Origin of the sequence: Vibrio sp. JPW-9-11-11, from assembly GCF_013369335.1 — a bacterium.
GTDB lineage: Bacteria > Pseudomonadota > Gammaproteobacteria > Enterobacterales > Vibrionaceae > Vibrio.
In genome coordinates, this window is the sequence record NZ_SZQJ01000007.1 from 173015 (window position 1) to 230685 (window position 57671).

General features: G+C 47.7%; 45 protein-coding genes, 2 tRNA genes and 1 other annotated feature (2 of these 48 running past the window's edge). Of the genes, 19 read left to right on the plus strand and 28 right to left on the minus strand.

The genetic code is table 11. The features are described from left to right. On the minus strand, positions 1 to 619 hold the start of the coding sequence (locus FCU94_RS11040) for a GGDEF domain-containing protein (protein ID WP_176288597.1). 1130 nt of this gene lie to the left of the window's left edge; 619 of the gene's 1749 nt are visible here — the first part of the coding sequence; its start codon is at positions 617 to 619; its stop codon lies beyond the left edge, outside the window. 49 nt (positions 620 to 668) lie between these two features. Further along, complete coding sequence (locus FCU94_RS11045; protein ID WP_176288598.1) at positions 669 to 1628, minus strand: TIGR01212 family radical SAM protein; 960 nt, start codon at positions 1626 to 1628, stop codon at positions 669 to 671. Between the two features lie 528 nt (positions 1629 to 2156). On the opposite strand from FCU94_RS11045, the gene gltB (FCU94_RS11050) reads away from it, so the two are divergent. The 5 genes from gltB (FCU94_RS11050) to FCU94_RS11070 all read left to right on the plus strand — a co-directional run bounded on the left by gltB (FCU94_RS11050) (position 2157) and on the right by FCU94_RS11070 (position 15020). Continuing rightward, positions 2157 to 6704, plus strand: a complete 4548-nt coding sequence (gltB, locus tag FCU94_RS11050; protein WP_176288599.1) for a glutamate synthase large subunit — start codon at positions 2157 to 2159, stop codon at positions 6702 to 6704. Continuing rightward, a complete protein-coding gene (locus tag FCU94_RS11055) occupies positions 6704 to 8173 on the plus strand; it encodes a glutamate synthase subunit beta (RefSeq protein WP_176288600.1) in 1470 nt (489 codons plus the stop codon). The genes gltB (FCU94_RS11050) and FCU94_RS11055 overlap by 1 nt, the downstream gene beginning before the upstream one ends. Before the next feature lie 427 nt (positions 8174 to 8600). Next, the gene (gene gltB / locus FCU94_RS11060) at positions 8601 to 13064 is read left to right on the plus strand and encodes a glutamate synthase large subunit (RefSeq protein WP_176288601.1); all 4464 of its coding nucleotides are present in this window, start codon (positions 8601 to 8603) and stop codon (positions 13062 to 13064) included. Between the two features lie 21 nt (positions 13065 to 13085). Continuing rightward, on the plus strand, positions 13086 to 14498 hold the full coding sequence (locus FCU94_RS11065) for an FAD-dependent oxidoreductase (RefSeq protein ID WP_176288602.1): 1413 nt from the start codon (positions 13086 to 13088) through the stop codon (positions 14496 to 14498). A 93-nt stretch (positions 14499 to 14591) separates the two neighbouring features. Further along, complete coding sequence (locus tag FCU94_RS11070; protein WP_176288603.1) at positions 14592 to 15020, plus strand: DUF1499 domain-containing protein; 429 nt, start codon at positions 14592 to 14594, stop codon at positions 15018 to 15020. 57 nt (positions 15021 to 15077) lie between these two features. Here FCU94_RS11070 and truB read toward each other — a convergent pair whose 3' ends face one another. The 10 genes from truB to ubiT all read right to left on the minus strand — a co-directional run bounded on the left by truB (position 15078) and on the right by ubiT (position 23243). After that, positions 15078 to 16025 carry a tRNA pseudouridine(55) synthase TruB gene (gene truB / locus FCU94_RS11075; protein ID WP_176288604.1) on the minus strand — a complete coding sequence of 316 codons (948 nt, stop codon included), beginning with the start codon at positions 16023 to 16025 and terminating at the stop codon, positions 15078 to 15080. Then, positions 16025 to 16432 (minus strand): 30S ribosome-binding factor RbfA, encoded by a 408-nt coding sequence (gene rbfA, locus FCU94_RS11080; RefSeq protein WP_176288605.1) that lies wholly within the window; start codon positions 16430 to 16432, stop codon positions 16025 to 16027. The genes truB and rbfA overlap by 1 nt, the downstream gene beginning before the upstream one ends. Before the next feature lie 113 nt (positions 16433 to 16545). Then, a complete protein-coding gene (infB, locus tag FCU94_RS11085; RefSeq protein WP_176288606.1) occupies positions 16546 to 19230 on the minus strand; it encodes a translation initiation factor IF-2 in 2685 nt (894 codons plus the stop codon). 21 nt (positions 19231 to 19251) lie between these two features. After that, positions 19252 to 20739, minus strand: coding sequence for a transcription termination factor NusA (nusA, locus tag FCU94_RS11090; RefSeq protein ID WP_176288607.1), 1488 nt, complete (start codon positions 20737 to 20739; stop codon positions 19252 to 19254). Positions 20740 to 20763: 24 nt separating this feature from the next. Continuing rightward, positions 20764 to 21219, minus strand: a complete 456-nt coding sequence (gene rimP, locus FCU94_RS11095) for a ribosome maturation factor RimP (RefSeq protein WP_176288608.1) — start codon at positions 21217 to 21219, stop codon at positions 20764 to 20766. Between the two features lie 207 nt (positions 21220 to 21426). Continuing rightward, positions 21427 to 21503 (minus strand) — tRNA-Met (locus FCU94_RS11100). Positions 21504 to 21559: 56 nt separating this feature from the next. Then, a tRNA-Leu gene (locus FCU94_RS11105) sits at positions 21560 to 21643 on the minus strand. A gap of 28 nt (positions 21644 to 21671) precedes the next feature. Beyond that, complete coding sequence (gene secG, locus FCU94_RS11110; protein ID WP_176288609.1) at positions 21672 to 22004, minus strand: preprotein translocase subunit SecG; 333 nt, start codon at positions 22002 to 22004, stop codon at positions 21672 to 21674. A 224-nt stretch (positions 22005 to 22228) separates the two neighbouring features. Continuing rightward, positions 22229 to 22732, minus strand: a complete 504-nt coding sequence (locus tag FCU94_RS11115) for a GNAT family N-acetyltransferase (protein WP_176288610.1) — start codon at positions 22730 to 22732, stop codon at positions 22229 to 22231. Continuing rightward, on the minus strand, positions 22716 to 23243 hold the full coding sequence (gene ubiT / locus FCU94_RS11120; RefSeq protein WP_176288611.1) for a ubiquinone anaerobic biosynthesis accessory factor UbiT: 528 nt from the start codon (positions 23241 to 23243) through the stop codon (positions 22716 to 22718). Before ubiT ends, FCU94_RS11115 begins: the two co-directional genes overlap by 17 nt. Positions 23244 to 23439: 196 nt before the next feature. Between ubiT and FCU94_RS11125 the strand changes: the two genes are divergently transcribed. The 3 genes from FCU94_RS11125 (at position 23440) to FCU94_RS11135 (ending at position 27508) form a co-directional block, all read left to right on the plus strand. Further along, entirely contained in the window at positions 23440 to 25479 is a 2040-nt protein-coding gene (locus tag FCU94_RS11125) for a sensor domain-containing protein (protein ID WP_176288612.1), read from the plus strand. 116 nt (positions 25480 to 25595) lie between these two features. Then, positions 25596 to 26609: a ubiquinone anaerobic biosynthesis protein UbiU gene (gene ubiU / locus FCU94_RS11130; RefSeq protein ID WP_176288613.1), complete on the plus strand. Its 1014-nt coding sequence runs from the start codon at positions 25596 to 25598 to the stop codon at positions 26607 to 26609. A gap of 20 nt (positions 26610 to 26629) precedes the next feature. Next, entirely contained in the window at positions 26630 to 27508 is an 879-nt protein-coding gene (locus tag FCU94_RS11135) for a U32 family peptidase (protein ID WP_176288680.1), read from the plus strand. A gap of 29 nt (positions 27509 to 27537) precedes the next feature. On the opposite strand, the gene FCU94_RS11140 is transcribed toward FCU94_RS11135, so the two are convergent. The 4 genes from FCU94_RS11140 to pnp form a co-directional block, all read right to left on the minus strand. Beyond that, positions 27538 to 28875, minus strand: coding sequence for an MATE family efflux transporter (locus FCU94_RS11140; protein WP_176288681.1), 1338 nt, complete (start codon positions 28873 to 28875; stop codon positions 27538 to 27540). Between the two features lie 40 nt (positions 28876 to 28915). Then, the gene (locus FCU94_RS11145; protein ID WP_176288614.1) at positions 28916 to 29329 is read right to left on the minus strand and encodes a MarR family winged helix-turn-helix transcriptional regulator; all 414 of its coding nucleotides are present in this window, start codon (positions 29327 to 29329) and stop codon (positions 28916 to 28918) included. Between the two features lie 103 nt (positions 29330 to 29432). Then, complete coding sequence (gene nlpI, locus FCU94_RS11150; protein WP_176288615.1) at positions 29433 to 30350, minus strand: lipoprotein NlpI; 918 nt, start codon at positions 30348 to 30350, stop codon at positions 29433 to 29435. Positions 30351 to 30480: 130 nt separating this feature from the next. Then, positions 30481 to 32613 (minus strand): polyribonucleotide nucleotidyltransferase, encoded by a 2133-nt coding sequence (pnp, locus tag FCU94_RS11155; RefSeq protein WP_176288616.1) that lies wholly within the window; start codon positions 32611 to 32613, stop codon positions 30481 to 30483. A 106-nt stretch (positions 32614 to 32719) separates the two neighbouring features. On the opposite strand from pnp, the gene FCU94_RS11160 reads away from it, so the two are divergent. Further along, positions 32720 to 32869: a hypothetical protein gene (locus FCU94_RS11160; protein ID WP_176288617.1), complete on the plus strand. Its 150-nt coding sequence runs from the start codon at positions 32720 to 32722 to the stop codon at positions 32867 to 32869. Positions 32870 to 32951: 82 nt separating this feature from the next. On the opposite strand, the gene rpsO is transcribed toward FCU94_RS11160, so the two are convergent. Beyond that, positions 32952 to 33221 carry a 30S ribosomal protein S15 gene (gene rpsO, locus FCU94_RS11165; RefSeq protein ID WP_005380094.1) on the minus strand — a complete coding sequence of 90 codons (270 nt, stop codon included), beginning with the start codon at positions 33219 to 33221 and terminating at the stop codon, positions 32952 to 32954. A 205-nt stretch (positions 33222 to 33426) separates the two neighbouring features. Between rpsO and mtnN the strand changes: the two genes are divergently transcribed. The 4 genes from mtnN (at position 33427) to FCU94_RS11185 (ending at position 36615) form a co-directional block, all read left to right on the plus strand. Further along, positions 33427 to 34122 carry a 5'-methylthioadenosine/S-adenosylhomocysteine nucleosidase gene (mtnN, locus tag FCU94_RS11170; RefSeq protein WP_176288618.1) on the plus strand — a complete coding sequence of 232 codons (696 nt, stop codon included), beginning with the start codon at positions 33427 to 33429 and terminating at the stop codon, positions 34120 to 34122. Between the two features lie 27 nt (positions 34123 to 34149). Continuing rightward, on the plus strand, positions 34150 to 35103 hold the full coding sequence (locus FCU94_RS11175) for a cobalamin biosynthesis family protein (RefSeq protein WP_176288619.1): 954 nt from the start codon (positions 34150 to 34152) through the stop codon (positions 35101 to 35103). Further along, the gene (gene btuF / locus FCU94_RS11180; RefSeq protein ID WP_176288620.1) at positions 35104 to 35922 is read left to right on the plus strand and encodes a vitamin B12 ABC transporter substrate-binding protein BtuF; all 819 of its coding nucleotides are present in this window, start codon (positions 35104 to 35106) and stop codon (positions 35920 to 35922) included. It begins immediately after the preceding gene. A gap of 72 nt (positions 35923 to 35994) precedes the next feature. After that, complete coding sequence (locus FCU94_RS11185) at positions 35995 to 36615, plus strand: TRIC cation channel family protein (protein WP_176288621.1); 621 nt, start codon at positions 35995 to 35997, stop codon at positions 36613 to 36615. A gap of 135 nt (positions 36616 to 36750) precedes the next feature. On the opposite strand, the gene thrC is transcribed toward FCU94_RS11185, so the two are convergent. The 3 genes from thrC to thrA are packed head-to-tail and all read right to left on the minus strand — an operon-like array spanning position 36751 to position 41461. Beyond that, a complete protein-coding gene (gene thrC / locus FCU94_RS11190; protein WP_176288622.1) occupies positions 36751 to 38034 on the minus strand; it encodes a threonine synthase in 1284 nt (427 codons plus the stop codon). Next, positions 38031 to 38987: a homoserine kinase gene (gene thrB, locus FCU94_RS11195; protein WP_176288682.1), complete on the minus strand. Its 957-nt coding sequence runs from the start codon at positions 38985 to 38987 to the stop codon at positions 38031 to 38033. The genes thrC and thrB overlap by 4 nt, the downstream gene beginning before the upstream one ends. 14 nt (positions 38988 to 39001) lie before the next feature. Beyond that, positions 39002 to 41461, minus strand: a complete 2460-nt coding sequence (thrA, locus tag FCU94_RS11200; protein ID WP_176288623.1) for a bifunctional aspartate kinase/homoserine dehydrogenase I — start codon at positions 41459 to 41461, stop codon at positions 39002 to 39004. Between the two features lie 29 nt (positions 41462 to 41490). Further along, positions 41491 to 41609: a sequence feature (Thr leader region), on the minus strand. Between the two features lie 278 nt (positions 41610 to 41887). Here thrA and FCU94_RS11205 point away from each other — a divergent pair. Next, positions 41888 to 42352 (plus strand): hypothetical protein, encoded by a 465-nt coding sequence (locus FCU94_RS11205; protein ID WP_176288624.1) that lies wholly within the window; start codon positions 41888 to 41890, stop codon positions 42350 to 42352. Here FCU94_RS11205 and FCU94_RS11210 read toward each other — a convergent pair. Together FCU94_RS11210 and FCU94_RS11215 are read right to left on the minus strand one after the other, a co-directional pair. Next, positions 42349 to 42834: a putative 4-hydroxy-4-methyl-2-oxoglutarate aldolase gene (locus FCU94_RS11210; RefSeq protein ID WP_176288625.1), complete on the minus strand. Its 486-nt coding sequence runs from the start codon at positions 42832 to 42834 to the stop codon at positions 42349 to 42351. The two genes, FCU94_RS11205 and FCU94_RS11210, sit on opposite strands and share 4 nt — an antisense overlap. Positions 42835 to 42868: 34 nt before the next feature. Next, positions 42869 to 43261: a DUF3293 domain-containing protein gene (locus FCU94_RS11215; RefSeq protein WP_255199258.1), complete on the minus strand. Its 393-nt coding sequence runs from the start codon at positions 43259 to 43261 to the stop codon at positions 42869 to 42871. Between the two features lie 321 nt (positions 43262 to 43582). Between FCU94_RS11215 and arcA the strand changes: the two genes are divergently transcribed. After that, entirely contained in the window at positions 43583 to 44299 is a 717-nt protein-coding gene (gene arcA / locus FCU94_RS11220) for a two-component system response regulator ArcA (protein WP_176288626.1), read from the plus strand. Positions 44300 to 44432: 133 nt separating this feature from the next. Here the strand turns inward: arcA and hldE are convergent, their stop codons facing one another. The 3 genes from hldE to FCU94_RS11235 form a co-directional block, all read right to left on the minus strand. Next, the gene (hldE, locus tag FCU94_RS11225; protein WP_176288627.1) at positions 44433 to 45863 is read right to left on the minus strand and encodes a bifunctional D-glycero-beta-D-manno-heptose-7-phosphate kinase/D-glycero-beta-D-manno-heptose 1-phosphate adenylyltransferase HldE; all 1431 of its coding nucleotides are present in this window, start codon (positions 45861 to 45863) and stop codon (positions 44433 to 44435) included. Between the two features lie 52 nt (positions 45864 to 45915). After that, entirely contained in the window at positions 45916 to 48756 is a 2841-nt protein-coding gene (gene glnE / locus FCU94_RS11230; protein WP_176288628.1) for a bifunctional [glutamate--ammonia ligase]-adenylyl-L-tyrosine phosphorylase/[glutamate--ammonia-ligase] adenylyltransferase, read from the minus strand. 111 nt (positions 48757 to 48867) lie between these two features. After that, a complete protein-coding gene (locus FCU94_RS11235) occupies positions 48868 to 50124 on the minus strand; it encodes a methyl-accepting chemotaxis protein (protein ID WP_176288629.1) in 1257 nt (418 codons plus the stop codon). A 110-nt stretch (positions 50125 to 50234) separates the two neighbouring features. Here FCU94_RS11235 and FCU94_RS11240 point away from each other — a divergent pair, with 110 nt between their 5' ends. Next, the gene (locus tag FCU94_RS11240) at positions 50235 to 51011 is read left to right on the plus strand and encodes a potassium channel family protein (protein WP_176288630.1); all 777 of its coding nucleotides are present in this window, start codon (positions 50235 to 50237) and stop codon (positions 51009 to 51011) included. Positions 51012 to 51047: 36 nt separating this feature from the next. Here the strand turns inward: FCU94_RS11240 and FCU94_RS11245 are convergent, their stop codons facing one another. Next, positions 51048 to 52565 (minus strand): CYTH and CHAD domain-containing protein, encoded by a 1518-nt coding sequence (locus tag FCU94_RS11245; protein WP_176288631.1) that lies wholly within the window; start codon positions 52563 to 52565, stop codon positions 51048 to 51050. A 205-nt stretch (positions 52566 to 52770) separates the two neighbouring features. Between FCU94_RS11245 and FCU94_RS11250 the strand changes: the two genes are divergently transcribed. The 3 genes from FCU94_RS11250 (at position 52771) to FCU94_RS11260 (ending at position 55630) form a co-directional block, all read left to right on the plus strand. Then, positions 52771 to 53451: a TIGR00153 family protein gene (locus FCU94_RS11250; RefSeq protein WP_176288632.1), complete on the plus strand. Its 681-nt coding sequence runs from the start codon at positions 52771 to 52773 to the stop codon at positions 53449 to 53451. Positions 53452 to 53584: 133 nt separating this feature from the next. Further along, the gene (locus FCU94_RS11255; protein ID WP_176288633.1) at positions 53585 to 54844 is read left to right on the plus strand and encodes an inorganic phosphate transporter; all 1260 of its coding nucleotides are present in this window, start codon (positions 53585 to 53587) and stop codon (positions 54842 to 54844) included. A gap of 174 nt (positions 54845 to 55018) precedes the next feature. Then, positions 55019 to 55630, plus strand: coding sequence for a TIGR04211 family SH3 domain-containing protein (locus tag FCU94_RS11260; RefSeq protein ID WP_176288634.1), 612 nt, complete (start codon positions 55019 to 55021; stop codon positions 55628 to 55630). Positions 55631 to 55678: 48 nt separating this feature from the next. Here FCU94_RS11260 and FCU94_RS11265 read toward each other — a convergent pair whose 3' ends face one another. After that, positions 55679 to 56452: a general secretion pathway protein GspB gene (locus FCU94_RS11265; RefSeq protein ID WP_176288635.1), complete on the minus strand. Its 774-nt coding sequence runs from the start codon at positions 56450 to 56452 to the stop codon at positions 55679 to 55681. After that, positions 56445 to 57671 carry the 3' portion of an ExeA family protein gene (locus tag FCU94_RS11270; protein ID WP_176288636.1) on the minus strand. Its footprint extends 396 nt past the window's final position, so only the last 1227 of its 1623 coding nucleotides appear in the window; its start codon lies beyond the right edge, outside the window; it ends in the stop codon at positions 56445 to 56447. Before FCU94_RS11270 ends, FCU94_RS11265 begins: the two co-directional genes overlap by 8 nt.

Below are 57671 nucleotides of genomic sequence, written 5' to 3' on the forward strand. Positions count from 1 at the left end.
TGATGACACCCTGAATATCTGCACTTCCCTCTTGTTCACGATCTTTCCAAAACTGCTGATACGCTCGATTACTCGAAACCACTTGCCCTGCTTGGTTTTTAATGAAGATCAGTTCTGAAAGATTATCAAAGGCACTTTTGATCACAGATAGCGATTCAACCTGTGACTGAAGCTCTTGCGTCGTGCTCTGATGCATAGAAAAATGCAGCGCCCAGACCGTCCGGCGTCGATACCAAGTAGGCCGGCCAGTCACATCCAGTTTGACACTTTTATTTTCCGAAATCGGCCAAGATAACAGATGGAAGTCAAGTGGCTGCTGTTGCAATGGCGGAATGATGGATAATAGAAATTGACGGGTAACCAAATCGGGCAGTACAAACTGCTTGCCTACCACCCTGACTGCCAGCAGCTGACTGGCTACGGCATTGGCAAGCAGCAACTCCCCATTGTTACTATCGATTACGAGGACGGCATGTGGAGAGGACAAAACCAGTTGTGCAATATTATTTTGAGCTCGAATATAGATCCATAGAGATACGCATGCACACAAGACAAGAAAGACAAAATCAATGCCATGCCCTTGCGATGCATCCCACAACCACAATAAGAGTTGATCCATTCAATTACTCTAATTCATTGCTACCCATTCACTAATGGTACAAAAGATATCAGGTTATTGCGCAATCATCAGCCTTTATTATTGGTTTTGTATATATAAACGGTTGATTTATCAACGACCCTTGAGCCCCATCTCGACTTAATGCGCGTCCTATTTCGGTCATCGCTAGCCAGCGATTTTCACACCACAAGGGGGCGAGTAACGTGGGTCTGCGCGCCGCCGAAGAAACTCGATGATAGACCACCTCTGGTGGGGTGAGTCGGATCATTTCACTAGCAATGGCAACGTACTCATCCAGCTCAGGGGCTTGCATTCGCCCCGCTTTCCACGCTTTGGCCATGGTACTTCCCTCAACAATATGAAGACCATGAAGCTTGATGCCATCGGTCTCCACCGCCAAAACCTGCGTTAACGTGTCGAGATTATCGGTTCGCGTTTCTTTGGGTAGGCCAACAATTAGGTGAGTGCAAACTTTGATGCCCAGTGCGCGAGCACGTCGAGTAATTTCAGCGTAACACGCGAAATCGTGGCCACGGTTAATCCGTTTAAGCGTCTGGTCATTGGCCGTCTGCAACCCCAGCTCAAGCCAAATTTCATAGCCTTGTACAACATAATCCGCCAGTAAATCTAGTACCGCATCAGGCACGCAATCAGGGCGAGTACCCACGCACAGTCCCACAATATCGGCAGCTTCTAACGCCTGCTCATACATAGTTTTTAAAACCTGCACTTCAGCATAGGTACTGGTATAAGCTTGAAAATAGGCGAGATACTTTTTCGCTCGAACAATCTCCCCTGCTCGCTCAGTTAACTGCTGCTCGATGCTCTTAATCTGAGCTTGCTCATCGGCAAAAGAAGCCACATTGCAAAAGGTGCAGCCGCCGCGACCAATGGTGCCGTCTCTATTGGGGCAGTTGAATCCACCATGTAACGTCAGTTTATGTACTTTCTCTCCATAACGGCGTTGTAGATCTTGTCCTATGGTATTGACCAATTGATGAAGTTGCATTGCGCACCACTAAAACGAAATAAATCTCATTAAGGTTGGTGTAATTAAATTACACTACTGAAAAAAACCGAGGGCGAAATGTAACGATTTCAAACAGCTTGAGGGTTAAGCAAAGTCAATAAACATGCAGAAAAACTCGCTGTTAAGTAAATTGTTACGCAAAAGTTAAACATATTAACGTTTAAAACGCGAAAAACATGGGCAACAAGCACGAGTTTTGATTGCATTGCAGGCCCAGTAAATTGTAGGATACTTACAGATTTCGCCAAATTTTGTGACTTTTATTACACATTAATTCGGTGAAACGTCGGCGAAACCCTACTCCCACCTATATAAATCACTAAATTGTGAACATAAAAACAGGGTTTCCACCAAGGATTGTTTTTCTCGCCATATTTTTCAGCGAGAGACGGAAAGGAATCAAAGTCGCCAACCCAGGTCGACTTCGAATCATAAAAATAATGGACAGGACGTAGAACTAGTTTCGACTAGCACAATTGCGCCTATTTGAACTGGAAGGATGTATCCATGGTAGATAGAGAGCAAAGTTCACAAGGTCTATATACTCCAGAGCTGGAGCATGACGCTTGTGGTATCGGTTTTGTTGCTCACCTAAAAAACCGCAAATCGCACGAGGTAGTGACGCAAGCCCTCGATATGCTTGCAAGAATGGAGCACCGTGGTGGCCAAGGATGTGATCCTTGCTCAGGCGACGGCGCTGGCATCTTGCTGCAAAAACCGCACGAGTTTCTATTAGAAGAAGCCGTTAAGCTTGGCATTAAGCTGCCTTCTTTCGAGAAGTATGGTGTCGGTGTGGTGCTTTTCCCTAAAGACGAGCACAAACGTGCGCAATGTCGCGACATTTTAGAACGTAACGCACAGCGACTAGAGCTAGACGTAATTGGTTACCGCGTGTTACCAACCGATAACTCAATGATAGGTGCAGATCCACTGAGCACTGAGCCACAATTTGAGCACGTATTCATTTCTGGTGGCCCAGGTATCACACCTGAAGAGCTTGAGCGTAAGCTGTACGTACTACGTAACTACACCGTTCGCGTATGTCTCGAAAGCGTGTCGAATATTGGTGATGACTTCTACATCAACTCAATGTCTTACAAGACACTGGTGTATAAAGGTCAGCTCACCACAGAGCAAGTCCCGCAGTACTTCCTCGACCTACAAAACCCAACCATGGTGACGGCACTTGCGCTTGTTCACTCTCGTTTCTCTACCAATACATTCCCGAAATGGCGTCTAGCACAGCCTTTCCGTTATATTGCTCACAACGGTGAAATCAACACAGTTCGCGGTAACCTGAACTGGATGAAAGCCCGTGAAGCGATCATCGAATCAGATCTCTTTACTCAGGCAGAGATCGATATGCTACTGCCTATCTGTCAGGAAGGTAGCTCAGACTCATCAAACTTCGATATGGCGCTAGAGCTCCTAGTTCTATCTGGTCGTAGCCTGCCACATGCCTTGATGATGATGATTCCTGAAGCGTGGCAAGAAAACAAAAACATGGATCCAACACGTCGTGCGTTCTACCAATACCACGCTAATGTCATGGAACCGTGGGATGGTCCGGCATCGGTGTGTTTCACCGACGGTGTTCAAGTCGGTGCAACCCTTGACCGAAACGGTTTGCGCCCTTCTCGCTACACAGTAACCAAGGATGACTTCTTGGTAATGGCGTCTGAGTCTGGTGTTGTTGATATCGCACCAGAGAACGTTGAGTTCCGTGGCCGCCTCCAACCAGGGCGTATCTTCGTTGCTGACCTAGAGCAAGGCCGCATCATTTCTGATGAAGAAGTGAAAGATGGCATTGCCTCTGCACAACCATACGAGAAATGGGTCGAAGAGAACCTGCTCAGCTTGAAGAAGCTTCCTGACGCGAGCAACGAATTCAACCAGCCTTCTCCAGAAAAGCTACTCCACAAGCAGCAAGCATTTGGTGTCAGCTCCGAAGAAGTGAACGAAATTATCGTACCTATGGCGAAAGACGGCAAAGAGCCACTTTCTGCAATGGGGGCTGACTGGCCGCTTGCGATTCTGTCACATCAATCTCAGCACCTATCTAACTACTTTAAACAGTTGTTTGCTCAGGTAACCAACCCGCCAATCGACCCGATTCGTGAGCGCATGGTGATGTCGCTGAACACTTACCTAGGTAAAGATCAGAACCTGCTTGCAGAGTCACCAGAACACTGTCAAAAAGTTGAACTTGAGTCTCCAGTTCTTTCTAACTCAGAACTAGAGAAGCTGCGTGCTATCGATAATGAGCACCTTCAAGCAAAAACTCTGGATATTGTATTCCAAGCAAGCGAAGACGAAGGCAAGCTAGAGCGTGCACTCAAGCGAATTTGTCAGTACGCAGAAGATGCGGTTATCGATGGTTACTCAATCATCCTTCTAACTGACCGTGCGGTTAACTCTAACCACGCTGCTATCCCAGCCATGCTGGCGGTTGGCGCAGTTCACCACCACTTAATCCGTAAAGGGCTACGTGCTAAGTGTGACATCGTAGTCGAGACGGGTGATGCGCGTGAAACACACCATTTCGCCACTCTGGTTGGTTACGGTGCTAACGCAGTGAACCCATACCTAGTGATCGAAACTATGGTTGAGTTGCAGCGCACTAAGAAGCTTGACCCAGAAACAGACATTCGCGACCTATTTGAGAACTACCGCAAATCCATCAACGGTGGTCTACTGAAAATTTTCTCGAAGATGGGTATCTCGACCCTGCAGTCTTACCATGGTGCACAGATCTTTGAAGCTCTGGGTATCAGCAAATCTGTCGTCGACAAATACTTCACGGGTACAGTTTCACGTATCCAAGGTCTAACCATCGATGACATCGCAAAAGAGGTACTGGTGCGTCACCGTATCGGTTTCCCGACTCGTGAAATCCCAGTTCAAGTACTGGATGTAGGTGGTGTCTATCAGTGGAAACAGCGTGGTGAGAAACACCTGTTTAACCCTGAGACTATCTCACTACTACAACAGTCAACTCGCAACAAAGATTACGCCCAGTTCAAGCAGTACGCGAAAGCCGTGGATGATCAAGGCGACAACGCTGCAACACTACGTAGTCAGTTAGATTTTGTTAAGAACCCAGCAGGCTCCATTCCGCTTGAAGAAGTCGAACCTATCGAAAACATCCTCAAGCGTTTCGCGACAGGTGCGATGTCGTTCGGTTCTATCTCTTACGAAGCGCACTCTACACTAGCAGTCGCGATGAACCGCATCGGCGCGAAATCAAACTCTGGTGAAGGTGGTGAAGACCCAACGCGTTTTGAACGCAAAGAAAACGGTGATTGGGAGCGCTCTGCAATCAAACAGGTAGCGTCTGGCCGCTTTGGTGTAACCTCATACTACCTAAGCAACGCAGATGAGCTGCAGATCAAGATGGCTCAAGGCGCGAAGCCAGGTGAAGGTGGTCAGCTACCAGGTGATAAAGTAGATGACTGGATCGGTGCAACGCGTCACTCGACTCCAGGGGTTGGCCTTATCTCGCCACCGCCACACCACGATATCTACTCTATCGAAGATTTAGCTCAGCTTATCTACGACTTGAAGAACGCCAACCGCGCTGGTCGTGTCAACGTCAAGCTAGTATCGGAAGCGGGTGTAGGTACCATCGCCTCTGGTGTTGCCAAAGCGAAAGCTGACGTAGTCCTAATTGCAGGTTTCGATGGTGGTACAGGCGCATCACCGATGTCGTCTATCCGTCACACAGGTCTGCCTTGGGAGCTAGGCTTGGCAGAAACACACCAAACTCTTCTGAAGAACGGCCTACGTAACCGTATCGTGGTTCAATCTGACGGTCAGATGAAAACGCCTCGAGACCTTGCAGTCGCAACGCTACTGGGTGCTGAAGAATGGGGCGTGGCAACAGCAGCGCTAGTTGTTGAAGGCTGTATCATGATGCGTAAGTGTCATAAGAACACTTGTCCTGTGGGTATCGCAACTCAGAACAAAACCCTACGTGAGCGCTTTGATGGCCGCGTAGAAGACGTTGTGACTTTCTTCCAGTACATGGCTGAAGGTCTCCGTGAAGTGATGGCAGAGCTCGGCTACCGCACTATCGATGAGATGGTGGGCCAGTCGCACAAATTAAAAGTGCGTGAAGACATCAAACACTGGAAATACAAGAACCTAGATCTGTCTCCTGTTCTTCATATTGAGCACGCTCGTGAAGACGATGGCGTTTACAACCAGACAGAGCAAAACCACAACTTAGAAGACGTTCTCGATCGCAAGTTGATTCAAGCCGCGATTCCAGCGCTTGAGAAAGGTGAAGCCGTTAATGCGGAATTCCCTATCATCAACACCGACCGCTCTGCGGGCACTATGCTGTCGAACGAAATCTCTAAGGTCTACAAAGACCAAGGCCTACCACAGCCAATGAACGTCAAGTTCACAGGTTCTGCCGGACAGTCATTCGGCGCTTTCCTTGCTAAGGGCGTGAAGTTCGAAGTGGAAGGCGATGCAAACGACTACTGGGGTAAAGGTCTATCTGGCGGTACGCTCGTACTTTACCCAGATGCAAACTCAACCATAGTCGCTGAAGATAACATTGTGGTTGGTAACGTCTGCTTCTACGGTGCCACTTCGGGTGAATCTTACATTCGCGGCATGGCGGGGGAACGTTTCTGTGTTCGTAACTCAGGCGCGAAAGTCGTCGTTGAAGGTGTCGGTGACCACGGTTGTGAATACATGACCGGTGGTGTGGCTGTCATCCTTGGCTCAACAGGTCGTAACTTCGCGGCGGGTATGAGCGGCGGTGTAGCTTACGTTTGGGATAAGTCTGGTGACTTTGAAACCAAACTCAACCCAGAGCTCGTCGACCTCGACCCAATCGAAGCAGAAGATCGTGAACTACTGAAAGAGATGCTAACCAAGCAAGTTGAATTCACAGGAAGTGAAGTCGCTAAGTCTTTCCTAGACAACTTTGAAGCAAGCCTAGCCTCTATGGTTAAGGTGATGCCGCGTGATTATAAAGCAGTACTTCAAAAACGTAAGGCAGAAGCGCAGCAAGCACAAACGGAACAAGTGGAGGCAGTATAATGGGTAAGCCTACTGGATTTTTAGAACATGGTCGTGAGCTTCCTGGCAAGATCGATCCATCCGTTCGTATTGAAAACAACAAAGAATTCGTTCTGAACGAAGAGTTTGGTGACAAGATCAATACTCAGGCTTCTCGTTGTATGGACTGTGGTGTGCCTTTCTGTCACAACGGTTGCCCGATTGGTAACATCATCCCTGAGTTCAACGACGCCGTATACCGTGACAGCTGGGAAGAAGCGTGGAACATTCTAAGTTCAACCAATAACTTCCCTGAGTTTACGGGGCGTGTCTGTCCTGCTCCATGTGAAAGTGCGTGTGTTCTTGGCATTAACCAAGATCCAATCACCATCTGTAACATCGAGAAAACCATTGTTGAAACAGCGTACCGTGAAGGGTACGCAAAACCTAAGACGCCTCGTTCACGCACGGGTAAAACGGTTGCAATCATTGGTAGCGGCCCTGCAGGTCTTGCCGCAGCAGAGCAGCTAAACAGCGCTGGTCACTCAGTAACGGTATTTGAGCGTGACGAAAAAGTCGGTGGTCTACTGCGCTTCGGTATCCCAGATTTCAAACTGGGTATGGACGTGATTGATCGTAAAATCAACCTAATGGCAGAAGCTGGCGTTGAGTTCAAGGTCAACCAACACATCGGTGTGGATGTCAATGCGCAGCAACTACGTCAAGAGTTCGATGTGGTGCTTCTAACGGGCGGCTCTACTGTGCCACGTGACCTACCGGTTCCGGGACGTGAGTTGAAAGGCGTTCACTTCGCAATGGAGTTCCTTGGTCAAAACAATCGCCGCGCAAACAACATGGATCTTAAAACTGAAGAGATTCATGCCAAAGGTAAGCATGTTGTGGTTATCGGTGGTGGTGATACGGGTTCTGACTGTGTGGGTACCTCAAACCGTCATAAAGCCGCAAGCGTGACTCAAGTGGAAATCATGCCGATTCCACCAGAGAAGCGCCCAGCAAATATGCCTTGGCCTCAGTACCCAATGATTCTTCGTACTTCGACTTCTCACGAAGAAGGTGTCGATCGTCATTGGAATATCTTAACTAAAGAGTTCATCGGTAACGATAAAGGTGAAGTCACAGGTCTACGTCTTGCTGATATCGTTTGGGAAGACGCTAAACCAGGTGAGCGTCCAAGCTTTAAAGAAGTGGAAGGCAGCGAGCGTGTCATTCCTTGTGATATGGCGTTCTTAGCAATGGGCTTCCTACATCCAGAACCAACCGGTGTACTTGCTCAGCTAGATATCAAACTTGATGAGCGCGGTAATGTCGCAACCGAAGGATACGCGACGAACCAAAAAGGCGTGTTTGCCGCAGGTGATATGCGCACCGGTCAATCTTTGGTGGTGCGTTGTATTAACGAAGGCCGTGAATGTGCCATTGCGATAGACCAATATCTGATGGGAAATTCTCATCTAGAGGCAAAAGCAGATTCACTCATGCTCTCTGCTTAACCTTAACCACCTAGTCTGTTATTTACTAGATACTAGGTGGTAAAACATTAATAATCATTCCTTCCAATCTTTTCCATTTGACCAGCACAATGTGCTGGTCTTTTTTATTTTCTCGATAGTATTTTTGTTGCAATATTGTAACAATTAAAAAACTAACCCTCTGAATTATAAAGATTATTGCAGCGTATTTAGTGGTAAATCGCATATCAGCGCGATTTTCTACCAAGAACTTGACCTTTTTTATAATAAGCTATACGTTGTGAGGTCGATGAAAATGAATTTGTCCATTTTTGTTAAGCTTTTTAACAACATTCAATGCATATCTATTCGATAAATAACAATTAAAACGCATAGTTAGTCATACATACCAACCCTTTTGATGTTGGTAGTTCTGTCGGGATGACAGAGAAGCAAAGGGAGAATTGCAATGGCTCTATATGATCCTCGTCTTGAGAAGGACAACTGTGGATTTGGCTTGATTGCACACATGGAAGGTGAGCCTAGCCACAAACTAGTCCGCACCGCTATTTCAGCACTTGATCGCATGACACACCGTGGTGGTATCGCCGCCGACGGAAAAACCGGTGATGGTTGTGGTCTATTACTACAAAAGCCCGATTCCTACTTACGCCTAATTGCCGAAGAAAACGGCTTTAATCTTGGCAAACAGTATGCTGTAGGAATGATTTTCTTTAGCCAAGACGCCGACAAAGCAGCTCAGGCTCAGCAGGTTGTGAATCAAGAGTTGGCCAAAGAGACCTTAACTGTTGCAGGGTGGCGAGAGGTTCCAATCAATCCAAGTGTGCTTGGCCCGATCGCAGTAGACTCGTTACCGAATATTCAGCAAGTCTTTATTTCCGCGCCAGCAGGATGGCGCGAGCGCGACATTGAACGACGCCTGTATATCGCTCGCCGCCGTATTGAAAAACAGATTGTTGAGGATAATGATTTCTATATCTGTAGCCTATCCACTCAAGTGATGGTCTACAAAGGTTTGTGCATGCCAGCCGACCTGCCAAGATTCTATCTTGACCTCGCAGATCTGCGCATGGAATCAGCCATCTGTTTGTTCCACCAGCGTTTTTCAACCAATACTCAGCCGCGTTGGCCGTTAGCGCAACCGTTCCGCTACTTAGCGCATAACGGTGAAATCAACACCATCCAAGGTAACCGTCAATGGGCGCGGGCGCGAGCTTATAAATTTGCCTCTCCGCTATTGCCAGATCTGCAAACCGCAGCCCCCTTTGTCAACGAAACTGGCTCGGATTCCTCTAGCTTAGATAATATGCTGGATCTGTTTCTATCCGGTGGCATGGATATTTTCCGTGCGATGCGCATGCTGGTTCCGCCAGCTTGGCAAAACCACCCAGACATGGATCCTGACTTACGCGCCTTCTACGATTTCAACTCCAAGCATATGGAACCGTGGGATGGCCCTGCCGGTATTGTTCTGTCTGACGGTCGTTATGCCGCTTGTAACCTCGACAGAAACGGCTTGCGCCCTGCTCGCTATGTGATCACCAAAGACAAACTGATCACCCTAGCTTCTGAAGTCGGCATCTGGGACTACGCGCCTGATGAAGTGGCCGAGAAAGGTCGGGTTGGCCCGGGCGAACTATTGGTGGTGGATACTCGCCGCGGCAAACTGTGGCAATCGAGCGAGATCGATAACGATCTCAAAGGACGTCACCCTTATCGCGAATGGATGGACAATAACGTTCATAAATTAACGCCTTTCTCACAGCTGCCAGAAGATCAAGTCGGCGAACGCAGTTTCGACGATGATCAACTCAAGACCTTCCAAAAGCAATTTGCAATGAGCAATGAAGAGGTCGACCAAGTTCTTCGCGTACTCGGTGAAATGGGTCAAGAAGCGGTGGGCTCGATGGGTGACGATACGCCAATGGCCGTACTCTCTTCTAAAGAGCGTTTGGTCACTGACTACTTCCGTCAAAAATTCGCTCAGGTGACCAACCCGCCTATCGATCCGTTACGTGAAAAGCACGTCATGTCACTGGCAACCAGTGTCGGACAAGAGATGAATGTGTTCTGCGAAACTGACGGTCACGCTCATCGAGTGACATTTGACTCGCCAGTGCTGCTGTACTCCGACATGAAACAGCTATTAGAGCTGAGCGATGATCACTATCGCAGCAGCGTGATCGATATTAACTATGACCCGAGCGAAAAAGATCTCAAACAAGCGATCCTAGACCTCTGTGATCACGCAGAAAGTCTAGTTCGTGACGGGACCGTATTGGTGGTTTTATCCGATCGCAACTTGAGCAAGTCAACGCTTCCTATTCCTGCAGCGATGGCTGTCGGCGCAGTACAAACTCGCTTAGTCGAAACAAACCTGCGTTGCGATGCCAATATCATCGCCGAAACTGGTTCGGTGCGCGACCCTCACCAATTTGCGGTTCTACTCGGTTTTGGCGCAACCGCTGTCTACCCTTACCTCGCATATGAAGCATTAAGTAAGATGATTGATGATGGTGGCCTCAATAAGAGCTACCGCGAAGTCATGCAAAACTATCAATACGGGATCAATAAAGGCCTGTATAAGATCATGTCTAAGATGGGCATCTCGACTGTCGCCTCTTATCGCTGCTCACAGTTGTTTGAAGCAGTTGGCCTTGGCCAAGAACTGGTTGACCTTTGCTTCAGTGGGGTAACCACCCGTATTCAAGGCGCGAGTTTCGAGGACTTCCAACAAGACTTGTTTAACCTGTCGCGCAAAGCTTGGGCTAAGCGTAAACCGATTGAACATGGTGGCCTGCTTAAGTATGTCCATGGCGGCGAATATCATGCGTATAACCCCGATGTCGTCAGTACACTGCAGCAAGCGGTGAAATCTGGCGAATCATCAGACTACAAAACCTTTGCAAGCCAAGTAAATCAACGTCCTACCGCGATGCTGCGTGACTTGATGCAATTGAAAAAGTCGGACAAACCTTTACCACTCGAAAAAATTGAGCCGAGTACTGAACTGTTCAAGCGTTTTGACTCAGCTGCAATGTCGATTGGTGCGTTGAGCCCTGAAGCTCACGAAGCGCTAGCGACGGCGATGAACCGTTTGGGTGGATACTCCAACTCTGGTGAAGGTGGTGAAGATCCAAGACGCTTTGGTACCGAACGCAACTCGCGTATTAAACAGATCGCCTCTGGGCGTTTTGGTGTCACACCTCACTACCTAACCAACGCAGACGTGTTGCAGATTAAGGTGGCACAAGGGGCTAAGCCAGGTGAAGGCGGACAGTTACCGGGGCATAAAGTCACCGCTGAAATTGCCAAACTGCGCTACTCAGTTCAAGGCGTCACACTAATTTCACCGCCGCCTCACCACGATATTTACTCTATCGAAGATTTGGCCCAGCTGATCTTCGATTTAAAACAGGTCAATCCTAAAGCCCTCGTCTCGGTGAAATTGGTTTCAGAGCCCGGTGTCGGCACCATCGCCACCGGTGTGGCTAAAGCCTATGCCGATTTAATTACCATTTCAGGTTACGACGGCGGTACTGCGGCGAGCCCACTCACCTCGGTCAAATATGCTGGCAGCCCTTGGGAACTGGGACTGGCAGAAACTCAACAAGCGCTGGTTGCCAACGGTCTGCGCCACAAGATTCGCCTGCAAGTTGATGGCGGCCTTAAGACCGGACTCGACGTCGTTAAAGCCGCAATTTTAGGCGCAGAAAGCTTTGGCTTTGGTACCGCACCTATGGTGGCGATGGGATGTAAGTTCTTGCGCATTTGTCACCTCAACAACTGTGCAACGGGTGTCGCGACTCAAGATGACACCTTACGTCGCGAGTATTTCAAAGGCTTGCCAGAAATGGTGATGAACTACTTTGTTGGCCTTGCTGATGAAGTACGCGAGCTACTTGCAGAACTTGGGGTAGAGAAGCTAACCGATCTGATTGGCCGAACAGACTTGCTTGAAGCAGTTGAAGGCATGACAGCCAAACAGAGCAAGCTCGACTTATCGAGCATTCTTGAAGCTCCCGTTTCTGGACAAGGGCATCCACTGTTCTGGAGCGAGCCAAACGCACCCTTTGATAAAGCAGAGCTCAACAGCAAGATTGTCGATGAAGCCATGCACGCCATTGAAGCTAAACAGTCGATTGATTTGTTTTACAAGATCATCAACACCGACCGCTCGGTTGGTGCGCGCTTATCGGGTGAGATTGCAAAACGCTACGGCAACCAAGGGATGGCGGCCTCGCCGATCAAACTTCACCTTGATGGTACCGCAGGCCAGTCATTTGGTGTATGGAATGCTGGCGGAGTTGAACTGTATCTCACCGGCGATGCCAACGACTACGTCGGAAAAGGCATGGCTGGCGGTAAAGTAGTGATCAAACCTCATCAAGGTACGGCGTTTAAATGTAATGAAGCAACCATTATCGGTAACACCTGTCTATACGGCGCTACGGGTGGCAAACTATTTGCTGCTGGCACCGCAGGCGAGCGTTTTGGCGTTCGTAACTCTGGCACCATTGCCGTCATTGAGGGTGCAGGCGACAACGCCTGTGAATATATGACAGGCGGTATTGTTGCCATTCTTGGCGCTACTGGGGTGAACTTTGGCGCGGGGATGACGGGTGGTTTCGCCTACGTGCTCGACCAGAATGATGACTTCCAAGGTCGTGTCAATAATGAATCGGTCGAAGCAGTTGCGTTGTCGGACCTTTATATCCATCAAGAACACTTGCGTGGTTTGATTGCCGAACACCTTGAAGAGACAGGGTCGGTACATGCCGAGGACATATTGGCCAACTTTGATGAATGGATTCCAAAGTTCTATTTAGTGAAACCGCAAGCGGCTGATCTAAATACGCTGCTCGGTCACCAAAGTCGCAGCGCTGCTGAACTGCGCGTTCAAGCCCAGTAAGTCATGGAGGATGTATAAATCATGAGCCAGAACGTATACCAATTTATTGATGTTCAGCGTGTCGACCCAGCCAAAAAGCCGATTAAGATACGCAAGATCGAATTTGTTGAAATCTACGAACCGTTTACCAAACAGCAAGCGACTGCCCAAGCGGATCGTTGCTTAGATTGTGGCAATCCCTATTGTGAATGGAAATGTCCCGTTCACAACTATATTCCTCAATGGCTGAAGTTGGCCAATGAGGGACGCATTATTGAAGCTGCAGAGCTGTCGCATCAGACCAATAGCTTGCCTGAAGTGTGTGGCCGAGTATGCCCTCAAGACCGTCTTTGTGAAGGGTCATGTACCCTAAACGACGACTTTGGCGCCGTCACTATTGGTAACATTGAAAAATACATTACCGACAAAGCGTTCGAGATGGGCTGGAAACCAGACATGTCGAGGGTGGAGTGGACCGACAAAAAAGTTGCGATTATTGGCGCAGGTCCGGCTGGGCTTGCAGCGGCGGATATCCTAGTGCGTAACGGTGTAAAACCGGTCGTATTTGATCGCTACCCTGAAATTGGCGGCTTACTCACCTTCGGTATTCCCTCATTCAAACTCGAAAAAGGGGTAATGGAAAACCGTCGTCGAGTATTCACTGAAATGGGCGTTGAATTTAAGCTCAATGTTGAAGTTGGCAAAGATGTCACTATGCAGCAACTTGTCGATGAGCATGACGCGGTGTTCTTAGGTGTGGGAACTTACAAGAATATGCGTGCTGGTCTCGACAATGAGGATGCACCTGGGGTTTACGACGCTTTGCCTTTCCTTATCTCCAACACCTACAAGGTAATGGGGCTAGCGAGTGACGAGCCGTTTATCGACATGGCCAGTAAGAAAGTCGTAGTCCTTGGTGGTGGTGACACCGCGATGGACTGTGTCCGTACTTCTATTCGACAGGGCGCTGCCAATGTTATTTGTGCCTACCGCCGTGACGAAGCGAATATGCCAGGCTCTCGCCGTGAAGTGAAGAACGCTAAAGAAGAGGGGGTTAAATTTATGTTCAACCTGCAACCTCTTGGGTTAGAGGTAGACGCGAACGGTAAAGTGTCTGGAGTTAAGGTGGTGAAAACTGCGCTCGGTGAGCCCGATGAAGCGGGACGACGCCGTCCAGAGCCAGTGCCGGGAAGCGAACACGTACTCGCCGCCGATGCCGTCATTATGGCGTTTGGCTTCCAACCTCACTCTATGCCTTGGCTAGAGCCGTTTGGTGTTGAGTTTGACCAATGGGGTCGTATCAAGGCACCGCTACAGCAAGAGTTTATGTTCCAAACCAGCAATGAAAAAATCTTTGCTGGAGGCGATGCGGTACGTGGTTCAGACCTAGTGGTGACCGCCATCGATGAAGGACGTAAAGCTGCGGAAGGCATCCTCGATTACCTCGAAAGCTGACCGATTCAGCAAAAATAAAAAAAGGATCCGCTATTTGGATCCTTTTTCTTTTTAAACCATATAATTAAGTCATTATCTTCGAGGAGTCATCACATGAACAAAGCGCTACTACTCGCCTTTTCTCTCATCACTTTGACCGCCTGTAGCCAAGGAGTGACGACTATGACAGACCGAACCGACGTTCCGTGCGGTGATAAGCCCAATTGCGTATCGACTCAGGACCAACGTGAAAAGTTTGCTCTTGCGCCTTTCTCTTTGACACCGCAAGCTAATATCGAGTCCATTGAACAAGTCGCTTTGCAGCTACCTGGCGCCAAAACTGCTGTCAAAGAAGACGACTATCTAAGAATCGAGTGTACGTCTAAGATCATGCGCTTTGTCGATGATTTGGAGTTAAGAATCGAAGGCTACAAACTGATTGTTCGATCTGAATCTCGCGTTGGTTATTCTGACTTTGGCGTCAACCGTAAACGTGCTGAACAGCTAAGAGTGTTATTGCGTGACAATGGTTTGATAGAGTAACTGTACTCACAGAGCAAAAATAAAAAACCGAAGCTTGTGCTTCGGTTTTTTGATCAATTATTCGGCTTCGTCACGAAATACCACTAGCCGCTTAGGGGCCACCTTGCCATCGTCATTGACTTCAGCAACACCAATGAAAAGCTTCTCTTCACCTGACGTCATGCGCAATGGAGTACCTTCAGGCGCGCCAAATACTTGTACTGGCATACCATGCTGCACCAAGTGAGTCAGCTCTGCATTGAGGTTAACTTCCGGCAGATCTTCTACTGCAGTATCCATAGGTAGCAATAGCGGATCAAGTAACTCTTTTGGCGCCACCTCATCTCGCTGTGCTTGTTCTAGCAGTTCGGTGAGCTGCTCTAACGTAACCATCTTTTCATATGGGTACTTAGCCACTCCAGTACGGCGCAGCATAGTCACGTGAGCGCCACAACCGAGCATCTCACCCAAGTCATCGACGATAGTACGAATATAAGTACCTTTTGAACAATGTACTTCCATTTCCACTTCATCGCCTTCGAAACGGTGCAGCACAATTTCATACACAGTGATCTTGCGCGATTCACGCGGCACTTCGATACCTTTACGCGCATATTCGTACAGCGGCTTGCCTTGGTACTTCAATGCCGAGAACATCGAAGGTATCTGGTCAGATTCACCTCGAAACTTATCGATGCACGCTTCAAGTTTCTCAAGGCTCACATCCACAGGGCGAGTCTCAACCACTTGACCATCTGAGTCAGAGGTATCAGTGCGCTCACCCAGTTTAGCAATGACTCGGTAGCGCTTATCTGAATCCAGTAAGAACTGAGAAAACTTAGTGGCTTCACCAAGACAGATCGGTAGCATGCCCGTCGCGAGAGGATCCAGAGCACCGGTATGGCCAGCTTTCTCGGCAAAGTAAATACGTTTTACTTTTTGCAGTGCATCATTCGATGAAATGCCTGTTGGCTTGTCTAAAAGGACAACACCATTAATTGGACGACCTTTACGACGACGAGCCATTACTCTTCACCTGCCTGCTCTTCATCGCGGCCAGCGTCTTGCTGCTTACGTTTATCTTCGCTGACTACTTCAGAGACCAGGTTCGACATACGCATACCTTCCACTAAGGTGTTGTCGTAGTAGAAACGCACTTCTGGCGTCAGACGTAGACGAATACGCTTGCCGAGCATCATGCGAATATGAACTTCATGCTCACGCAGTGCTTCAAGACAAGACTCAGGCGTTTGTTCGCCCACACAAAGGAAGGTAACAAATACTTTGGCGTACGCTAGGTCACGCGACACTTCCACATCAGAAATGGTCACCATACCCAAACGGGAATCGCGTACTTCGCGCTGAAGGATAAGAGCGAGTTCTTTTTGCAGCTGTTGTGACACTCGCTGCGTGCGGCTAAATTCTTTTGACATATCTTTTCTCTTATTAGAAAGAATGGGGGGATGGTCGTAACCAGCCCCCCATGGCGTATTCAACAACCAATTACAGCTTATCTTAAGAAGATATCGCTTGTAATTTTAGTCAATTAGTCAAGAGTACGTTTAATTTCAACGATTTCGAATACTTCGATTTGGTCACCAACGCGAACATCATTGTAGTTCTTAACGCCGATACCACACTCGTAGCCACTCTTAACTTCTTGAACGTCATCTTTAAAGCGACGTAGTGATTCTAGCTCACCTTCGTAAATAACAACGTTATCGCGTAGTACGCGGATTGGGTTGCTACGCTTAATCAGACCTTCAGTCACCATACAACCAGCGATTGCGCCCAGTTTAGGTGACTTAAATACGTCACGCACTTCAGCAAGACCGATGATCTCTTGCTTGAATTCTGGAGCAAGCATACCGCCCATTGCTTGTTTAACTTCGTCAATCAATTGGTAAATGATTGAGTAGTAACGTAGATCAACGCTTGCTGTTTCAACTGCACGACGCGCAGAAGCATCAGCACGAACGTTAAAGCCAAGGATGATAGCGTTAGACGCTTCAGCAAGTACAACGTCAGTTTCAGTAATACCACCGACACCCGAACCTACAATGTTCACTTTCACTTCATCAGTAGACAGTTTCAGTAGAGAGTCAGAGATCGCTTCCACAGAACCTTGTACGTCAGCTTTTAGTACTACGTTTAGTTCTGCCACTTCACCAGCAGTCATGTTAGAGAACATGTTCTCTAGTTTAGATTTCTGCTGACGAGCAAGCTTCACTTCACGGAACTTACCTGCACGGTAGTTAGCCACTTCACGCGCTTTACGCTCATCACGCACAACAGTCGCTTCATCACCTGATGAAGGCACACCAGAAAGACCTAAGATCTCGACTGGAATCGAAGGACCCGCTTCGGTGATCTCTTTACCTAGTTCATCACGCATGGCACGAACACGGCCGTACTCTTGACCACAAAGAACGATATCGCCTTTGTTAAGTGTACCGGATTGAACAAGTACGGTAGCAACTGGACCACGACCTTTATCGAGACGAGATTCAACAACCACACCAGACGCCATGCCCTCTTTCACAGCTGTAAGCTCTAGAACTTCAGATTGAAGAAGGATTGCTTCTAGAAGACCGTCGATGTTTGTACCCTGTTTTGCAGAGATGTGAACGAACATGTTCTCACCGCCCCACTCTTCAGGAATAACGTCGTACTGAGCCAGCTCGTTCTTAACGTTATCTGGGTTCGCGTCTTCTTTATCGATCTTGTTCACAGCAACAATCAGAGGCACACCGGCCGCTTTAGCGTGCTGGATAGCTTCAACCGTTTGTGGCATTACGCCATCATCAGCTGCAACAACAAGAACAACGATATCTGTCGCTTGAGCACCACGGGCACGCATTGCGGTAAATGCCGCGTGTCCAGGAGTATCAAGGAAGGTAATCATACCGTTGTCAGTTTCTACGTGGTATGCACCGATATGCTGGGTAATACCCCCTGCTTCACCTGATGCAACGTGTGTACGACGAATGTAATCCAGAGTCGATGTTTTACCGTGGTCAACGTGGCCCATGATGGTCACAACTGGAGCACGAGGCGCAGCTTCCGCGTTGTTGTCGCGGTCTTGCATTACCGCTTCTTCCAGCTCGTTCTCCTTGCGGATGATCACTTTGTGACCCATCTCTTCAGCAACAAGCTGCGCGGTTTCTTGGTCGATGACTTGGTTGATCGTCGCCATAGCGCCCATCTTCATCATGACCTTAATCACTTCTGTCGCTTTCACTGACATCTTGTTAGCTAGCTCAGAAACCACGATAGTTTCGCCAACGACTACGTCTGCTTTAGCAACCGTCGCTGTTTTATCAAAACCTTGCTGCATTGATGCTGGTTTAGCTAGGCGACCTTTACGGCCTCTGCCACCACGTTGGTTACGACCAGCACGACCTTGGTCATCGTTGTTAGACGATTTTTTCTTCTTCTTACGACGACCGCCTTCTTCTTTACGATCTTCAGCATCTTCAGCTTCACGCGCGTAAGTAGAAGTTGTAACGTGATAGTCAGAGTTTTCTAGCTCTTTTTTCTTCTGCTCTTCTGCAGACCAACGAGCTTCGTTCTCTTCAGCAAGTTTACGCGCTTCTTCAACAAGCTTAGCCGCTTCTTGTTCTGCTTTGCGTTGTGCTTCTTCTTCCTGACGACGCTTCAACTCGTCAGCTTCTTTCTTCGCTTGAGTATTTACGTCTGCGTTTTGTGCATTCATCTCTTTCTTAGCCTTATCAGCTTGTACGCGTTTGGCCTTCTCTTCAGCTTCGCGTTTTGCATCCGCTTCTCGCTTCGCTTTTTCTTCGGCCTCGCGTTGTGCTTTCTCTGCAGCCTCGCGTTTCGCTTGCTCTTCAGCTTCACGCTTCGCAAGCTCTTCAGCTTCACGCTTTGCTGCTTCCTCAGCCTCACGTTTTGCGTCGTCTTCGATAATGCTGCGCTTCACATAAGTGCGCTTTTTGCGTACTTCTACTTGAACATCCTTACTCTTGCCACCACCCGCGTTAACGCTAAGAGTGCTGCGAGTTTTACGCTGCAGAGTCAAACGAGTTGGCTCAGCGTCACCCGAGGTGTCGCCGTGCTCTTTTTTAAGGTGCGTCAATAGTTTCTGCTTTTCTTCATCAGAAACTTGATCACCACTCGCTTTCTTCATACCAGCGTCAGCAAGTTGTTCAATTAAGCGGTCCACTGGCGTGCCAATTTCTTCACTCAGTGCCTTAACAGTAATTTGTGTCATGCCGCTTCCTCCCTTGCTGAATTATGCGTCTTCACCGAACCAACAAATATTACGAGCCGCCATGATTAGCTCACCCGCACGCTCTTCGGTCAGACCTTCAATGCCTTCTAAATCATCAATACCCTGGTCAGCCAGATCTTCGAGTGTCGCAACACCTTTCGCTGCCAGTTTAAATGCCATCTCACGCTCTAGACCTTCTAGGCCCAGTAAATCTTCTGCTGGCTCGACGCCTTCGAAAGACTCTTCTTGTGCTAGCGCCAGAGTGGTCAATGCGTTCTTCGCACGATTACGTAGTTCTTCGACGAGATCTTCGTCTAAGCCATCAACTTCAAGCAACTCGTTAACTGGAACATACGCCACTTCTTCTAGTGTTGAGAAGCCTTCTTCAACCAATAGCTGAGCAAAGTCTTCTTCAATGTCTAGGTGCTTCATGAAGTTTTCAATCGCCGCTTGAGACTCTTCAGCGTGCTTATTCTGCAGGTCTTCCACAGTCATTACGTTTAGTTCCCAACCAGTCAGTTGAGAGGCAAGACGTACGTTTTGGCCGTTACGACCAATTGCTTGTGCAAGATTGTCTGCTTCTACTGCAATGTCCATCGAGTTAGCGTCTTCATCGACAATGATAGAAGCCACATCTGCTGGAGCCATAGCGTTGATAACAAACTGAGCTGGGTTATCGTCCCAAAGCACGATATCGATACGCTCGCCACCAAGCTCGCCAGAAACAGCCTGTACACGTGCACCACGCATACCCACACACGCACCCACAGGGTCGATACGTTTGTCGTTGGTTTTCACTGCGATTTTCGCACGTGAGCCAGGATCGCGCGCCGCGCCCTTAAGCTCAATGATCTCTTCAGCGATTTCAGGCACTTCGACACGGAACAGCTCAGCAAGCATTTCTGGCTTAGAGCGAGTAATGAATAGCTGGAAACCACGCGCTTCTGGCGCTACTTTGTACAGTAGACCACGCACACGGTCACCTGGACGGAAGTTTTCACGAGGAAGTTGGTCGTCGCGAAGGATAACCGCTTCAGCGTTGTTACCTAGGTCAAGAACCACGGTTTCACGGTTTACTTTCTTCACCACGCCAGTAACCAGTTCACCTTCGTTATCGATGAACTGCTCAACGATCTGTGCACGCTCTGCTTCACGTACTTTTTGCACGATAACTTGCTTAGCGGTTTGAGTAGTGATGCGGTCAAACGTTACAGACTCAATGTCATCTTCAACGTAATCGCCAAGCTGGATGTCAGCGTCTTCAAATTGCGCGGCTTCGATTGAAATCTCTTTGGTTGGATGTTCAACGTTTTCTACCACTAACCAGCGACGGAAAGTGTCGAACTCACCCGTTTTACGGTCAATTTCAACACGAACATCAATTTCCATTTCGTGTTTCTTTTTAGTAGAAGTTGCCAGAGCAATTTCAAGGGCTTCAAAGATGCGCTCACGAGGTACCGCTTTCTCGTTCGATACCGCTTCTACTACCGCTAAAATTTCTTTACTCATTTTAAATAGCCTCTAAGACTTTAATTAAAATTTAGGGATCAGGTTAGCTTTTGAAATGTTGCTTAGGGCAAACTCTTCTTGGTTACCGTCAACGGTAACTGAGATGGTTTCACCATCGACAGAGTGGATAACACCTTTCCACTTACGACGGTTACCCACAGCCATTTTCAAAACGAGACTTACCTCGTGACCAATAAATTGTTCATAATGTGCTGCTTTGAAAAGTGGTCGTTCTAGACCTGGAGAAGACACTTCAAGGTTGTAAGCCACCGTGATTGGATCTTCAACGTCCATAACCGCGCTCACTTGGCGGCTAACTTCAGCACAATCTTCGACGTTAATACCGTTTTCATGATCGATAAAAATACGTAACGTTGAATGCTCGCCTGCGCGAATAAATTCTAATCCAACTAACTCATAACCTGATGCTGCTACCGGAGCTTCAAGCATTTCAGTAAGTTGTCTTTCTAAACCAGTCATTTAAACCACTCCAGAAACAAAAAAAGGGCTCAGAGCCCAATTTAAATTCCAAGCAAAGCTCTAAATTTCCGTTGAAGAAATTTAGATAACAAAAAACCCCGAAAAGTCGGGGTTTTTTGTTGCTGGACCCTGATATGTTAAGTGATATCGTTGCCACTTAACTCGCAGTAGCGTTACTGCGCAAACTTGTCCGAATCCTTAGAGGATTGGTTGCGGGGGCCGGATTTGAACCGACGACCTTCGGGTTATGAGCCCGACGAGCTACCAAGCTGCTCCACCCCGCGTCCGACTTGTCGAGCATTATACGCTCTCCAAGGTGTTTTACAAGTTTGTAAATCAATGGTGCCGAGAGAGGGACTCGAACCCTCACACCAAAGGCACTAGCACCTCATGCTAGCGTGTCTACCAATTTCACCATCTCGGCAGCTAAATCTATTCAGCTAGAATCTAGCTTATTGAGGAATTTCGTCGCCTTGAGGGGCTGGAACTTCACTCGCATCATCAGCTTGTTGGATGACTTGACCTTGAGTCGGGTCAATCCACTGAGATTCAGTTTTGTGTGTAGACATGTTGCCTAACACTAAGCTGATGATAAAAAATACTGTTGCAAAAATTGCAGTCATTCGGGTTAGGAAGTTACCTGAGCCGCTTGCGCCAAACACTGTGTTTGATGCGCCAGCACCGAATGAGGCTCCCATATCTGCGCCTTTACCTTGTTGAATCAGCACGAGGCCGATTACACCAACCGCTGCCAACAGGTAAATCACAAGTAGAACTGTAAACATGATTTCCACCTATGTTCCAAATTGTTGAGCCAGCGCCGCTCGATAACTTAGTTTTAATAAGCTTTCAGAACAAGGCTAGCGACCTCCTCTCCGAAGGCCGAGCAATACTAACCAAACACGATTGCACTGACAAGGGGATTTTTGCAAAAAAGTTCGACTTGAGTATCGAACGGTCAAAAAAAGGACAAAAACAGACAGTTATTACTGTTTTGTCCTTGTGCTGTCTAAAGTGCGTTGAACTCTTCACTGTATTCAATACAACCAGAACGCCCTGAGAATTCCCCTTCAACTAAAGGTAAAACTTGAAATACACCGAGAGGTACGTCCCATTGGCAATCAAACTGATACTGTTCACTCGAGACAAAGCCAAAACGCGAATAGTAGTTAGGGTCACCAAGAACGACGCAAGCTGGATAGTCAAACTCCAGCAAAGAGGTTAACCCCTCTTTGACCAACTGCGCACCGATACCTTGTTGACGATAATCGGGGTGAACCGCTAAAGGAGCGAGCCCTTGCCAGTTAAAATCTTCTCCTGCCAAGGTCACAGGGGTAAACAGCAAGTGCCCGATCACTTCTCCCTCATCGTTGCACGCCACTAGTGATAGGGTTCGGCGCCCATTCTCTCTCAATCGCATCACTAAATCGGCTTCCGCCGGTGTTTTAAACGCAAGCTTTAACAATCGGTCGATAGCCAGTATGTCTGCCGGAGCTTCAGTTCGAATAAGCATTAATCACCTCTTTTTGTGGTTGCGGCGATTGTAAGCCTTTTTGCACAAAATCGGCTAGCTGATTTAATAAAGTTTGCAGCGGCTTGGGTAGCAACTCTAAATCGACGCTATCCATTAAGTTTTTCACTTCTAAACCCAATTCAGTATCGCCTTCGATGGTAAGGCGACGTTGAAAAAATAGCGTATCAGGATCTTCTTTTCGGCCTGCAATTAATACCAAATCGTTTAAATAGCCGCTAAATAAGACATCTTCTTGCACCGGATGATCAGCAACCACTAGTTGCTCGTCTTGATAACTTATCAACCAGCTCAACTGTAAATCTTTCACTTCCACTTTTAACCATTTGTCTTCGAGGAACTCAAAGTCACCGTCTTCCAGCGCCTCTTTAAACACCATTTTTAGTGCCTCTAGTAAGGCTTTTTTTTGTACAGATTGTGGTAATAAGTGGACTGGAGATCGCAAAATTGATGCGGCATTTTGAACTAGTTGAGTGCGAATCTTGTTAATCACGCGAATTATCCGTTACTTTGTGGGTTATATGGGCTCATCATAGAGCATGTTTTATCGGCGATTCCTGTCATTTATCAAAAAAAAGACATCTGCTCTTAGCGCTTTAAACTCGGGGCAAGGACAGTTATAGTTATCTAATCGCTCGCAAACTTTCGTGATATGAATATTTTGCTCTTTGGAGAGTCGGACCGCCTTGATGCTATCGCAACAACTACAGCACTGGTTTACTAAATTAACGGCTAATAGCCCGTTCTTTTTTGCTATCTTGGACCAGCAGCACCACTATGCCGTGGTTAACGGGCGCTATTGCGATATTGCCGGGCTCACCTCGACTGAATTAGTGGGGATGAACGATAGCCAAATATTAGGTCAGCAATTCTACGAACAGCTTAAGCCCTATTACCAAAGAGCCTTTAAAGGCGAGTCTATCGAAGCGGAAGTGACCATCGGAGATGTAAACCTAGAGACCAGCCTGCACTTCAACCTCTCTCCGATTGATAGCGATGGCAAGATCGAACACATCATTTTTCACGCCATAGACACCTCAGAGAAACAAATACTTATCCGTTCATTGGATGAATCCGAAGGGAAGTTTTCTACCCTCACCTCTTTGCTACCAGAAGGCATCTTGTTGGTCGAAGAAGATTGCATTATCTCGGTGAACCCTGCCGCCCTTAGACTACTGGGTTTTGATTCAGCTCAGGATGTGCTAGGCGAAAGTTTGTCTAGGCTGTTTATCGATGAGAAGACCAAGACTGTATTTTCGGAGTCGCTCACCAATAGTCTGTGCGAAGCACCACTGGTTTGCCTGACCAGCCCACGTTGTGGTTTCGAACGCAAAGTACAACTACTTGCCGATGCAACCATGATTCTAGGCAGTGATTCTCAGCTAGTGCTGATTCAGGATGCGGAATCGGCGCCTAAAGCACTGAGCGTCAACAAGACTGAAGATGCACACATCGACTCGCTTACTGGCCTATATAATCGCTTTGGTTTCACCAAGCGCTTAGAGCAATTAATCCACAACGAAACCCCCTTGATAATGCTCTACCTCGACATTGATAACTTTAAAAACATCAATGACTCACTCGGTCACCATATCGGCGATAAGGTGATTAAAGAGGTCTCTTCTCGTCTTAAACGTCTTTTACCGCAGCAGGCGGTTTTAGGGCATTTAGGAGGTGATGAGTTTGGCATTATTCTCCCTGAGCCGGAAAACAACCGTATGGCAGAAATTCTATCAGAGCGCATTATCTCTCTGATTAATCAGCCATTCGACCTGCATCACTTCAGTAAACGCCTCGCCTGTTCAGTTGGCAGTGTCGCCTACCCTGGCGACGGTAACGATGCACGAATTCTATTGCAAAACGCCGACACTGCGATGTATGAAGCCAAAGATCGCGGCCGAAATCGACTGATCAAGTTCAATGACCAGATGAATAAAGAGGCGCGAATGCGTTTGTGGCTGGAAATTGAATTGCAAAAAGCGCTGCAGCAAAACGGTCTTGAAGTGTGGTATCAGCCTAAAGTCAACGCGCGTGATTTTAGCATCAATGGTGCAGAAGCCTTGATTCGCTGGAAACACCCCGTTGAGGGATACATTAGCCCCGGCGCGTTTATCCCAGTCGCAGAACGAGCTGGCCTTATCGAGCATTTGGGTCGTGTCGTGATGCGTGATGTTTTTACCACCGTCAAACGCTGGAAACTGCAGGGGATCTTGCCCGGCAGAGTCGCCATCAACCTCTCTCCAGAACAGTTTGGTAACCCCAAGCTCATTGACTACATGGAGAAACTGCTCCGTACTACCGAGCTCGACCCGAGCTGCATCACCTTTGAACTAACCGAAAGTGCCGTGATGAGTGACAGTGAGCACACCTTACAAATGCTCAACGCAATCAAAAAACTCGGATTTGCGCTGTCGATTGATGATTTTGGCACCGGATACTCATCGCTTTCTTATCTGGCACGCTTCCCGCTCGATGAACTCAAAATAGACCGAGCGTTTATCTCTGACATTGATACCTTGCCAAAGCAGGTCACCGTCATAGAAAACATCATCAACTTAGGTAAATCACTCAATTTGACCGTAGTAGCAGAAGGTGTTGAAACCCAGCAGCAAGCCACGTTGCTATCGAACCTCAATTGTAATTCCATTCAAGGCTTCCACTTCTATCGCCCTCAACCTCGCCAAGAAGTTGAGGAACTGTTTGCTCAAAACCGCCGCCACAAGAACTAACCCTATTTAAGTAATTGAGTGATAAACTCACTCAAACCTGCCTTATATCAAATTTGCCGTTCACATTTCTTCATAAAATGCTCAGCACTTTATAAAAGACTGTATTGGTAACTGCAATGGAACTCCTATGCCCAGCTGGCAACTTACCAGCTCTGAAAACTGCCATTGATTGTGGCGCGGATGCGGTATATATCGGCTTTAAAGATGACACCAATGCGCGCCATTTTGCCGGTTTAAACTTTACCGGTAAAAAGCTTGAGAAAGCGGTGCAATATGTCCACGATAACGACAAGAAGATCCACGTTGCACTCAATACCTTTGCTCACCCTAATGGCTTTGAGCGTTGGACTGATGCGGTTGACCGAGCGGCGCAAAGTGGCGTCGATGCGTTGATTGTTGCCGATATCGCGGTACTTGAGTACGCGGCTCGTCAATACCCACAGCTAGAACTTCACTTATCCGTACAGGCATCAGCCACTAACGTCGCGGCGATCGATTTCTACAAGCAGAACTTCAACGTTAAGCGTGTCGTTTTGCCACGAGTACTCTCTATCCATCAGGTTAAGCAGCTTTCACGTAATATCACCAGTGATGTCGAATTGGAAGTGTTTGCCTTTGGCAGCCTGTGCATTATGTCGGAGGGGCGTTGTTACCTCTCTTCCTACATGACAGGTGAATCACCCAATACCGTTGGCGCCTGCTCCCCCGCAAAATATGTCCGCTGGCAAGAAACGGAACAAGGCCTTGAGTCTCGTCTGAACAATATTTTGATAGACCGCTATTCGCAGGGAGAGAACGCCGGATACCCCACTTTATGTAAAGGCCGCTTCACGGCCAATATAGAGGGTCAAAATCAGGCTTACCATGCACTCGAAGAGCCCACCAGTTTAAATACCCTCTCTATGCTACCTGAGTTGTTCGCGGCCAACGTAGCATCGGTAAAAATAGAGGGACGCCAGCGCAGTCCTGCGTACGTCGAGCAAGTCACTCGCACGTGGCGCGAAGCCATCGACCGCTACCAAGCGAGTCCGGACCATTACCATGTGGAACCGAAATGGAATGACACCTTGGCCAATGTTTCGGAAGGAACTCAAACGACACTTGGTGCTTATCACCGCAAATGGCAATAGAGGAAATCATGCAAAATCAAATGAGATATGCCCTTGGCCCCCTACTCTACTTTTGGCCAAAGCAAGATGTTGAGTCTTTTTATAATCAGGCTAAGCAAAGTCCGGCCGACATCGTCTATTTAGGTGAAAGTGTTTGCTCAAAGCGTCGTGAGATGAAACCTGCACATTGGCTCGATATTGCTAAAGCGCTAAGTTCAGCTGGAAAACAGGTCGTACTGTCTACTATGGCACTGCTTGAAGCCCCGAGCGAAGTCAATGTGATGAAGAAGTACATCGACAACGGTGACTTTGCCATCGAAGCCAATGACGTTTCAGCGATTCAACTCGCCTCAGAGAGAAAAGTCCCGTTTGTTGTTGGCCCTGCAGTGAACACCTACAACGCTCATACGCTGAACCTGTTCCTTAAACAAGGTATGACACGCTGGTGTATGCCAGTAGAACTATCACGAGAGTGGCTAGGCAACGTGCTTAATCAGTGCGATAAACTTGGTATTAAAGGGCAATTTGAAGTCGAGGTTTTTAGTCACGGCTACCTCCCCCTCGCCTACTCTGCGCGCTGCTTTACCGCTCGTGCGGAAAACAAAGCGAAGGATGACTGCGAAACCTGCTGCATAAAATACCCAACGGGGATTCAGGTCAGTAGTCAAGAAGGGCAAGAGGTGTTCAACCTCAACGGCATTCAAACTCAGTCTGGTTACTGCTACAACCTTATTAATGATCTTCCTAGCATGCAAGGCTTGGTCGATGTGGTTCGCTTGAGCCCTCTAGGTATTGATACCTTTGCGACACTCGAACGCTTTCGCGCCAATGAGCAAGGACAACATCCAACGCCGATTGCCGATAGACAGTGCAATGGCTACTGGCACCAGTTAGCAGGCTTAGAAGTCAAAAACATTTAGCATAATTAAAGGGCTCTATGAGCCCTTTTCTATGCGTGAATCGGCGTAGCAGGTTGTGCCTGGTAGCGGCGAACGTCTTTGGCTAACATCCACACCACCAAAAGACTTAGAGTAATATTAGATAATGGGTAAGCCAGCCAAATACCGGCAACGCCAAACAACGTCGGCATCACGTAGAGAAATGGCAGTTGAATTAACAAATTACCTATCGTCACAAACATAGCCTTACTGCCTTTATTGATCGCTTGGTAGTATGCTGCCGCCACCACTAAAAATCCATCAAGACACAATGCGAACAGGTGTAACCGAATCCCCATCACTGTGTTGTCCATCAACTGTGGGTCAGTATCATTAAATACGGCGACAAACTGAAACGGCAATAGATTAAGCACCACCACAAAGAGCAACCCTGAAGCAATGGCCGTCATCATCGCCACTTTAAGTAGTGTGCGTATATTTTGTTGCTGGCGAGCTCCATGGTTAAAACTCACCAAAGGTTGCATACCATTGGCAATACCCTCAGCAATCAGATAGTAGACCGTCACTATGTAACCCAAAATCGCATAAGCGCCAATCATTCGCACATCACCATATTGAGCAAATAGCCCGTTATGCAGTGCAACCATCATCGAGCCATAGGCATACATAAAAAAACTCGACAAACCAATGGTGAAGATTTTCGGAACGGCACTGAGTTGCCAAACAAGGCGACCAATGCGCAGTTTTAGCTTCGCTTTGCCACTGAAAAAATAGCCCACACCGAGCAGAGTTACGACGCCTTGCGCGACAGCGGTCGCCAACGCAGCTCCGGTCAGCTCCCAGCCCCATTGCGCAATCATCAGGTAGTCAAGCACAATATTGATCACAGCCCCCAAGATCATCAATAGCGTCGCCAAATTAGGGCTATTATCGTTTCTCAGTAAAAAAGGCGTCGCAATAGAGCCTAAAGTAAACACACACGCCACAATCAATACTTGTAAATACTGCAGACCTAACTCAAACACTCGGCCTTGTGCTCCCTGCCAATAGAGAAAATCATCAGCAAAAAAGTAAAGGACGGACGCGACGATAGGGGTAAGAAAAAGTAACAGCGCTAATCCTGTGCAGAGCGCCTCTTTAGCCCCTAATTGATGGCCTTCTCCTTGGCGAATGGACACCAATGCGCCCGTTCCCACTCCAACGAGCATACCCAACCCCAAAATAGCGCCGATGACAGGCCAAGCCACATTGATCCCAGCCAAACCATCCGCACCGACATAGCGACCAATAAAAATACCGTCAACCACTTGATAGAGACCATTGACCAGCATCGCCGCGACGGTTGGAATCGTATATTTCCAAAATTGTTTGTGTACAGAACGTTGCATCATTGCCCCACTAGTTAGCCAGGCTAACTAAATAGATAAATTAATTGGTTAAAGACTTAGTTAACAGTTGTACCAATTGCGTGGCTTCATCATCGGATAACTTCGCCGTCATGGCTGCCGCGATTTGCTGATACACCTTCTGCTCCATTGAAATCTCTGCAATCACTTTACTGGTCAAAACCACTCGTTTAGCCCTGGCATCTTGACCGCAATGGACTCGTTTGACCAAGCCTTTTTTTTGCAGTCGTACAACCATCGCCGATGCGGAAGGTTTGGTGACTTTCATCTCCTCAGCGAGGTCTGTAATCCGCACCCCTTGCGGGTATCCCTCTATCACACGCAGATAATCATACTCGTTGAAACTCAAGCGAGCTAAAGGGTCTTCTTTGGCGTGAATGCGCCACGCTTTGGCACAGAATCGCTCTAACTCAATCAAACTATTTTCTAATTTCATTGCTCAACCATTTAGTTAGGATGACTAACCATCTTAATCCGTCTCTTCCGTGCTGGCAATAAAAAAGCCGCCAACTTTGGCGGCTTCACATATTCCACATGGATTATTGGCTGTTTTTTTTCGCCGCTAACTTGGCTTTGGCCAACTGCTCAGCTTTCACCTGATTATAGATCCGGTTTAGCTCAAGGAAAGCGTAGCGGTGCTCAACGTAATCATACACGTTAAATGAGATTGCTAACTTGTATAAGGAGATGGCGTTGGCGAAGTCACCTTGAGCTTGATAACGCTTACCCAAGTAAAAATAGGCTTCAGTTAAGCGTTGTGCGAGTAAAGTATTGTCCCTCGAACCCGCCAAAATCGCTTTAAAGGCCTGCTCTTCGTTTACCTCACCTAAGCTTATTGCCACCAGCACCCAACCCCATTGTTCATCTCGCTGCTGGTAGTCCGCCAACAGTTGCTGGCGCGCCAACTCGGGCTGTTTCTCCATTTGAACAATGTAACGCCACAGAGCACGAAATGGGTCGCTAGGATCTTCATCATAGTGCTTTTGCATATCCTCTAGCGCGAGGTCAATTCTGTCGCCATAGTAGAGGGCAATAGCACGATTCCGCGCCGCATAAGAGTTGTCAGGGTCAAGCTCTAACGTTGAATCAAAAGCATCATAAGCGGCATCAAACTCGCCAACTTGGGTAAAGTAGACCCCCAATAAGTTAAACAAATCCGCTTGAGCCGGGTTAAGTGACAAAGATTGATTGTAATCGAGCCGCGCTAAATCTCTCAGGCCGACACTATCGTAATAGTTGCCGCGCTCGTAGAGCATTTTCGCTCTGATTTCATCTGATAAATCTGGGCGCTGCAGTAAATGAGAAAGACGCGCGATCTGTACTTCTTGTTGAGCACTCGCTTGCAGAGGCACCGCCATCGGTGGGTAAACCCATTGGGTCGTTTGGTTTGATGTTGAGGCACAGCCTGCCGTAATCAACATCGTTAAGCTAAGTGTTGCGGTTTGAAACCATTTCACAGATAAATACTCCTGTAACTGAGCGTGCACTCAGTGTCATCCGCATATAAAAAAGGGAGCGTAATGCTCCCTTTATAACATGCTTTAGGCGAATTAGGCTAATCGCCAAATTGGCCCAAATGCGAGTAGATTAAGCGTCTGCTGCAGGTTTTTCTTCCGCTGCCGCTTCTTCACTCTTTTCTACCGCTTCTTTCATGCTTAGACGAACGCGGCCCTGACGGTCGATTTCAAGAACTTTAACTTGAACTTCTTGACCTTCAGCTAGGTAGTCAGACACTTTCTCAACACGCTTGTCTGCGATTTGAGAGATGTGTACTAGACCATCTTTACCTGGAAGGATAGTAACGAACGCACCGAAGTCAGCAAGACGCGCAACTTTACCTGTGTAGATACGGCCCACTTCAACTTCAGCCGTGATCTCTTCGATACGGCGGATTGCTTCTTTCGCAGCTGTACCTTCAGTTGCCGCAATCTTGATTGTACCGTCATCTTCGATTTCGATAGTGGTACCTGTCTCTTCAGTTAGAGCACGGATAACGGCACCACCTTTACCGATAACGTCTTTGATCTTCTCAGCGCTGATCTTCATTGTGTGAATACGCGGAGCGAACTCAGAGATATCTTCACGAGCACCAGAGATAGCTTCATCCATTACAGAAAGGATGTGCTTACGTGCACCTTGCGCTTGGTTAAGCGCAATTTGCATGATCTCTTTAGTGATACCTTCGATCTTGATATCCATCTGAAGTGCAGTGATACCGTCGTTAGTACCTGCTACTTTAAAGTCCATGTCACCTAGGTGGTCTTCATCACCAAGGATGTCAGAAAGAACCACGAAGTCGTCGCCTTCTTTAACCAGACCCATTGCGATACCCGCAACAGACGCTTTAATTGGCACACCCGCATCCATAAGTGCTAGAGAAGTACCACATACAGAAGCCATTGAAGAAGAACCGTTAGATTCTGTGATTTCTGATACGACACGTACTGTGTACGGGAACTCGTCTACTGATGGCATTACAGCAGCAATACCACGCTTAGCCAGTTTACCGTGGCCAATTTCACGACGCTTAGGAGAACCTACAAAACCCGTTTCGCCTACACAGTATGGAGGGAAGTTGTAGTGTAGTAGGAAGTGATCTTTACGCTCACCTGTTAGCTCGTCGATGATTTGAGCGTCGCGTTGCGTACCTAGAGTCGCCGTTACGATTGCCTGAGTTTCACCACGAGTGAATAGTGAAGAACCGTGAGTACGTGGAAGAACGCCAGTACGTACGTCAAGCGCACGAACCATGTCTTTTTCACGACCATCGATACGTGGGTTACCCGCGATGATGCTACGACGAACAACTGTCTTCTCTAGATCGTGGAAGATAGTGTGAATTTCTTTGGTGTTTGCTTCTGGATCTTCAGCAAGCAGCACTTCGTTTACTTCACCAGCGATAGCGTGGATACGATCGTAACGCGCCATCTTTTCAGTGATTTGGTAAGCTTCTACAAGTTTCGCTTCTGCGAGTTCAGCGATACGGTTTTTAAGCGCAGTGTTCTCTTCAGGAGCAACCCAATCCCAAGCTGGAGTCGCGACTTCAGCAGCGAACTCGTTGATTGCAGAGATAACTGCTTGCTGTTGATCGTGACCAAATACTACCGCAGATAGCATCTCTTCTTCTGTTAGGTTGTCAGCTTCTGATTCAACCATAAGAACAGCGCCTTCAGTACCTGCAACCACTAGGTCAAGCTTAGATGTTTCTAGCTCAGTGTTGCTTGGGTTCAGTACAAGTTGACCATCAACGTGACCAACACGTGCTGCACCGATAGGACCGTTGAACGGGATACCAGAGATAGCAAGAGCAGCAGAAGTACCGATCATTGTTACGATGTCTGGTTGAACGTCAGGGTTTACCGACATAACGGTTGCGATAACCTGAACTTCGTTTTTGAATGCATCCGGGAATAGAGGGCGAATTGGACGGTCGATTAGACGAGCCGTCAGTGTTTCACCTTCAGATGGACGACCTTCACGCTTGAAGAAACCACCAGGGATTTTACCTGCAGCGTAAGTACGCTCTTGGTAGTTAACTGTTAGAGGGAAGAAGTCTTGACCTTCCACCGCTTCTTTTTTACCAACGACAGAAACGAATACTGAGGTATCATCCATCGTTACCATAACGGCTGCGGTAGCTTGACGCGCAATAACGCCAGTTTCTAGAGTAACTGTGTGGTTACCGTACTGGAACGTTTTAACAACTGGTTTTTCGAACATTGTTATTCCTTGTTTCTGAGCGACTATAAATACAGCTCAGAGTGTATTGATTGATACTCAAGGCATTACAAATCGCGACTAGTGAAAATGAACTGAGCGATGGCAAATGACGACTAAATTCATTTTGAATAGTCGCGACCTTTTGGTCGACGTGGTTGACTGTAATGCGATGAACTTGTTACTCATGCTTTATGACCAACTTGGGGTTCAAAAAGCGTGCGGGCGTAGTATAGCGGGATTAATTGGATTTGGCTAAGCCATCACAACCAAAATAAATAACAGGCAACAAAAAAGGGGCTGAAAGCCCCTTTTTCGACAAACTGCTATGCAGTCGCTGATTAGCGACGTAGCCCTAGACGCTTGATTAGGTCTTGGTAGCGAGCTAGATTTTTACCTTTTAGGTAATCTAGAAGCTTACGACGACGAGAAACCATACGTAGCAGACCACGACGGCTGTGGTGATCGCCTTTGTGTGCTTTAAAGTGACCTTGTAGGTGGTTGATAGAAGCAGTCAGTAGAGCTACTTGTACTTCTGGTGAACCAGTATCGCCTTCACCTTGAGCGTATTCTGCAACGATTGCTGCTTTAGTTTCTGCATTCAGAGACATAATTCTCTCCTAATAAGAGTAGGTTAATAACTGTGCCAGCCAATCTCTGATTCAGCCGACACGAGGAGCGCGAATTATAGGGGATGCACCGCGCTTAAGCAACCGCTATTTGACACTAAAGCGATAACGACAAGATTCCCATCCAAAGCATTTCTGTTACACTTATCAGCACCAAACCTACCTAATTGAATTAACAGGATTCCCTATGAAAATCGGCATCATCGGTGCAATGGAACAAGAAGTTTCAATTCTTAAACAAGCAATAAAAAACCGTGAGGAAGTCAGCAAAGCCGGTTGTACCTACTTCTCAGGTCAAATCAACGGCGTTGATGTTGTCTTGCTTCAGTCAGGTATTGGTAAAGTATCAGCGGCGGTAGGCACCGCTATTTTGCTAGACGAATACCAACCAGATGTCGTCCTTAATACCGGTTCAGCAGGCGGTTTCGACTCGAGCCTAAACGTGGGCGATGTGGTGATTTCGACAGAAGTTCGTCACCACGATGCTGACGTCACAGCTTTCGGTTACGAAATCGGACAAATGGCGCAACAACCCGCCGCTTTCCTCGCAGACGAAAAACTCATGGACATTGCAGAACAAGCCCTCTCTCAAATGGAAGACAAACACGCGGTACGTGGCTTAATCTGTACAGGCGATGCTTTTGTGTGCAGCGCGGAACGTCAAGCATTTATCCGCACTCACTTCCCATCAGTTGTTGCAGTAGAGATGGAGGCAGCGGCAATTGCGCAAACCTGTCATCAGTTCAACGTGCCTTTTGTTGTGGTACGCGCTATCTCTGATGTCGCTGACAAAGAAGCCAGCATGAGCTTTGATGAATTCCTTCCTTTGGCGGCAAAGAGCTCATCGGAAATGGTGTTCAAAATGGTTGAACTGCTCAAGTAACTGAGTCAAAGGGAAGACAGCAAGATCATGGAAGATTTGTTTAACCAACTCTACGCCAACGGTGCGCTCTTGGTTCTTTGGGGCGCCCTGCTTTGTCACTTGTTGCTTCCCTTCCCTAGAGAAGCGCATCCCGCGATTGTTTGGCATAAGTTTGCCGAGCAACTAGCCGATAAAGTCAATACCAACAACAGCTATCAGCAAAGTATCATTTCTGGCACTCTCGCGTGGCTGTTGATGATTGTTCCTATGTTGGCAGTATTGATCGCTCTCAAGCCATTAGTGTGGCAACCACAGCTGTTCGAACTAGCATTTCTCCTACTGGCCATTGATTGGCGTAATACCGATAAATTCACTGCGCAATTTGTCGCAGCGATGGCTCGTGAAGATAAAGAGCAGGCGAAAATGCTGCTTACGCCACTCGTTAACCGCTGCACCGAGTCTCTGTCACTATTAGGCCTAGGGAAAGCAGGGAGCGAAACACTTATCATGAGTTACGGCCGCAACGTCATTGGCGTTTTATTTTGGTATGCGCTCGCTGGAGGGATCGGGGCCTTTCTTTACCGTATGGCGGTTGAACTAGCTCGAGCTTGGTCGCCTTCACGCCCAAGCTTCTCTCCCTTTGGTATTCCGGCGATTAAAGCCGTCGCCATTCTCGATTTTATCCCACTGCGCCTGTTCGCTGTCATGATTGCTTGTGGCCAACGCGCCTCAGCGTGTATCCAGTTGATACGCCAGCAAGCACCGTCTTGGCCGTTGCCTGGACCTGCATGGCTGATTGTCAGTGTGGGGGCGAAGCTAGAGTTATCGCTTGGTGGCCCTGCGATTTATGCACGTCACAAAGCAGTTAGAGCCAAGCTAGGGGGGCGAATTGCACCTTCCGCTATCCATGTTGCACAAGTACAGAAACTACTCGCTTGGCGCATGTTTGCTTGGATCATCATTCAAAGCCTGCTGATGGGCTTGGTCAATCAAGGAATATAAATGCGCGCTCTTATCGCACTCATGTCTCTACTCATCGTGGGAGGGGCAAATGCTGCCGTCCAACGCGTCGTCAGTTTAGCGCCACACGCGACTGAAATCGCTTTTGCAGCGGGACTGGGTGATAAACTCATCGCAGTGAGTGAACACAGCGACTACCCACCCAAAGCACAGAAATTGGAAAAAGTGTCTAACTATCAGGGCATTAAAATTGAGCGTATTATCACCTTGCAACCCGACTTGGTGATTGCTTGGCCCGCAGGCAACCCTATCGGTGAGCTCAAAAAACTAGAGCAGTTTGGTATCCCTATCTACTATTCACAAACCGAATCTCTCGATGATATTGCGAATAATATTGAGCAGCTCAGCCAGTTTGCTGACGACCCCAGCATAGGACAAGGTGCCGCGCGTCACTTTCGAGATCAACTCAAACTGCTTAAATCTCAGTATCAAACCGACGTTAAAGTACGTTACTTTTATCAATTGAGCCAGCAGCCAATCATTACCGTGGCACAAAACCGCTGGCCCAGTGAGGTGTTTCGCTTCTGTGGTGGCGAGAATATTTTTGCCAACAGCGATGCCCCCTATCCACAAGTTGGCATTGAACAAGTCATAATACAAAATCCACAAGTCATTTTTACTTCACAACATGCCATTGCTGACAGTCGTATGTGGCATCAATGGCAAACGCAGCTAGATGCACTACAAAATAAAGCGTTATGGTCACTTAATTCAGATTGGATCAACCGCCCAACACCAAGAACACTCAAAGCCATCAAGCAAGTATGTGAGTATTTTGAAACCGTACGCCAAAAAGGCTAACGATTAACGATGAGATCTCGTACAATCCAACCTCACTTTCTATTCTGCTAATTTGTAAGAGATATTAGTAACATGGATTCCATGCTGCTCTACATTATCGACCTGTTCGGTACCGCTGTGTTTGCGATTTCAGGTGTGCTTCTGGCTGGCCGCCTAAAAATGGACCCATTTGGTGTCGCCGTATTGGGCAGTGTAACTGCCATTGGCGGTGGGACGATCCGCGATATGGCACTCGGTGCAACCCCGGTATTTTGGATCACCGATACCAACTACTTATGGACCATTTTGATCACCTGTCTTCTGACCATGATGATTGTTCGCCGGCCAAAACGACTGGCTTGGTGGATCCTACCTGTCTGCGATGCAATCGGTTTAGCCGCATTTGTTGGGATCGGGGTTGAAAAAACCATGGATTATCAAGATTCAGCTTTAGTCGCCATTATTATGGGCGTAATTACAGGCTGTGGCGGCGGAATCATTCGCGACGTGCTTGCCCGCGAAGTACCGATGGTGTTAAGAAGTGAAGTTTATGCGACCGCTTGTATTGTTGGTGGCGTATTCCATACGACGGCTTTGGCAATAGGGTGTGACAGTGATACCGCCTTCTTAGCGGGCGTGTTATCCACCCTCCTGATTCGTCTCGGCGCTATCCGTTGGCATTTGTCGCTGCCGACATTTGCATTGAATCGCTGACGAGAAGCGAGAAAATTTCGAAAGGTTGGCAATAAGTGTCACCTTTTTAATAAGGAACGCTTCGCTATGAATTCAGGATGTGGGAGCAAAAAAAGGTCACCGAAGTGACCTTTTTAGTATTCAAATCTACGTTGATTATTTCTGCACTCGACGCAGCACTTGTTTGAGTAAATCAAAGTCGTTAGCTAGATCTTCCGATAGAAGCTCCATTGCCGCGTGCTTAGCCAGTGGCCCTGGTAGTTCGATATCAGAGCCTAAGATCTCATCCACCACCTCTTTGAACTTCGCAGGGTGCGCAGTACAAAGGAACAAACCAGTTTCACCTTCTTTTAGTTGCTCGTCGAGCAAGCGGTATGCGATCGCGCCATGTGGCTCACAAAGGTAACCTTGCGCTTGTAGATCGCGCACAGACTCTGCACTTTGCTCATCAGACACTTTACCCTTGCCTAAGGTATCCAAACCCCAACCTTTTCGCTTGCACAGCTCTTCAATGCGTGGCCAGTTATTGGGCTGGCTCACATCCATCGCGTTAGACGTGGTTGCAACGGTTGGTTTCGGATCCCATTGACCTGTTTCCAAGTAACGTGGCACCGTATCGTTTTCATTAGTGGCAGCGATAAAGCGTTTGATTGGCAAGCCAAGCGCTTTTGCCAACAGACCAGCGGTTAAGTTGCCGAAGTTGCCACTTGGTACGGAAATTACTAAGTTTTCGCGCTGATGTTTGGTTAGCTGTGAAGCCGCTTCAAAGTAGTAACAGATTTGCGCCATTAGGCGTGAGATGTTGATTGAGTTCGCTGAATTTAGGCCAATCTCTTTACGTAGCTCAGCATCATCAAATGCTTGTTTCACTAGCGACTGACACGCATCAAAATCACCATCGATCGCGACAGTGTGGATATTCTTACCTAGAGTACAGAACAGCTTTTCCTGTAGCGGGCTAATTTTGCCTTTCGGATAAAGAATCACGACATTAATGTCTTCCATACCGTAGAAAGCATGCGCGACTGCCGCGCCCGTATCCCCTGACGTAGCAGTTAGGATAGTGATCTTTCCGCCATCAGAAACGGCAGCCAAAGATTGGGCCATAAAACGGCCACCAAAATCTTTAAACGCAAGCGTTGGACCATGAAACAGCTCTAATGCATAAACACCATCTTTTACTTGATTAATCGGTGCCGGGAACTGAAATGCCGCATCGACCATAGCGTTGACTTGCTCTTCTGCTAGCTCGTCACCAATCAGTGCCGACAGAATTTTTGTGCTGCGAGAAACAAAGTCCTCTGCTAAAAGTGCATCCACATCGTCAAACTGAGGCAGTTCTGACGGAAAGAAAAGGCCTTGGTTACGACCTAACCCTTGGCGAACGGCTTGGCCAAAGGAAACTTGTTCATCATTTTCTTTTATATTGTAAAGCTTCATAGCTCACTTCCTGTAACGATCGAACCTTGCTTGTCTAGACGACAAACATGGACGAATCCTTGTTCATTTTGTACGTAGTTTTGTTCTAACCAGCGAGCAACTCGCTCAGCGACATCTTTCTCTCTACAAATGCTAAATAGCGTCGGGCCACTTCCAGAGATCCCGGTTGCCAAAGCGCCCGCTGTTGCCGCGTATTTACGCGCATCAGCAAAGCCCGGTAGCAGTTTCTCACGATATGGTTCTGCGATCACGTCTTTGATCATTTTTGCCGCTAGCTCTGGCTGACCAGAGTGACAAGCGTGAATAAAGCCCGCCAAATGGCGACCATGGGCAATAATGTCTTGGCGGCGATATTGAGAGGGCAAAATCTCCCGTGCCTCTGCCGTCGACACCTTGATCCCCGGGTAAGCCATTACCCAGTACCAATCATCAAAACATGGGACTTCTTGGCTGATAATCCCAAGCTCTTCCAACATTAATTGCACACCACCCAGATAACAAGGGGCGACATTATCATAATGGATACCACCTGAGATCTGGCCCTCCATCTCACCCATTAGTGCGAGCAGTTCCGTTTCATCAAGTGGTTCACCGTGGAAACGGTTTAACGCATCTAACGCCGCAACAATCGAGCACGCGCTCGAGCCTAAACCCGATCCGATCGGCATGTTTTTCTCAAGCGTCATTTCCACGGGCAGTAGCGCTTGGCCTTTTTTGTCTAACTCGCGAGCAAACACACGCCAGCAGTCATAAACAATGTTCTCTTTCGGGTTATCTGGCAGTTTAGAGACAAAACGGCCCGCGGTGTTCAAGCTAAATGGTTCACTACCTGCTTTAACCTCAACACGATCGCCAAGCAGCGTGCCATCAATCGGCGACACAGCGGCGCCTAATACATCAAAGCCCACACTGACGTTACCAATTGACGCTGGAGCATAAACAACGACATCCATACCTCGACTCATTTTTATACTCCTAATTTCCAACCTAACGTACGCATAACATCAGCAAAAACCCCAGCAGCTGTGACTTCTGTCCCTGCGCCATAGCCACGCAGTACTAATGGGATCGGCTGGTAATAACGGCTGTAGAATGCCAATGCGTTCTCACCATCTTTAATCTTAAACATAGGGTCATTTTCATTGACTGCCGCAATACTCACTCGACACTGACCATCTGCAATTTCCCCTACATAACGCAAGACTTTACCCTCTTGTGCTGCTTGTGCAGAAAGTTGTTGGAAGTAAGCATCTGCTTCGGGTAAACGCTGCATAAACTCTTCGACACTGCCTGAATCGTCAAAACCAGGTGGTAGCGCTTGGTCAACAATAACGTCTTCTAGCTCTAGGCTCATGCCAGCTTCACGTGCCAAGATCAAAAGCTTGCGCGCGACATCCATGCCCGAGAGATCATCACGAGGATCGGGTTCAGTAAAGCCATTATCTTTGGCAATATTGGTCGCTTGGCTTAGCGTCATGCCTTCATCAAGCTTACCGAAGATGTAGGATAACGAGCCTGATAGGATACCGCTAAAGCGCTCCAACTCATCACCGGCTGAAATGAGGTTTTGTAGGTTTTCGATAACCGGCAAGCCTGCACCCACTGTTGTTTCGTACATCAACTTACGGCGTGAGGTACGCGCGACATCACGTAACTGATGGTAGTAAGCCATGCTCGAGGTATTGGCTTTCTTGTTCGGCGTAACCACGTGGAAACCCGCCGCTAAGAAATCGGTATATTGATTGGCGATGACTTCGCTCGACGTACAATCAACCAAAACCGGGTTAATGATATGATTGCGCTGTACAAGCGAAATAAGGCTAGCCAAACTAAACGCTTCTGACGCGTCTTTCATTCGGTCACGCCAGTGTTCTAACGGCAAACCTTCACTGTCGAGTAACAGGCCTTTACTGTTCGCTAAACCACAAACTCGTAACACGATGCCCTTTTCGGCCAGTTTGGCTTGCTGACGACCAATTTGATCCACCAGCTCACCACCAACACCACCAACACCGACAACAAACACATCCAAGAAGTGCTTCGAGTTGAATAGATTTTCGTGACACGCTTTGATCGCTTCTGAAATTTTATCTTCTGGAATCACCGCTGAAATCGCACGCTCAGAAGAGCCTTGAGCAATCGCGACGATGTTAACATTCACTTCAGCAAGAGATGAGAAGAACTGAGAAGCCACGCCGCGAGAAGTGCGCATGCCATCCCCAACGAGAGTGACGATAGCCACATCGTCGATAAATTCGACCGGCTCAAGCAAGCCATCTTTTAGCTCTAGCTCAAACGTCTCACTCAAGGCTTGCTCAGCGAGCGCCTTATCTTGCGCTTCAATACAGAAACTGATGCTGTACTCAGACGAAGATTGAGTGATGAGTACAATCGATGCCCCCGCAGATGACATAGCGCCAAACACACGGCTCGCCATACCGACCATGCCTTTCATACCAGGGCCGGAGACGTTAACCATAGTTAAGTCGCTTAAGGTCGTGATCCCTTTGATGGCTAGGTTATCTTCACCAGTATCTTGACCAATTAGTGTGCCGGCACCTTGGGGGTTGAAGCTGTTTTTAATCAGGCAAGGAATATGGAATTGAGCGATGGGAGCGATGGTTTTTGGGTGTAGAACTGAAGCACCAAAGTAAGACAGCTCCATGGCTTCTTGATAGCTCAGAGATTTTAGTAGTCGCGCATCGGCAACCAACCGAGGGTCACAGTTATAAACCCCGTCCACATCGGTCCAGATTTCGCAGCAATCAGCGCGTAAGCAAGCCGCTAAAACCGCGGCAGAGTAGTCAGAACCGTTGCGGCCTAAGGTCACTAGCTCGCCTTTTTCGTTACCTGCGGTAAAGCCGGGCATAATATTCACATGCCCTTGTGGTAATGGATTTTGGCGGAAGTTTTGCGTCGAAATTTCCACATCGACCATGGCTTCTAAGTGTTCGCCACGTGCAAAAAGATATTCAACAGGATCAATGAGGCTTGCTGGCTGGCCTTTCGCTTCCAAGACCGCTTTCATCAGTTGAATCGAGACACGCTCACCTTTGCTGATAATGCGGGCATTAACGTTGTCTGGACACATCCCCAACAAATTGATGCCGTGGACGAACTGCTTCAGTTGAGACAATGACGTCTTAACTTGGTGGTCATAGCCACTGCCTTCAATATTAGGCAGTACGAGCTTAATCTCTTGAAAAAGATCGCGAAATGAATCTTCTAGCTCGGCGATTTGTAGCTCGGCTTGACCATTTTTCAACGCCCCTTCAATCACTGCCACCAGTTTATTGGTGGTTTTTCCTGGTGCCGATAAAACAACGGCGACTTCTTCTTGCTGAGCATTATTAGCAATGATGTCAGCTGCTCGTAAAAAACGATCAGCATCAGCTAATGATGATCCTCCAAACTTTAAAACTCGCATCCCTTCCTCCAAAGTGTCAAAAAACGGCATAAAAAAAGGCCTGTATCTGGTTGGATACAGGCCTTTTTTTGAATTTCTTTCGCTTAGCAGCCTGCCCCAACAATTGTGATGTCGGTAATAATAATGGTTGTGGTCATTACTAGGTGCTGATGCTGCATAAGAATAATTGTCTATACGATGTGTGTTTGCTTACCCATACGTTTACCCTATTTCTCCTGACTACGTCAACGAAAAGTTGTTATTTTTTACTCACACGCGGCCTAATGACGGCCAAGATCCATTATCGGTTAACAAATACATAGCGAAACACAATGAAATCAGAGGCACATATCATAATAACTAATCGCTATATAAAAGTTGCTACGTAATAAAAAGAAATATGCTTTAATTAGTCTTGCAGTGGAGAGCAGAGCAAAGGAGTGGCCGATGAAAAGAATACTATGCCTATCAGCGCTCGCGCTCGCCTGCCCGCTATTCGCTGCCGAACTTCCTCCCCTTCCGGCTCAGCAAGAACGCTCGCCACACAAGCTATTTATGTTTAGCGAAAGCGATCAGCAAGACTTCGACTCGTGGAAAATTGACGGCGGGTACTCTTACAACCTGTTCGATAATCTCGACCTTTATGTCGGCGCTCGGGTAAACAACAGTAACAATAGGATCAATGAGACTGGTTTTCTCAGCGGGGTGAGTTATCAATTCACGCCGAGATTCTCCGTGAAAAGTACGCTGCACTCATACAGCAGTGAACATAAAGTCGATGGAAAAGAAGCGTCGATGGCAGCGGAAGTCTCGAGCCGAGTCAAACTGACTGACAACCTAGATATACATGCCACTCTTGACTATCAAGAGTGGCAACAAGGGCTCGAAGTCGGCTTAGGATTCCGTTTTTAGCTCCAATCAAGCAACTCGGTCGACATCAATACACCATTCCAATCGGCATAGATATAGTCTCCGGGCTGGATCATCTGATTATGGATAGTAAGGGTCACATTCACTTCACCCGCATCACGCTTTTCGGTCTTAAACGGGCAAGTACCCAACGCTTTAATACCTAAGTCCATTTCTGACATCATGGCAACATCGCGGACCGCTCCGTTGACAATGACCCCTTCCCAATGATTGTCGATAGCAAGGATAGCAAGCTGGTCGCCCAATAGCGCTTTCTGACAAGAGCCGTGCCCATCAACCACTAGCACTTTGCCAGTGCCATCTTGGCTGAGCATCTCTCTCACTTTTGAATTATCGTGGTAACAACGTACAGTGACGATCTCACCATAAAACGCAAACTTACGACCAAAACTGTGTAGTGGTAGCTCGAGTAATGTCACGTTATCCTCGTGCTTATCACAGATATCTGGGGTTATATCATTCATTGTTTCCTCCTTGAACTTGCAAATAATAAATCATCTATCGACAGCGATGTCGCCACTCTCCTAACAACAGTGGTGGTGTTTCATCTTGGCAAGAGAGCAAGAACAACTGCTCTCCGTCAATAAAATAGATAGCATTCTGAGCATACTTCTGCCCGAGTACCACTGCCTGTTCGAGGCTGATTGGTGCGGCAAAACTCTCTTCAGCCCAAGTGAAGTTTTGGTCTCCCACTAGTACGCAACTATAACCAGTATGGACCAAATCTGCGGCTAAGCATTGATTGTTTCTATCATTATCGACCAATGAGCACCACACACTCGATGGGTTCCATGCGGTAATAATGGCGAACTGATTCGCCTTAGGAAGCGCTTCAAAACGAAAATAAGGTTGTTGATACGCGCGCCAAAGTTCGGCATCTATAGACATCATTTCTATTGTTATACATTGATTGAATACTATTAATTTTTGTTACATTCTAACTCTTGATATAAATCAACAAAGTGTTGGGAATTAACATTTCGACGTTGTTAGCATGCTGTTAACATTATAAAATCCGCCTCAAAGACTAATAGACCACAGAGGAAGATGGACCTCTAAAGTGAGACAAATGCACCAAGGATGGCGGGCAATCAAAGAGAGTGTAATTTTATAATCTTTGGTTTATTATCAACATCACATTACCTGTATGTTATGTTTTTGCCTAGAATTTAATCTATTAGCACAAATTTTTCACAAATTTAGGTACCGCCAATGCAAACCCCGCACATTCTTATTGTTGAAGATGAGCAAGTAACTCGTAACACTCTTAAGAGTATTTTTGAAGCAGAGGGATACGCTGTTTTTGAGGCCAGTGACGGTGAAGAGATGCACCAGGTGTTGTCTGATAACCAAGTTAACCTGGTTATCATGGACATCAACCTTCCAGGCAAGAACGGTCTACTACTCGCTCGCGAACTTCGTGAGCAAGCCAACGTTGCGCTGATGTTTTTAACTGGCCGCGACAATGAAGTGGATAAAATCCTTGGTCTAGAAATTGGTGCTGATGACTACATCACTAAGCCATTTAACCCACGCGAACTGACCATCCGTGCGCGCAACTTGCTGAATCGTTCAATGAACTCAAGTGCCGTTAGTGAAGAGAAGCGCAGTGTAGACAAATACGTATTTAACGGTTGGGTGCTAGATATCAATAGCCGCTCATTGGTTAGCCCAAGCGGTGATGGATATAAGTTGCCACGTTCAGAGTTCAGAGCGTTGCTTCACTTCTGTGAAAACCCAGGCAAAATCCAAACCCGTGCAGACCTCTTGAAAAAAATGACGGGACGTGAACTTAAGCCGCACGATCGCACTGTCGACGTGACGATTCGCCGTATCCGCAAGCACTTTGAGTCTGTTTCAGGAACACCTGAAATTATTGCCACCATTCATGGTGAAGGCTACCGCTTCTGTGGTGATCTAGAAGATTAATCGCCGACTATGTTTGTAAATGGAGCCGTTAGGCTCCATTTTTTTATCAGGGGATGGCTCAGGTAAACATAATAACCAAAACAAAAACGCCTGCTGACAAGCAGGCGTTTTTCATAACAGATATCAGTGTAATCTAACCTCGACCACCTTTTATCGCATCGATAATTTCCGTGGTCGAACAACCATCTTCGAAGTTAAGCACTTTAACCTCTCCGCCATTAGCGATCACTTCTTTGCCACCGGCGATCTCTTCTGGCTTATAATCGCCGCCTTTGACGAGCAGATCAGGCAATACTTCACCAATCAGACGCTGTGGCGTGTCTTCACCAAATGGCACCACCCAATCGACAGCCCCTAAACCCGCGAGTACCGCCATGCGGCGATCGGTAGGATTAACAGGGCGTCCCGGTCCTTTTAGGCGCTTGACTGACTCATCAGTGTTGACTGCCACGATTAAACGGTCACCCAGCTCTGCCGCATGATTGAGGTATGACACATGGCCCGCGTGCAAAATATCAAAGCAGCCGTTCGTCATCACGACTTTCTCACCTTTGATTTGTGCGTTTCTCACCGCTTGAATCAGCGCCTTCTCGCTAATGACGCCAAAATCAGTATCTTGACTACCATGGACAGCCTCAGCAAGTTCAATGGTCGATACGGTTGACGTACCCAGTTTGCCAACCACTACCCCTGCCGCCGCGTTTGCTAATGCGCACGCTTCATCTAAAGGTTTGCCCGCTGCGACAGACGCTGCCAACACCGAAATAACCGTATCGCCAGCCCCAGTCACATCATAGACTTCTTGAGCTTGAGTCGGCAGGTGGAAAGGCTCTTGGTCACGACGTAATAATGTCATACCGTGTTCGCTGCGAGTGACAAGTAGCGCTTCGAAGTCAAACTCTTCAATCAGCGCTAAGCCTTTTTCAATCAGGTCTTGGTCTGATTTTACTTTGCCCGCGACCAGTTCAAATTCCGCCATATTTGGCGTCAGCAAGGTCGCCCCACGATAGCGCTCGAAATCAGCACCTTTAGGATCAATAAACACCGGAACCTTAGCCGCACGTGCTTTTTGGATAAATAACTGAACGTGTTCAAGTGCGCCTTTCGCGTAATCCGATAACACTACGGCATTCACTTTGGGTAGCGCGCGCTCCATTCGATCGAGGATCAGATCTGACTCGACGTTTTCAAACTGGTCTTCGAAATCAAGACGGATCAGTTGCTGACCACGACTCAGCACACGTAGCTTGGTAATGGTTGGGTAGTTCGGCAAACCAACGAAATCACATTTTACTTTGAGCGCGGATAGAGTTTCGTTCAATACCTTCGCAGGCTCATCAATCCCAGTTAAGCCAACAATATGAGCGTGACCACCGAGAGAAGCAATGTTCATTGCTACGTTGGCAGCACCACCTGGACGCTCTTCATTATTTTCTACTTTGACTACAGGTACTGGCGCTTCTGGTGAGATGCGCCCAGTCGGGCCATACCAATAGCGATCTAACATCACATCACCAATGATCAACACACCAGAATCACTGTAGTTAGGCAGGATTGGCTTCATTGTAGGTCTCCAAATTCTAATTCGCGCAGAAGTTTAGCATAAAGCGTCGTAGTTATTCTAACCACTCGTGCCACTGTTTAATGACCTGTTCGCGCTCGGCAGCAAACTTGTCTTCGGCAACATCAGCATCAAGGTTGAGCAAGTTGCGATGATGGATTTGATCGCGCATCTCTGTATAAGCATGAGTCAAAGCCATGGCGTCCTCTTCTTGCAGAATACCCTGAGCGATCAAGGTTTCGATAATCCGCACATTATCGCTCCAGCGAGTTAACTTCGGCTTTTGCTGGCTAAAGCGTAGCACCAAATATTGCACTAAGAACTCAACATCGGTAATACCTCCAGGATCTTGCTTGAGCATAAACCGGCCCGTTTTTTTACCGCCTAGATGTTTACGCATTTTAACGCGCATCTCGGATACTTGTTTGATCAAGTCAGCTTCATCGCGTGCTAGGCTTAAGATCTCGTGCCGCGTTTGAGCAAACGCGCGCTGCAATGGCGCATCTCCATAGATCATCCTTGCCCGAACCAGCGCTTGATGCTCCCAGGTCCAAGCATCTTGCCTTTGATACTCATCAAAGGCATCAATAGGACTAACAAGTAACCCCGACACCCCAGAAGGACGAAGACGGGTATCAACCTCATACAAGATGCCTGAAGCGGTACGCGTCGAGAAGATATGAATAATTCGCTGAGCTAAACGTAGGTAAAACTGGCGACCATCAATCTCTTTCTTGCCATCGGTATACACGTGTACCGGGCAATCATGAATAAAGACGACATCTAGATCCGAATTGTAACCCAGCTCCCAGCCGCCAACTTTTCCATACCCTACCACGGCGAAGCCTTTTCCTTCTCTCTCTCTCACATGAGTCGGTTCGCCATATTTCTCGCTCATTTGCAACCAAGCCTGCCCAACAACAGATTCAACTATCGCTTCGGCCAAATAGGTTAAGTGATCACTCACTTTCATCACAGGTAACACACCCGCGATATCTGCAGCGGCAATCCTGAGAATGCATATCTGCTTGAACTGGCGCAGAGCTTCCATCTGCTGTTCCATGTCGTCTTCAGGAATTCGAGCGAGAAAATCACGCAGTTCAGTGCGATACCCATCCAAAGGAATCGGGTTATAAAGCTGCTGAGGGTCAATCAACTCATCAAGCAGAATCGGGTAGCGTCCCAACTGCTCAGAGATCATCGGGCTGGCGGTACACAAACGGACCAGTTGCACTAGCGCCGCTGGATGTTCGTCTAACAGCTCTAAGTAGGTCGTGCGAGTAACGATTCTATTCAATAGGTGTAACACTCGCGTCAAGCCAAACTTTGCGTCCGGATGAGCGTAAAGCGCGGAGAAAATTTTAGGCATCAGCCGGTTGAGCACCTCACGCCCGCGCGGCCCCAAGGTCTTTTTAGCTAAATCTTGTTTAAACTGAATAATAGTGGCGGCCATCGCCTGCGGGTCATCAACATGAATATCATGTTCGAGAATATGTTCGAGAACATCTTGTTTGGCTGCCATGTCCCACAACTCAGTAAAGTGCTGGGCGATATCTTGCTGGTCATCCTCGTCATCGCCAATCAGATCTGCAAACACCGCATGCACATTGGCCATGTGAGCCTTTACATCCTCTAAAAGCGCAGACCAAGTTTGATAGCCCATCGCCACGGCCAGTTGCAACTGTTCAAAATCACACTCTGGCAGGGTCTGGGTTTGCTTATCGGCCATCGCTTGCAGTAGGTTTTCCAGACGACGCAGAAACTTATACGCCTCACGTAAATGTGCGGTCTCTTGACTGGTAAGTTGCTCCAACTCTTCAATCGCGTCGATCGTTATCAGAAGACCACGTTGACGCAAACCGGGCTCACGTCCGCCACGAATAAGCTGGAATACTTGCGCAATAAACTCGATTTCGCGAATACCACCCGCACCAAGTTTAATGTTGTTACTCAAGCCACGACGACGTACTTCACTGCTGATCATAGATTTCATCCGGCGCAGAGACTGAATAGCACTGAAGTCAATATAGCGGCGAAACACAAACGGACGCAGCATTTGACGCAGTTCTTGGTACTGAGGATACATCTCGCTGCCCATCACTCGCGCTTTGATCATCGCGTAACGCTCCCAGTCACGACCTTGCTCTTGGTAATAGTCTTCCAGCGCGGCGAAGCTCATGACCAACGGGCCACTGTCGCCAAACGGGCGTAAGCGCATGTCAACACGATAGCAAAAACCATCAAAAGTTTGTTGATCCAGCGCTTTGATGATGCGCTGACCGAGTCGCGTAAAGAACTGGGCATTAGCAATACTTTTACGTGCACCTTGAGTTTCACCGTTTTCGGGGTAGGTAAAAATCAAGTCAATGTCTGAGGAAAAATTGAGCTCACCTCCCCCTAGTTTGCCCATACCAATAATCAGCAGTGGTTGTGCCTCACCTTCGGCATTGGTTGGCGTTCCCCACTGTGCACAACATGCTTTGTATTGCCATTGATAAGTTTCGAAGATCATCGCTTCAGCGAGCTCTGACAGGTGTTGAAGACTCTGCTCTAAACGCCACGACGCAGTAAAATCTCGCCAGGCGATATAGACCATTTCTCGATTTCGAAATTGACGCAGTACCCGGTGCCCTTGCTCTTCATCTTCACACTCGCTCAGTAACTGTGCTAAACGTTGACGATAATCCTGATAACGTGAGTGGTCACTTAGCATCTGGGGAAGCTGCTGTTGTAGGTACTCATCTGTCGACAAGGCGTCACTGATAAACTGACTTAAACCGGCAACATAGGTCAGTTGCTCACGCAGCGACTCTGGCCAATGCGCCAAGGTGAGCGAAGGGTTTAAAAGTTCAAGAGCCGATTGGGAGTGAGATATGAGGCTTTCTGGCAATTGCATGAGTCTTCCTTGTTCGAGAAATACCAGCGAGGGAACGAGTATGATCTATTTATACCAATAAAAAACGCCCACTAGTAGCGAGCGGGCGTTTATTAACAATAACTTGAGACGTTAAACTTTAAATGAGGTGATCTTCTCATCAAGCTCTTCGGCGTTTTTCTGCATGATTTCTGATGTTTCTAATAGCTCGGAAACCACGGTCACTGACGCCTCCACCAGCTCACGCACATTGGTTAGGTTCTGATTCATCTCTTCTGCAACACTGCTTTGCTGACCTGCTGCAGTGGCAATTTGGAAATTCATGTCATTGATCTGATTCACCTGACCAACGATACCGTCCAGTTCGCTGCCAGCGTTGGTCACTAACTCAACCCCTTCTGCCGCTTCTACCACGCTCTTCTCCATTAAATCGACCGCAGAGTTGGCGCTGGTTTGCAGTTGGGTGATCATCTCTTGGATCTCAACCGTCGCTTGCTGAGTACGTTGAGCCAGATTGCGAACTTCATCAGCGACTACCGCAAAACCGCGCCCAGCTTCCCCCGCGCGCGCCGCCTCAATGGCCGCGTTTAATGCCAACAAATTGGTTTGCTCAGAAATACCTTGAATGGTGCCGACGACGCTGCCGATGGACTCAACACTCTCTTCCACTTGATTGACCGCTTGCGCTGAAGCCGCGATATCTTTGGAAAGCTCACTGATTTTTTGCACTGTATCTTGAACAAAACGCTGGCCCGTTGCCGCAGAGCCTGAGGCATTTTCCGTAAGAGAAGAAGCACTTTGGGCATGGCCCGCCACAGTTTGAACTGTCGAAGTCATTTCGCTCATCGCCGTCGCGAGCTGGTCGATTTCGTTAAACTCTTCTTGAGCCGACTCTTTCGTCTCTGACATGCTGAGTGTCATCACTTCCGTCAAACCAGACAGCTCTTGTGACGCATTAATTTGCATACGAATCATGTCTTGCAGTTGAACCCGTGTTTTTTCTAGTTCTCGGGCAACATCACCGTACTCATCTTTACACGCCATCTCGATAGGAACGGACAGATCGCGTTGTGCCATCAATTTGATGGCCTCATTCAAGTAATGAGTTTGACGCAGCATCACTCGCGCAGCAAACATCAGTAGCGCCACAAATACGATAATTAATAACCCGGTCTGCCACGCCACTTGCACAAGGTAGGCATCATAATGTTGCTGGGCCACTTCACTATTCTGTGTCGCGGCTAGGAGAGAATCATAGAAGGTGCTCGCATCCCACAGCTGTTTAGCGATGATCAGTAAGGTACTGAACACCATCAGTATTACCATCTTGGGCACAAGTCGAACATCCGTAATCACTCGCTCCCACGGCTTAAACGCCATCTTGGTCATTGTCCGTTCTCCACTTTGTCATATTTTGAATTTTCAATGCGTTATACTAAAGTAGCACCACAGGTGCGACTCCCTCGACAGCACTGAATTAGATTTATTTCGAGCCTCGTATGAATAGTGATACTACCAAAGACGATACAAAACCGATGAGCTTGCTGTCACTGATCTTGTCATTTATGGCGCTATTTGTGATCTCGGGCTTATTGTTTCTTCCTTTGCAAGCAGAAACTCGACAAGTTCTTATCGGCTTGGACTTTGTAATCTGTAGCATTTTTCTCCTGCAGTTAAGTGTAGACTTGATCCGTGCTACAAATCGGATGAAATTTTTGCAACGCCACTGGATCGATTTTTTAGCCAGCATTCCCATGATCGAGCCTTTACGTTACGCACGGCTATTCTCGATACTGCGCGTGATCTTGGTTATCCGCTCTAGCCATAACCTGTTACGTCAACTACAACAGAACAAACACGAAGCGACCCTAGCATCTATCTTACTGTTGTTGGTGGTGTTGCTTACTGCAGGCTCAAGTATGATGCTCTTTGTCGAAGGCCACTCGCCTGAAGCCAATATTACCGACGGCGGAGACGCGCTGTGGTGGGCGTTGGTGACGATTTCAACCGTTGGATACGGCGATCACTACCCTGTGACCAACGGTGGGCGTATTTTGGCCGCGGGATTGATCGTTTGTGGAGTGGGGTTGTTTGGTATGATCTCAGGTTTAGTCACTTCAATGATCGCCTCTCCATCCAAATTGCAAGATCTGCGGGCGCAGAATAAGGAGCGGTTGTTGATTGAAATGGTCGAAAAACAAAACCAAATCCTTGAGCGTCTCGACAAACTCGAGCGTAACCAATTAAAAGGTGGGAAACAAAAACGAGAGCCTTAAGCTCTCGTTTGTTTGTTCCTTTCTGATGAATGTTGGTTAATCACGCCAGTAGGGCTGAGCTTCGATACAGATGATGCGCGTCTGCTCCATCGCGTGCAAAATCGAGCCTTGCTGACGAACCAACCATCGCTGCAACTGCTCACGCTCTTCTGTCTCTAACTTATCGACTAGCTGCTCTAACGTTTTAAGTTTGAGTAAGTCATCAGTCCCGTGCAGCAGATCGCTCCAAGGTAGACGAAAACTATTACGCTCTTCATCATCATACAAACTGGCAAAACTGATGCCCGTGTAGAGATTACGCATCAGGCGGTATCGCTGTTCAATATAATCGTCAGCAGAGAGGTTTTGCTCAGGCGGAAACGCCTCTATTAACTCTGCCCACGTTCGGTCAAGCTGTTCAACAGAAAAATGCTCGATATTGAGCGCCATTTTGTCGCGCGCTTTGTCATCTAAAAATGGTTGCCAACCTCGAGTCAAAATCCAGCGACTCAGATCAAGCAGTAACCCGGTGTAACGCGCCGAGTTGACCAGTTCCAGCATTTGTTGACGTGATGGTAACTCTTCTTGGACCAATTTCAGTTCGGCGACCAAAAACTTGCGCGCATCGAGTTTGCGCAGCGCATGACCTTTATCATCCAGCAAATCTGCTAAGTAATCGTAGTCGTGCAACCACTCGAGTTCTTGTTCCAGCCATTTCAACTCTTGGCGTAAAATCGCGCTCGCTCGACGCGGAACCACGCCACCATAAACCGTTAATATTTGGCGAATAAAGCTGATGGCGTTTTTGATCTCGTGCAAGGCACTGATCGAGTCACGCTCTGCGTAGATTTGCTCGTGATAATGCCAATGAGAAAGCGCGTGCTCGAGCGAGTTAATAAAGCAAGACTCGACCGTATCGTGTTTGTCTGTCTCGACTAAAGCGAGCGATTTGACTTCGTCTCCGGCGTAATCCATCGCCAAGCGGTAACCTTTCGCGGCTTTACTTAAGTTCCCCAAGCGCATGCCTCCCTGCTCACACAAGCTACGAGCAAGGGTAAATAGTGCATCGGTTTGGCCTGATTTCAGTTCGAGTTCAACTTCGCAAATAGGGTCTTGCTTGTCATTGGCTTCAACCTCGCCTTGGTCAAACGCGACTTCGACTTGGCTGCCGTCTGCCATACCAATCAACCACTGTTCACGGGTAAAATTGGTAGAGAACAAGGGAGTGAGTTCAGATTGCAGAGCCGCTATCTCTTTACCATCCGGCCAAATATCGGTTGGGTGCAGAGTAAGCTCAGGTTGGTTGCTATTATGTTCAGCGTTGTACTCTGGTCTTTGATGTAGCCCGGCGACCACACGCCCTGCGGTTTTCACCGTTTGCACATAAACATCGTCAAAGCGGCGAATACGCAAACCAATGTCATGTTGGCGCAACCAATTATCGGCGGTATCAAAGTAGGTATTACCCAGCTCGCGACAGCTATGCTGAAGTACTTTGGTTTCAGCGACCTTACTACGTAAAGTCTCTGAAAAATCGGGAGAAACAAAAAACTTCAGTTCTATCTCGGTTTCCATAGTGTTACCTTTCAAAGCAGATAGAAACAGGATATTGCCAATTTTCTTACTCGGCAAGAAAGAAATATCACCCTAATGATGATCTAAAACAGTTTTAATGAGTGATTTAATGGGTTAACATGCGCGCCTTTATAGCCATCGTTCAACATTTCGCCACGAATGGTGTATGTTACTTTTTAGGTTATAGTAATTGGGTTGAATGACCATGCCAGTAAATACAATTATGGGGTTATTTGCAAAGTCCCCTATTAAACCTTTGCAGCGCCACGTTGTGTGTGTGAACGAATGTTGCTCGCACCTCGTCAACTTCTTTGAAGTCAGTTCAAAGGGTGACTGGGAGAAAGCCGCCGAGATTCGTGCACAGATTTCTCACCTAGAGCGAGAAGCCGACGTCTTAAAGCGCGAAATCCGTCTCAAACTTCCTCGTGGTTTGTTTATGCCAGTCGACCGCAGCGACATGCTCGAACTGCTGACACAGCAAGACAAACTCGCCAACCTTGCAAAAGATATTGCTGGCCGTGTCTATGGCCGTCAATTGATGATCCCTGCACCTCTTCAAGAAAACTTCATCGCTTACGTTAAACGCTGTTTAGACGCAGCGAACCAAGCACAGAAAGTGATCAATGAGCTTGATGAGTTATTGGAAACTGGATTTAAAGGTCGTGAGGTAACTCTCGTGGCTGAAATGATCCATCAACTGGATGTGATTGAGGACGACACCGACGCAATGCAGATTGAGCTTCGCCAACAATTAATGGCCATTGAAGCTGATCTCAACCCTGTTGACGTGATGTTCCTTTACAAGATTCTAGAGTGGGTAGGTGGTATTGCCGATCAAGCGCAGCGCGTGGGTGCTCGTCTTGAAGTGATGCTATCTCGCTCATAAACATAAGTTAACCAAATAACGAAGAGCATCTAACCAGTTCACACCCCTAGTTAAGCGATAAATACTGACGCGCTTTAGGGGTTTTGTCGTGCTAAATTTTTGCTCCGCTTGTTATCAACAACTAGGTATTACGATGGATATCCTTGCGAACTACGGCACTGTCCTGATTCTTATTGCAGCCGCTTTTGGTTTTATGATGGCGATTGGTATTGGCGCGAATGACGTTGCGAATGCCATGGGCACTTCAGTTGGTTCAAAAGCACTGACAGTAAAACAAGCCATCATCATTGCGATGATCTTTGAATTTGCTGGCGCATATTTAGCAGGTGGTGAAGTTACCGATACTATCCGTAAAGGCGTAATTGAAACGTCCCTCTTTGCTCACCAACCCGACGTGTTAGTCTACGGTATGATGTCTGCGTTACTTGCAGCAGGTACTTGGCTACTGCTTGCGTCTTACATGGGCTGGCCGGTATCAACCACCCACTCAATCATCGGTGCCATCATAGGTTTTGCCTGTGTATCTGTCGGTACAGAAGCCGTTGACTGGGGCAGCGTTCAAGGTATTGTCGGTAGCTGGATTATTACGCCGGTTATTTCTGGCTTCTTTGCTTACGTAATCTTTGTCAGTGCCCAGCGCCTGATCTTCGATACCGAGAAACCGCTATTCAATGCGAAACGCTTTGTTCCTGTGTACATGTTCATCACAACAATGGTCATTGCACTGGTTACGATTAAGAAAGGCCTTAAACACGTTGGTCTTCACCTTTCAAACGGTGAAGCTTGGATGTGGGCTGCGGGCGTTTCAGCCATCATTATGGTGGGCGGTTACCTCTACATTCAGAAGAAATTTGCTAGCCGTGAAGACGACCATGGTTTTGCCGGCGTCGAAGGCATCTTCAGCGTATTAATGGTGATCACTGCATGTGCGATGGCGTTTGCACACGGTTCTAACGACGTAGCGAACGCGATTGGCCCACTCTCAGCGGTAGTATCAACTGTTGAACATATGGGTGAAATCACAGGCAAAAGCACCATCGCTTGGTGGATTCTACCTCTAGGTGGTTTCGGCATCGTGGTTGGTCTTGCGACGCTGGGTCATAAGGTTATGGCGACAGTGGGGACGGGTATTACCGAACTCACGCCTAGCCGCGGTTTCGCCGCTCAGCTGGCTACCGCCTGTACTGTCGTCTTGGCATCGGGAACTGGCCTACCCATCTCTACCACTCAAACGTTAGTGGGTGCGGTATTGGGTGTTGGTTTTGCTCGTGGTATCGCGGCACTCAACCTAGGTGTCGTGCGTAACATCGTCGCTTCGTGGATCGTGACCCTACCGGCAGGTGCCCTTCTTGCTGTTGTATTCTTCTATGCGATTCAAGCGATGTTTGTCTAATCAATTGCGTCAGTGATGTGTTAACTCACTGTCATTATTGACTCAAAACCGCAGAAAGGGAGGCTCAGCCTCCCTTCTTTGTTGCAGTCAAATCAGAAACTACTTACTATTTGGCGTTAGCAACAAATAGACAATGGGTATTCAGCCCACACAAAGACTGTTAAAGGATTTACCGTGAAAAAACTGGTTTGCTTGGTTTTAGTATCAATGCTAGCTGTGCCTGCTGCATTTGCTCAAAACCGTTATATCTCTGATAAGCTCTTCACTTACATGCACTCTGGTCCGAGCAACCAATTCCGTATTATTGGCAGTGTTGATGCTGGCGATAAAGTGAAACTGCTGTCGACAAATAAAGATACCGGCTACACCCAGGTTCAGGATGAAAAAGGTCGTACCGGTTGGGTCGAAAGCCGCTTCGTTACTAATCAAGAGAGTATGGCCCTGCGTCTTCCTCGGCTTGAAAAAGAGCTGGCGGAAGTCAAAGAGAAATTGGCCAATGCGCGCTCCAACGCAGACCAAGAGAAAGCCGGTTTAGTCGACTCTCTAGAAACTCGCAACCGCCAGATCAACGAACTGGAACAAGGTTATAGCGAAATGAGTCAGCAACTGTCTGCGTCTCAAGAAGAGGTGCGCAAGCTGCGCGCTAAGCTGGATACCCAAAAAGACGATCTGCTACTGAAATACTTCATGTACGGTGGCGGCGTTGCTGGTATTGGTCTTTTACTCGGATTGATTCTGCCTCATATCATTCCACGCAGAAAGCGGTCGCCATCGGGCTGGGCATAAGCTTTCCTTAAACAAAAAAGGTCACGTTAACGTGACCTTTTTTGTTTTCTAGCCCTGCCAATCATATAAGGCAGGGACTGTAATCAGTTCTCCATTAAAGCGAATCAAACAGGCCTGCGGTTCAATCGCGACCAACTCAACACGACCGCTAATCCAGTCTCCCTCACCATATTCCGCACCATTGATTTTTACCCAACGTTTGTTCGCCATACTTGAGTAAACATGAGTCTGGAAGTTCATCGCAGGTAACTTTCCATACCAACGCTCAGCCTGATGGGAAAGGTTAGATGTCATGCTATCAGAGTCCGTCTGTTCGACTTTGGGTGTCGAGTTAAGTACAGCCTCAAAGCGCTCTGCCAGCTCTGGAGACAGCCCCGACAAGTCGAGATCTTGCAGTAAATCTGCTTGCCCATTCTCGCTTTCTATCACGGGGGTTTCATTAATCACCATCGGCTGTTCAGGTAAAGGTTCACTATCAAGTTCCGCTTCAACAAGTTCCACTGCGAGATCGCTAGGTTGTCGATAAGTCACCGCCAAAGAACCAAAGTCAGGGGCTGGCTTAACGTGGTACTCAAACGGCACTTCAATCGATACCGTTTGACTCACATTAGACTCAAGCCAAGACTGCTTTTGCGACTGATACGTATCAAGAGTGACCCCAACTGCGATAAGAATGGGTGGAACTAGGGCCAGAGAAACATAACGCAACGTCCAACCTCGTTTTTGTCGTGGAGCCGCAAGCGGTACGGTTTGCGAACCCGAAAGGCCAGAAGCAAGATGACCACGCTCCGAGTGTTTAAGCTGTTGCATCACTTTAGACATGAGTCGACTCCCCTGTCACGAGCAACCTAGGCGCATCAGGTTGTGATAGCACTTCGAGTAAACGTAAAGTTTTTTGCCCGGCGATACCATCAACACTCAACCCTTGCCAACGCTGAAACAATTTCACCTTCTCTTTTAGCCGCTGATCGAATATCGGTCGTGCAGACTCTGGCTGACCTAACACCCGAGATAAGTGTTGATCAAGCAGAGCAATGGGTTGCCCTTTCATGCCTGGCTTTAACGTTTCATTCCAATGACTCTGCCATATCCGACGATATTCACCATGCCAGATCGCCGCTAACCAGCGGCGTTCAAACTCAATCAAGTTACCATTGATTAACAGCTGTACCTGAGTGTCCGTCAGCGTATAAAGCACTGCAAAACGCGTTTGACCATCAATATCTAGAGTCAACACCACCGGCGTATTCAGCTCAGATAGGTGCGACAAGCTCCCTTGCTCGACAGCGCAACGAAACAGCCCATCGCTATCATCCAGACACATTTGATCGAGTACAGACGCACGATACCCCCACACTTTATACAGTGCCGAGAGCGCTTGCTCCTGCGTGCTCGACTGAGTGAGTATTGCTTTTAATTGCAGGGGGAAAACGGTTTCTCTACGCTCGATATTCTCTACCTTAGGATACGTTTGCTGAAGCTGTTGCGAAATGGTCGCGGACACCAACTCTGGGGTGACGACGTACGCCGCAACCGATAACCCTGTGGCCACAGTAAGCGCCAACAGTGATTTAGCGACTACTCGCTCAGTCACTGCAGACTTAGTCTGACTCGGCTGTACTGATGCGGTCTGAAAGCGCATTACATCATCACAGGTTGTTTGCACCGTAGCTTGAGTTGGCTTGGAGTCGCCATTGGCATAGGCTTGCTTTAAACAAGCATCACAAACCAGGTTGATCAATCTCGGTATTCCTTGCGTGTGACGCGCAATGTACTTGATGGCAACCGCTGAGAAAAGCTCTGTCGAACCTCCAGCTAAGGTGAGACGAAACCTAATATAGTCACGAGTCTCATCGTGATTGAGAGGCAACAAGTGGTAGCGTCCAGTAATTCGCTGAGCTAACTGCCTTAACTGTGGCATTTGCAGCTTATGCTGCAATTCTGGCTGCCCGATCAATAATACTTTGAGCAGCTTGTGGCTTTCAGTCTCTAGGTTGGTCAATAGCCTTAATTGCTCTAACACATCAGCCGAGAGATGCTG

Excerpts from the sequence above, each read along its gene's own strand:
- FCU94_RS11045 (WP_176288598.1), bottom strand. The coding sequence starts at position 1,628 with ATGCAACTTCATCAATTGGTCAATACCATAGGACAAGATCTACAACGC.
- arcA (WP_176288626.1), top strand. The coding sequence starts at position 43,583 with ATGCAAACCCCGCACATTCTTATTGTTGAAGATGAGCAAGTAACTCGT.
- gltB (WP_176288599.1), top strand. The coding sequence starts at position 2,157 with ATGGTAGATAGAGAGCAAAGTTCACAAGGTCTATATACTCCAGAGCTG.
- infB (WP_176288606.1), bottom strand. The coding sequence starts at position 19,230 with ATGACACAAATTACTGTTAAGGCACTGAGTGAAGAAATTGGCACGCCA.
- FCU94_RS11250 (WP_176288632.1), top strand. The coding sequence starts at position 52,771 with ATGCCAGTAAATACAATTATGGGGTTATTTGCAAAGTCCCCTATTAAA.
- FCU94_RS11175 (WP_176288619.1), top strand. The coding sequence starts at position 34,150 with ATGGAAGATTTGTTTAACCAACTCTACGCCAACGGTGCGCTCTTGGTT.
- thrB (WP_176288682.1), bottom strand. The coding sequence starts at position 38,987 with ATGGATGTCGTTGTTTATGCTCCAGCGTCAATTGGTAACGTCAGTGTG.
- ubiU (WP_176288613.1), top strand. The coding sequence starts at position 25,596 with ATGGAACTCCTATGCCCAGCTGGCAACTTACCAGCTCTGAAAACTGCC.
- mtnN (WP_176288618.1), top strand. The coding sequence starts at position 33,427 with ATGAAAATCGGCATCATCGGTGCAATGGAACAAGAAGTTTCAATTCTT.
- FCU94_RS11210 (WP_176288625.1), bottom strand. The coding sequence starts at position 42,834 with ATGAATGATATAACCCCAGATATCTGTGATAAGCACGAGGATAACGTG.
- btuF (WP_176288620.1), top strand. The coding sequence starts at position 35,104 with ATGCGCGCTCTTATCGCACTCATGTCTCTACTCATCGTGGGAGGGGCA.
- pnp (WP_176288616.1), bottom strand. The coding sequence starts at position 32,613 with ATGTTCGAAAAACCAGTTGTTAAAACGTTCCAGTACGGTAACCACACA.
- rbfA (WP_176288605.1), bottom strand. The coding sequence starts at position 16,432 with ATGTCAAAAGAATTTAGCCGCACGCAGCGAGTGTCACAACAGCTGCAA.
- FCU94_RS11115 (WP_176288610.1), bottom strand. The coding sequence starts at position 22,732 with ATGCTTATTCGAACTGAAGCTCCGGCAGACATACTGGCTATCGACCGA.
- rimP (WP_176288608.1), bottom strand. The coding sequence starts at position 21,219 with ATGACTGGTTTAGAAAGACAACTTACTGAAATGCTTGAAGCTCCGGTA.
- gltB (WP_176288601.1), top strand. The coding sequence starts at position 8,601 with ATGGCTCTATATGATCCTCGTCTTGAGAAGGACAACTGTGGATTTGGC.
- FCU94_RS11055 (WP_176288600.1), top strand. The coding sequence starts at position 6,704 with ATGGGTAAGCCTACTGGATTTTTAGAACATGGTCGTGAGCTTCCTGGC.
- FCU94_RS11255 (WP_176288633.1), top strand. The coding sequence starts at position 53,585 with ATGGATATCCTTGCGAACTACGGCACTGTCCTGATTCTTATTGCAGCC.
- FCU94_RS11065 (WP_176288602.1), top strand. The coding sequence starts at position 13,086 with ATGAGCCAGAACGTATACCAATTTATTGATGTTCAGCGTGTCGACCCA.
- FCU94_RS11235 (WP_176288629.1), bottom strand. The coding sequence starts at position 50,124 with ATGACCAAGATGGCGTTTAAGCCGTGGGAGCGAGTGATTACGGATGTT.
- rpsO (WP_005380094.1), bottom strand. The coding sequence starts at position 33,221 with ATGTCTCTGAATGCAGAAACTAAAGCAGCAATCGTTGCAGAATACGCT.
- FCU94_RS11125 (WP_176288612.1), top strand. The coding sequence starts at position 23,440 with ATGCTATCGCAACAACTACAGCACTGGTTTACTAAATTAACGGCTAAT.
- FCU94_RS11145 (WP_176288614.1), bottom strand. The coding sequence starts at position 29,329 with ATGAAATTAGAAAATAGTTTGATTGAGTTAGAGCGATTCTGTGCCAAA.
- thrA (WP_176288623.1), bottom strand. The coding sequence starts at position 41,461 with ATGCGAGTTTTAAAGTTTGGAGGATCATCATTAGCTGATGCTGATCGT.
- thrC (WP_176288622.1), bottom strand. The coding sequence starts at position 38,034 with ATGAAGCTTTACAATATAAAAGAAAATGATGAACAAGTTTCCTTTGGC.
- FCU94_RS11135 (WP_176288680.1), top strand. The coding sequence starts at position 26,630 with ATGAGATATGCCCTTGGCCCCCTACTCTACTTTTGGCCAAAGCAAGAT.
- FCU94_RS11070 (WP_176288603.1), top strand. The coding sequence starts at position 14,592 with ATGAACAAAGCGCTACTACTCGCCTTTTCTCTCATCACTTTGACCGCC.
- FCU94_RS11265 (WP_176288635.1), bottom strand. The coding sequence starts at position 56,452 with ATGTCTAAAGTGATGCAACAGCTTAAACACTCGGAGCGTGGTCATCTT.
- nusA (WP_176288607.1), bottom strand. The coding sequence starts at position 20,739 with ATGAGTAAAGAAATTTTAGCGGTAGTAGAAGCGGTATCGAACGAGAAA.
- FCU94_RS11240 (WP_176288630.1), top strand. The coding sequence starts at position 50,235 with ATGAATAGTGATACTACCAAAGACGATACAAAACCGATGAGCTTGCTG.
- FCU94_RS11205 (WP_176288624.1), top strand. The coding sequence starts at position 41,888 with ATGAAAAGAATACTATGCCTATCAGCGCTCGCGCTCGCCTGCCCGCTA.
- FCU94_RS11215 (WP_255199258.1), bottom strand. The coding sequence starts at position 43,261 with ATGATGTCTATAGATGCCGAACTTTGGCGCGCGTATCAACAACCTTAT.
- FCU94_RS11160 (WP_176288617.1), top strand. The coding sequence starts at position 32,720 with ATGACGACTAAATTCATTTTGAATAGTCGCGACCTTTTGGTCGACGTG.
- FCU94_RS11245 (WP_176288631.1), bottom strand. The coding sequence starts at position 52,565 with ATGGAAACCGAGATAGAACTGAAGTTTTTTGTTTCTCCCGATTTTTCA.
- truB (WP_176288604.1), bottom strand. The coding sequence starts at position 16,025 with ATGGCTCGTCGTCGTAAAGGTCGTCCAATTAATGGTGTTGTCCTTTTA.
- FCU94_RS11185 (WP_176288621.1), top strand. The coding sequence starts at position 35,995 with ATGGATTCCATGCTGCTCTACATTATCGACCTGTTCGGTACCGCTGTG.
- FCU94_RS11140 (WP_176288681.1), bottom strand. The coding sequence starts at position 28,875 with ATGCAACGTTCTGTACACAAACAATTTTGGAAATATACGATTCCAACC.
- glnE (WP_176288628.1), bottom strand. The coding sequence starts at position 48,756 with ATGCAATTGCCAGAAAGCCTCATATCTCACTCCCAATCGGCTCTTGAA.
- hldE (WP_176288627.1), bottom strand. The coding sequence starts at position 45,863 with ATGAAGCCAATCCTGCCTAACTACAGTGATTCTGGTGTGTTGATCATT.
- secG (WP_176288609.1), bottom strand. The coding sequence starts at position 22,004 with ATGTTTACAGTTCTACTTGTGATTTACCTGTTGGCAGCGGTTGGTGTA.